This is a genomic window from Streptomyces sp. NPDC091292 (assembly GCF_044757265.1).
Taxonomy (GTDB): Bacteria; Actinomycetota; Actinomycetes; order Streptomycetales; family Streptomycetaceae; genus Streptomyces.
The window spans coordinates 1-57,098 of record NZ_JBIVUQ010000024.1; the positions used below are offsets into that span (position 1 = coordinate 1).

A 57,098-nucleotide genomic window follows, 5' to 3' on the forward strand; every position below is an offset into this window, starting at 1 on the left:
GGGTCTCTCGTTTGGATCAGGCCGGGCTCGCGGGCCCTGGCACCGCACCTCGCCGCGTTGTCGTCGGTCGCCAGGGCGCCGCCCTGACTCCCTCCCCCGCCTTGCGATGCACGGCACCAGACCCCGCTCCCTGATCCGGCCTGATCCAAACGAGAGACCCTGCCCACCCACCCTGCCACACCGGACCGGCAGACCCGCCCCGGCCGGTCACCGGGGCGCCGAAGTGGCCGGGCCGCGCGCGGCGGGACTACCTGCCGTCGTACCCGGCCGTGGGCATGGACAGGCGGCGGTGGACCCTGGCCTTCATCTCCGCGTCGTAACGCGGCTCGTCCAGGCCCGCCACCTCCACCGGTACGCCTCGCCGCGCGCACTCCGCCGTGAAGTCGTCCACGGACCGCAGCGCGCGCTCCAGGACCCGTCGGCTCGGGGTGACGAACAGGTCGACCTCGCCCGCTTCGACATCGGTCCACAGGGCGCAGTGGTCGGGGCGCAGGGCGTGGACCAGCAGTTCACGGGTGATCACATGGCCGTGTGCGGTGGCCCACCGGGCACACATCGCGTACTGGCTGCGCGAGTCCACGAGGAAGGGGTCCGCGTCCAGCTCCTCCAGCGGGATCAGGCTGGCGATCGCCGCGACCCGCAGCGCGCCCGGCGTACCGTCGTCGGCCAGTCCCATGGCGCCCCTCATCTCCCGCGCTTCGGCGACGACCCTACCGGTGCCCGTAGGCTCGGGGGGAGTCGCGTGAGGGAGGAAACGGAAGTGCCGGTGGAGATCACCTGGTGGGGGCACGCCACCTGCACGGTCGAGGACTCGGGCGTCCGCGTGCTGACGGACCCGCTGTTCGCCCGCCGCCTCGCGCATCTGCGGCGCCGCAGAGGCGAACTCCCGCCCGCGCGCGCCACGGTCGCCGATCTGGTCCTCGTCTCGCATCTGCACTCCGACCACCTGCACCTGCCGTCCCTGGCCCGGCTCGCCCCCGGCACCCGCGTCCTGGTCCCGCGCGGCGCGCCCCGCTCCGTCCCGGGCCTGCGCAGGCTCGGGGCGCTCGACGTGACCGAGATGTCCCCGGGCGAGGAGACGACGGTCGGCGATCTCGTCGTACGGGCGGTGCGCGCGGAGCACGACGGGCGGCGGCTGCCCGTGGGCCCTCATCTGTCGCCCGCGCTCGGCTATGTGGTGACCGGCGAGGCGCGTACGTACTTCGCCGGGGACACCGGCCTTTTCGACGCGATGGCCGACGAGGTCGGCGCGGTCGACGTGGCGCTGCTGCCGGTCGGCGGCTGGGGTCCGTTCCTCGGCGAGAGCCATCTGGACCCGGGCCGGGCGGCCGAGGCGCTGGCCAGACTCGCCCCGCGCAGCGCGGTGCCGGTGCACTACGGCACGTACTGGCCGATCGGCATGGACGGGGTCCGCCCGCACGAATTCCACTCCCCCGGCGACGAGTTCGTACGGCTCGCCGCGCTGCGCGCCCCGGAGGTCGCCGTGCACCGGCTGCGGCACGGCGAGAGTGTGCGGCCCGAGGTCGCCCGGTGATCCCGCTGGCCGCGGCGACGGTACCCGCGGAGACCACCCAGCAGGCGATCGGCTATCCGTCGCTGTTCCTGCTGGTGATGATCGGCGCCCTGGTGCCGGTGGTGCCGACCGGTGCCCTGGTGAGTTCGGCGGCGGTGGTGGCCTTCCATCAGACGGCGCCGTTCTCGATGCTGCTCGTCTTCGTGGTGGCGGCGCTCGCGGCGTTCCTCGGGGACATCGCCCTGTACTGGCTGGGGCAGCGCGGGATGCGCTCGAAGAACGGCTCCCGCTGGCTGGAGGCGATCCGCTCCCACGCGCCGGAGGACCGCCTCGAACAGGCGCAGACCAAGCTCGCCGACAACGGGGTGACGGTCCTCGTGCTGTCCCGGCTCGTCCCGGCCGGCCGTATCCCCGTGATGCTGGCGTGTCTCATGGCGCGCTGGCCGCTGCGCCGCTTCGCGCGCGGCGACGTACCGGCGTGTCTGGCGTGGGCCGTCACGTATCAGCTGATCGGGATACTCGGCGGCTCCCTGTTCGCGGAGCCGTGGGAGGGCGTCGCCACGGCGGTGGGGCTGACGCTGGTGATCAGCGCGGTGCCGATGCTGTGGCGCCGCGTCCGCCGCCCCGCCGCCTGAGCGGAGCCGATGGCGCCCCGCGTGTCAGGGCGCGCTCACGTCTCCAGGACCCGCGAGGCCCCGACCGGCAGATCCCACAGGTCCGCCCGGTCGAGCCCGGCCCGCTCCCACGCGGCCCGCACCCTCGTCAGCGGTTCGAGGACGGGTTCGGCCGAGAGCAGGAAGGTGCCCCAGTGCATCGGGGCCATCCGCCGCGCCCCGAGATCCCGCGCCGCCCGTACCGCCTCCTCCGGATCGCAGTGGACGTCCCTGAGCCACCAGCGCGGGTCGTAGGCGCCGATCGGCAGCAGCGCCAGGTCGATGCCCGGATAGCGGCGGCCGATGCGCGAGAACCAGTGGCCGTAGCCGGTGTCGCCCGCGAAGTAGACGCGCTGCCCGTCGCCGTCGGTGAGGACCCAGCCGCCCCAGAGCGTGCGGCAGGTGTCGCGGATGCCGCGCTTGGACCAGTGGTGGGCCGGGACGAAGTCGAAGCGGACCCCGCCGATCCGCGCGGCCTCCCACCAGTCGAGTTCGGTGACCCCGCGAAACCCCCGGCGGCGGAACCAGGCGCCGAGCCCGGCCGGTACGAGGACGGGCGTGTCCCGGGGCAGCCGGGCGAGCGTCGGCGCGTCGAGGTGGTCGTAGTGGTTGTGGCTGATGACGACGGCGTCGACGCGGGGCAGCGTGCTCCAGGCGACCCCGACGGGCGTGATCCGCGCGGGGGTGCCGAGGATCTTGCGGGACCACACGGGGTCGGTGAGGACGGTGAGCCCGCCGATCCGCACCACCCAACTGGCGTGTCCCACCCAGGTGACGGCGGTCGTACGGGCGTCGACGCGCGGCAGCGGACCCGGCTCGAACGGCAGCAGGGGGATGTCTTCGAGGCCGTCGGGGCGGGGCCGTACGGCACCTTCGCGGGCGAAGCGGGCGAAGCCGCGCAGACCGGGCAGGGGTGCGGTGAGCCGGTCGGCGAACGACTTGGGCCAGATACGGGTGCCGCCGAGCGGGCGGGGTTCGGCGAGGGGACGCGGCGGGGGGCCGGGGGCCGGGGCGGTTCCGGGGAGAAGGGGGAGGGGTACGGGTGCGGGCGCCGGTCCGGCGAGCTGCCCGGTCTGCCCGGTCCGCTCCGTGGACTCCGTGGACTCCGTGGACTCCGTGGACTCCGTGGTCCCCTTCGGCTCCGTGGGCTCTGTGGGCTCCGTCTGCTGCGTCTGCTGCGTCATCGAGGCTCCCTTCGCTGGGCGTCGGCGCGGAGGTCGTCGAAAGCCGTGCCGAACATCGTCAACGCCCGTGCCACGTACGGCATTTCCAGGGGGTCCGACGCGGTGAGGGTTTCGGCGCGCTGCTGTTCCGTCGTACCGAGCAGGGGCGCGGTGGCCAGGCGTACGCGCAGGGCGCCGAGGTCGTCGCCGAAGCGGTGGCCGCCGGGGGCGGGCATGCCGAGCAGTCCGGTGAGGTAGTCCTCCAGTTCCTGGGCGTCGTTGACCCCGCGGACGGCGAGCGCGGGGCGCAGGGGGCCCAGGTCGACGTACAGATGGCGGCCCGCGCGCGGGGGCAGCGCGAAGGCTCCCGCGCGCTGGACGGCGCGGTGCGCGGCGGTGGCGACCGCGCCGTGGACGCGCGCGGACGCGGTGAGGCGGGCGGTGACGCCTTCGGGTTCGGCGAGCGCGTGGGCGGCCACGGCGGCGACCGGCGCCGCGATCCGCCCGCCGACGGCGGTGAGCACGTCGAGCACCGCGTCGGACAGCCGGCGGCCCTCGTCGGTCGACGGGAACCGGGCGACGGCGGCCGGCCAGCCGCCCGGCAGGAAGGCGCCCGCGAGATCGACGACGACGGTCACGCGGTCCGGATGCATCTCGGCGGGGCCGAGCAGGACGGGCCGCCGGGAGCCGTCGTCCGCGCGGGGCGTGGTGGGGTACGGGTGCAGGGTGTCGCGCCAGGTCTCGTCGCTGACGACGTGCAGACCCGCGTCCGCCGCGGCCTCGACCGTCGCGTGCAGGACCTCGGGCGGCGGGACGGTCGCCGTCGGGTCGTCCGCCACCGACAGGACGAGCAGCCGGGGGTCACCGCCCTCGGCCCGCACGCGGCGCACGGTCTCCAGGAGGGCGTACGGGTCCGGGACTCCCCCGCACTCGGCGGGCGTCGGCACATGGAACACGGAGCGGCCGATGAGCCGCGCCTGCGGCCCCCACCAGGCCGGGCAGGGCCGGGGCAGCAGGACGTCGCCGCCGAGCACGGCGGTCAGCGCGAGCAGCAGCGGGGGCGCGCCCGGGGCCGCGGCGACGTGTCCGCGCCCCGTGGACAGTCCGCGCCGCGCCCAGTAGCCGCAGGCGGCGTCGAGGAGCGCGGGGCCGCCGCCCACGGGGTGCGCCGCCGTCGCTCCGGCCGCGTCGGTGAGCGCGCGGGACAGTTCGGGCAGGACGGGGAAGCCGGGTTCGGGCAGGGGCGGGCCGAAGCGGACGGGGCCGTGGCCCTCGTGGTCCGTCCGCCGCATCCGTGCCTCCCCGTGGTGTCCTGTCGCCTCGCCCGGACGCGCGCCGTCAGCTCCCGGTCGTCCCGGCGGTCCCGGTCGTCTCGCTGTCCGCGTCCTTGCGGCGCACCCGGTAGACGGCCGCGCCGAGCGCGCCCGCGATCAGGACGCCGCCGGTGACCAGGGCGGTACGGGAGTCCGTGAAGGTGCCGCCCTCACCGGCGTGCACGCCGTGCCGGACGCCGGTCTCGCGGACCACGGTGAAACTCGCGGACCAGCGGCGCTCGCCGGGGCAGTGGCCCTCGACGCTCCACTCGGAGACCGGGCCCACATTGTGCGGACCGCCCTCGAAGTTCTCTCCCCTGGCGATCCGGGCGTGGCCGCGGTAGGAGGCGCCGGATTTCCGGTCCTCGTTGCCGGAGGCCCGGTGCAGCTTGACGCGGCCGTCCTCGAACGCCTGCGAGTGCGCCTCGATGAACTCGGGGTCCCGGCCACCGCCCCGCTCCCCTTCGCGCCCGCCGCCCCGCTCCCCCTCGCGCCCGCCCTCGTGTCCGCCGCCGCGTTCGCACGACACATGGATCTCCACGCTGCCGCCGGGCTCGACCCGGTGCGGGCGGACCTCGGCGGACGGCTCCGCGTACGCCGTGGACACCGTGGAGAACACGGACAGCGTGACCAGGGCGCCTACGGCCAGGAAGGGGACGATGCGGGGCATGGGGACGGGCTCCTTCGACCGGGAACGACGGGCACGGTCCCGCACCCGTCCCGCCCATCAGAGCCCGCACACCGCGAGGCCGCCCCCGGCCGGACCCATTCGCGCTACACACACCGCCGCCCGGGTGATTTCACGCGCGGCCCGGTCAGGCGCCGACCCCCGCGCCGTCCGTGACCCCCGCGCCCGTCCCGGGCCCGCCCTCCGGATCGGCCGGATCGGCCTCCCGTTCCCGGGCGCCCGCCCGGGTCCTGCCCCGGGCGACCGGGCGGCGGGGGTGGCGGCGCAGGTACTCGCCCTCCAGTTGGGCCATGCGTTCGTTGTGGGTGTGCAGCGCCTCGTTCGAGCCGTGCAGCAGGGTGTCGTGGCGGGTGCGGTGGATGGTCTCCAGCTCCCGCATCAGCTGCTGGTCGTCCAGACGGCCAGGGTCGACTCCGGTCATGGTGCACCCCACTCGGTCGTCGTGTCCTTGCCTCCACTGTACGAACGGTCGGCCGATCGGGCCCCGCGAGCAGCCGGGCCCCGCGCTATCGGGCCCGCTCCACCCTTCGCTCGTCCCACACCGGCTCCGGTGTCTCCCGCACCCGTCCGTCGCTGCCGAACACCAGGTAGCGATCGAACGAGCGCGCGAACCAGCGGTCGTGGGTGACCGCGAGTACCGTGCCGTCGAACGCCTCAAGCCCCTCCTGAAGGGCCTCCGCCGACTCCAGGTCCAGGTTGTCCGTCGGCTCGTCGAGCAGCAGCGCGGTCACCCCCGTCAGCTCCAGGAGCAGGATCTGGAAACGGGCCTGCTGGCCGCCCGAGAGCCGGTCGAAGGACTGTTCGGCCTGGCCGGTCAGCTCGTACCGCCGCAGCCGCGACATCGCCGCGCCCCGGTCCTTGGCGTGATCGCGCCAGAGGATGTCGAGGAGGGTGCGGCCCTCCAGCTCGGGGTGCGCGTGGGTCTGCGCGAAGTGTCCCGGCACGACCCGGGCACCCAGCTTCCAGGCGCCCGTATGGGCGACGTCGCCGCCCGCGAGGAGCCGCAGGAAGTGCGACTTGCCGGAGCCGTTGGAGCCGAGGACCGCGACCCGCTCGCCGTAGAAGACCTCCAGGTCGAAGGGTTTCATCAGGCCGGTCAGCTCCAGGCCCTGGCAGGTGACGGCCCGCAGCCCGGTGCGCCCGCCGACGATCCGCATCCGGATGTCCTGCTCGCGCGGCGGCTCCTGCGGCGGCCCGGCCTCCTCGAACTTCCGCAGCCTGGTCTGCGCCGCCTTGTAGCGCGACGCCAGCTCGGCGCTGTTCTCGGCGGCCTGACGCAGCGCCAGGACGACCTTCTTGAGCTGGGCGTGCTTCTCGTCCCAGCGGCGCCGCAACTCCTCGAAGCGCGCGAAGCGTTCCCGCCGTGCCTCGTGGTACGTGCCGAATCCGCCGCCGTGCACCCAGGCGTCGGCGCCCGCCGCACCCGGCTCCACGCTGACGATCTTCTCGGCGGCGCGGGCGAGCAGTTCCCGGTCGTGCGACACGAACAGGACCGTCTTGCGGGTGTCCTTCAGCCGCTCCTCCAGCCAGCGCTTGCCCGGCACGTCGAGGTAGTTGTCCGGCTCGTCGAGGAGGAGGACCTCGTCGGTGCCGCGCAGCAGCGCCTCCAGGACCAGCCGCTTCTGTTCGCCGCCACTGAGGGTGCGGACCTCGCGCCACTGCGCCTGGTCGTAGGGGACGCCGAGCGCCGCCGTGGTGCACATGTCCCACAGCGTCTCGGCCTCGTACCCCCGCGCCTCGGCCCAGTCGGCGAGCGCCTGCGCGTACCTGAGCTGCGCGGCCTCGTCGTCCACGGTCATGATGCCGTGCTCGGCGGCGTCGACCGCCTTCGCGGCGGCCTTGATCCGGGGCGTCGCGACCGACACGAGCAGGTCCCGTACCGTCGTCTCGTCCCGTACCGACCCCACGAACTGGGGCATCACACCGAGGCCGCCGCTGACCGTGACCGTGCCGCCGTGCGGCTTCAGGTCGCCCGAGACGATGCGCAGCAGGGTGGTCTTCCCCGCGCCGTTCGGCCCGACCAGGGCGACGATCGCGCCCTCGCCGACGCGGAACGAGACATCCCCGAGCAGCGCCCTCCCGTCCGGCAGGTAGTACTCCAGGTGCGCGACTTCCAGATGTCCCATGCCGCGCATTGTCCGTGCCGCGCCGGGGCCGCGTCCAAGTGATTTTCCCCGAGTGATCCTCCCCACGCGCGGGGCGGCGGAGGGACGCGCCGCGCGTCGGGGCGCCGGGAAGCGGGTACCCGTGCCGAATGCGTCCTGCCATCGACACCTTCGCGAACTCGTCCCTCCCGCCCCGCCCGGCGGCCGTCCTCGGACGGCTCACCGGCTTCCTGAGCCGGGTGCCCGCCGCGTCCGGCCGGCTGTTCACGCCGTCCGCGCCGCCTCCTCCGCCGGGGCTGCGGGACCGGCTCGCCGGGCTGGACCGGGGTCTGTTCGACGCGGTCGCCACGCACCACTGGCCGGGCGGCGACCGGGTGCTGCCCCGGCTGAGCCGGAGCGCGAACCACGGGCTGCTGTGGGCCGGTGTCGCCGTGGGCCTCGCCGCCACGCGCACGCCCCGGGGCCGCCGCGCGGCGGTGCGCGGGATGGCCTCGCTGGCGCTGGCGTCGGCGACGATCAACACGCTCGGGAAGCGGTCGGTGCGCCGGGCGCGGCCGATACTGGACGCCGTCCCCGTGGTACGGCGGCTGAAGCGGCAGCCGGTCACCACGTCGTTCCCCTCCGGGCATGCCGCGTCGGCCGCCGCGTTCGTGACGGGTGTGGCCCTGGAGTCGCGGGGCTGGGGCGCGGTCGTCGCGCCGATCGCCGTGTCGGTGGCGTTCTCGCGGATCTACACGGGCGTGCACTATCCGGGCGACGTCCTGGCGGGCGCCGCGCTGGGCGCGGGCGCCGCCTTCGCCGTACGGGGTCTCGTGCCGACGCGCGACCAGATGCCGGCCCCTGGCCGGCCGCAGGTGGACGCGCCCGCGCTGCCGGACGGCCGGGGCCTGGTGATGGTGGTCAACACGGCGGCGGGCTCCCCGGAGCGGATGCGTCCGCTGCGGGACGCGCTGCCGTACGCGGAGATCGTGGAGTGCGCGGGCCCGGAGGTGGCGGGCGAGCTGGAGAAGGCGGCGTCCCGCGCGGTCGTCCTCGGGGTGTGCGGCGGCGACGGCACGGTGAACACGGCGGCGGGTGTCGCGCTGCGGCACGGACTGCCGCTCGCGGTGCTGCCCGGCGGCACCCTGAACCACTTCGCATACGACCTGGGGATAGAGGATCCACGCGATCTGGTCCGGGCGGTCGGACGGGGTGACGCGGTCGCCGTGGACGTGGGCCGGTTCCGGTCGGTGAAGGGACCGGGCGCGGACGGGGCACCGGGCGCCTCCGGGTACTTCCTCAACACCTTCAGCCTGGGCGCGTATCCGGAGCTGGTGCGGGAGCGGGAGCGGTGGTCGCGGCGGATCGGGGGGCGGCTCGCGGATGTGGTCGCGGCCGTCCATGTGCTGCGCAGGGACCATCCGCTGGAGGCCGTCCTGGACGGGCGGCGCCGGCCGCTGTGGCTGCTGTTCGCGGGCAACTGCACGTACAGCCGGATGGGTCCGACGGCCGGGCGGCGCGTGGATCTCGCGGACGGGCTGCTCGACGTACGGGCCGTGCACGGCGGCCGGTGGCCGGGCATCCGCCTCCTGGGCGCGGCGCTCGCGGGGCCGCTGTCGCGGTCGCCGCTGCACGCGGCGGTACGGCGCCATCGGCTGCGGGTCGACGGGATCGCGCCCGGGACGCCGCTCGCGTACGACGGGGAGGTTGCCCCGTGCGGTCCTTCGCTGATCGTGGACAAGCTGCACGAGTCGCTGACGGTGTACCGCCCGCTGACGGTCTGAGCCCCGCAGACAGCCCGTTTCGCATCATGAGACGAATGGTCTCAACATGCGACATGGGGCGTACGGTGAGGGGACCGTGCGGTGCCGGACCGCGCGTGGCCCGTACGCGGGGAAGCACGAAGGGGAAACGGCATGCCGAAGGAGACCGCCGTGTACACGCACGGCCACCACGAGTCCGTGCTGCGCTCGCACACCTGGCGCACCGCCGCCAACTCGGCGGCCTATCTCATCGATTCCCTCAAGCCCCATATGCGGATCCTCGACATCGGCTGCGGGCCCGGCACCATCACCGCCGACCTGGCCGCGCTCGTCCCCGACGGGCAGGTCACCGGCGTCGACCACGCGCCCGGCATCCTGGACCAGGCCCGCGCGACGGCGGCCGAACGCGGCCTGGAGAACGTCGAGTTCGCCGTGGCCGACGTGCACGAACTGGAGTACCCGGACGACAGCTTCTGCGTGGTGCACGCGCATCAGGTGCTCCAGCACGTGGGCGATCCGGTACGGGCGCTGCGCGAGATGCGGCGGGTGACCAGGCCGGGCGGGCTCGTCGCGGTACGGGACGCGGACTACGCGGCGATGACCTGGTATCCGGCGTCGCCCGGTCTGGACGACTGGCTCGACCTGTACGAGAACGTGTCCCGGGCGAACGGGGGCGAGCCGGACGCGGGGCGCCGTCTCAAGGCGTGGGCACGGCAGGCCGGTTTCACGGACATCACGGCGACGGCGGGGACCTGGTGCTACGCGACCGCCGACGAGCGCGCCTGGTGGAGCGGACTGTGGGCGGACCGCACTCTCGCGTCGGCCTACGCCGACCGCGCGGTGCAGAGCGGCCACGCGGACGCCGCGCGGCTGCGGGCGGTGTCCGACGCGTGGCGGAGCTGGGGTGCCGAGGAGGACGGCTGGTTCTCGGTTCTGCACGGGGAGATCCTCTGTCGCGTGTGACGCGGTCCGGCCGCCCCAACTAGGCTCGCCCGCATGGACATTCTGGGAACCACCCTGCGTATCTGCGTCGAGAACCTGGAGGTCTCGGTGCCGTTCTACGAGCGGCTCGCGGGCGGGACGGCGCTCCGCTTCGACCGCGGGGGTGTGTCGGTGGCGGCCGTCGGGTGCTTTCTGCTGATGAGCGGGCCCGAGGAGGAGTTGGAGGTGCTGCGCCGCGTCGCCGCGACGATCGCGGTCCGCGATGTGGACGAGGCCCACGACGTCCTGAGTTCATCCGGCGCGCGCATCCTCGCGGGCCCGATCCCCACCCCGGCCGGCCGCAACCTGATCGCGATGCACCCGGACGGCTCGGTCTTCGAGTACGTGGACCGGCGGCCGGCAGCCTGACCGGCAGGGACACCGAGGCCCGGCGGCCTCCCCGGCCGGGGGACCCACGGGGCTCCGCCCTCGACCCACGAGGAGTCACCCGGCCTGGTGCCGTCGCAGATGCCGCCGGACACCCGCCGCCGGGGCGCGCCACCGCTGCGGCGGGAAGAGGGACCCGACGGACCCCAGCACACCACGGCCTCCCGGCCCGGGGGACCCACCGGATCCCGAGCACACCACGGACGCCAGCGCGGGTGGCCCGGCCCGTCGCGGATGCCGCCGGACACGCGCCATCGCGGCGCGCCACCACTGCGGCGGGAAGAGGGACCCGCTAGGTCCCCGGACGCACCACGGACGCCGGGGCCCGGCCCGTCACGGATGCCGCCGGACACCCACCATCGCGGCGCGCCACCGCCGCGGCGGGAAGAGGGACCCGCTGGGCCCCCGGACACACCACGGCCTCCCGGCACCCGGGGCCACCGGTCCCCAGCACCACAGACGCCTGGGCGGGTGGCCCGGCGCAGATGCCGCCGGACACTCGCCATCGCGGCGCGCCACCACTGCGGCGGGAAGAGGGACCCGCTAGGTCCCCGGACACACCACGGACGCCGGGGCCCGGCCCGTCACGGATACCGCCGGACACCCACCGCCTGGGCGCGCCACCGCTGCGGCGGGAAGAGGGACCTGATGGGCCCCCGAACACACCACTGCCCCCCCCCCCGGCACCCGGGGCCCACCAGACCCCCAGCACACCACAGACGCCGAGGCGGGTGGCCCGGACCGGAGCGGATGCCGCCGGACCCCCGCCATCGCGGCGCGCCACCACTGCGGCGGGAAGCGGGACCCGCTAGGTCCCCGGACACACCACGGACGCCGGGGCCCGGCCCGTCGCGGATGTGCCGCCGGACACCCACCATCGCGACGCGCCACCGCCGCGGCGGGAAGAGGGACCCACTCGGCCCCCGAACACACCACGGCCCCGGGGCCCACCAGACCCCCGAACACACCACAGCCCCGCCCCGCGAACCCGCCGGGTCCCCGAGCACACCACCCCCCTGCCCCCTTACCCCCTTACCCCTCCGTCGGAGGCTGCATCGTGAAGTCGTACTGCGGGGGAACCGGGTCCTTCGTCAGGTGGGACCAGGTTTCTGTGAGGGTTTTCGCGCCCTCTCTTAGGTCCGCCACTTCGAAGCCCTTGTCGAAGAGGGCTCGGGCCGCGGCCCGGTCGCCCTCTGCCAGGAGGAGTTGGGCCTCGATCAGGCGGAAGCGGCCCCGTTCGCGGGTGGTGGGGTGCAGGCGGTCCCAGACCGCGCGGGCGCGGTCGGTGGCGCCCACGGCGAGCAGCGCCGCGATCGCCTCGCGGCCTAGCGCCGCCGTCACCGCCGTCCAGACGGCGCCGTCGTCGCGCCGCTCCTGGCACAGGTCGTCGAAGGCGTCCGCGTACCGCTCGGCGGCCCGCGCCCGGTTGCCGGCCTCGATGTCGGCGACGGCGAGGCACCGCAGCAACGGCCAGAGCGACGGCGCGAGTTCGAGCCCGCGCTCCCAGCTGCGGACGGCCTGCGCGAGGTCGCCCGCGTGCCACTGGGCGACACCGAGGTGGTACTCGGCGAGCGGTTCGGCGGGCGCGGTCTCCAGCATGTCCCGCCAGTGCGGGGCGACCAAAGTCTCACCTGGCGGTCCGACCCGGCGCGGCACCGGGAACGAACCGGAGCGCAGCAGCTCGCGCCACGGCTCCTGGTCGGGTCCGATGTGCGCCTCGTCGAAGGGTGTGCCCGGCAGTTTGTACCCGGCGCGCAGCACTTCGAGTGCGCCCCACCCCGAGCCCCGGGCCAGCGATTCGCCGGGTTCGGTGTCGGCGTACGGGCGCCAGGCGTCGTAGGCCGCGTCGACCGCGTCGCGCGGCAGGACGTCCCCGAGCCGGCCCTCGGTCTCGGCGCGCGCGGCGGCCCAGTCGGCGCCGTGCACGGCACCGGGCGCGCACGACAGCGGCCCGTACGCCTCCAGCCACGCGAACTCGCTCTCGGCGTCGAGGCGTACGTGTTCCAGTTGGGTACGGGCGAGTCCCGCCTGGATCTCGGCGTACCCGCCCGTGCCGGGCTCGGTGAGCCAGCTCTGCCAGCGGCGCCCGCCGGGGCCCGCGCCCCACACGAAGAGTTTCCGGCCGCGCAGCAGATCGGTCGAGGTCTGCACGAGCCCGTGTCCCGTGTCGTCCAGGGCGGCGATCCAGCGGCGCTGCCCGTCGGGCACCTCGTAGAAGTAGTCGGCGGGGTAGGCGCTGTTCAGCGGGTACGTGCGGTCCGCGTCCTCGAACTCCGGTACGGGTACCCGGCGCAGGGTGTGGTCGTACCCGAAGTGCCATGCCTCGTCGGCGGGTGCGAGGACCCGGCGCTCCTCGGGGACGGCGATGTTCGACCACCAGTACACGGGCGCCGGCTTCTCGTGCGGATTGCGGACGCGGATGCCGACGTACAGGAAGTCGGAGCCGTCGGGGAGCCACAGGTCGACCTGGAAGGGCAGGTCGCGCAGCCGCTCCCACTCCCACAGGCGCAGCATCTCGCCGCCGTCCGGCGCGGGGACGCGGGCCGCGTGGACGGGGGCGCACGAGAGGGTGGTGTGTCCGGTCGCGCCGATGTTCCATTCGATGCCGCCGGAGAACCAGGCGCCGTTAAGCGCGAAGTCGGCGGGCTGGAACACCGGGTTCCGGTAGAGGAGTTCGCGGCCCGTGGGCTTGTGGAAGAGCGAGTGGATCCGGCCGCCGAGCCCCGGCAGGACGGTGACGCGGAGCTTGGCGTTCTCGATGACGAGGGTGTCCAGGGCCGTGTCGGCGCGCTCGCGTCCGTAGCCGTCGAGGACGCGGACGGGCAGCACTCCGCGCAGCGGCTCGTAGCCGATCTGCCGGGCCATGTCGCGGGGCAGTCCGGCGCGGGCCCGCTCGTCGATGTGGTGTGCCTCGTCGAGCGGGCGCAGCGGCGGCAGCGGGTTGGGCGGGCCCAACCCGGCGGCGGGCAGGGTCAGTACGTCACGTCGGATCGTCGTGGCGGTCGACGGCAAGGCGGCCTCCCCAGTCGTACGGGGCGTGCCGACGGTACGGGACGCCCCGATGACCATGGAACAGGGTCAGCCGGGTGCTGACCAGGGGCACCCCCGGTCAGGATTCCGCAAAGGCCGCGACGACCAGGTCGGCGAGGAGGGCGCCCGCCGAGCCGTCGGGGTCCAGATCGGGGTCGTAGATGGTGATGTTGAGACCGGCGCAGCGCGGGGACCGTACCAACGGGCGCAGCAGCGCGGTGAGTTCGGCGGGCAGCAGGCCGCCGGGGTCGGGGGCGTCGACGGCGGGCATCACGGTCGGGTCGAGGACGTCGGCGTCGAGGTGCACCCAGAAGCCGTCGAGGACGTCGACCTCCAGGGTCTGCACGACCGCGCGGGCCAGCTCCCCCGGGCCCCACTCGCGGATCTCGCCGACCGTCGCGTGGGTGATCTTCAGCTCGGCGAGTTCGGCGCGGTCCTCGTCGTAGTCCCGCATGCCGAAGAGGCGGACGTCCATGTCCTGGACATAGGGGCGGAGCCCTTCGATGTCGGTGAGGTCTGCCTGTCCCCGGCCGGTCGACAGAGCCAGTTCCTCGCCGCCCGCCGCGCCGATCGCGTCGGAGTTCCCGGTGTGCCGGAAGTCGGCGGAGCCGTCGATGGCGGCGAGTCCGTACCGGCCGATGCGGCGCAGGGCGAGGGCGGCGCCGAGTTGGATGGAGCAGTCGCCGCCGAGGACGACGGGCAGGTCACCCGCGCGCACATGGGGCTCGATCCGGTCGGCGAGTTTGACGGTGTATGCGGCGATGGCTACGGCGTTGAAGACGCCGTCGCCCTCCTGCCAACCGCCCCGGTCGTAGCGCGGCGGGACGACGACCCCGCCCTCGTACGCGCCGAGCCGCTGCACGATCCGCTGCTCGCGCAGGGCTCCGGCGAGTTTGTACACGCCGGGGACGGTGCCGGGCGCGGGCGGGCGCAGGCCCAGATTGGAGGGGGCGTCGATGACCACGAGGCGTCGCATGGGGCCATCCTCACCGGCGGTCCCGCGCGGGGCAACGGGGTTCCTCACGCGCGCGTGGCCCCGGGCGACGTCATCTCCACGGTGATCGCCCACCGCTCGTGGTCGCGCCAGGCGCCGTCGATGAAGAGGAAGTCCGGCGAGTAGCCCTCCCTGCGGAAGCCGGCGGAGCGGGCGAGGGCGAGGGACGCCGTGTTGTCGGGCTGGGCGTTGATCTCCAGGCGGTGCAGGCCCAGGCGCCGGAAGGCGTACCGGACGACGAGCGCGAGCCCTTCGGCCATCAGGCCGCGGCCCGCCGCGTGCGCGAAGGCGCCGTAGCCGAGGGCGCCGCTGCGGAAGGAGCCCTCGACCACGTTGTTGATGTTGATGAATCCGGCGATGGCGCCGTCGTCGCGGGTGCAGACGAGGAAGCCGTGCCGGGTCGGGTCGTCGATGAGCCGGGCCGCGTAGGACGCGAAGGAGGCGGCCGAGACCGGCGGGGACAGCCATGGGTGGTGCAGGTCCTGGCTCTCGCGCGCCCGCGCGACGAACTCCTCACCGTCCTCCCGGCGGATCCGGCGGATGCCGACGCGGGCGCTCTCGGCGAGGTAGGGCGGCGGGGGCCGATGCGAGGGCGACGGATCGAGTGGGCTCGCGGGTGCGGCGTCGGGCATCCGGTCACGGTACGCCCGGCGTCCTGGGCCCCTCCGGGACCCTCTCAGCGCCGCCGCCTCGCCAGCACGTATCCGACGAGCGCCCCGATCACGCCGGTGGCCAGCAGGGCCAGCCACAGCGGGGTGACCACCAGCGGGACGAGGATGCGGATCTCGGTGCTCTGGGTGTTCTGGAAGATGAAGACGAGTCCGAGGACGGCCAGGGCGAGGACGACGATCCGTCCGGTCGTCATCGCCGAGTTCCGCTGCCTCTCGCTCGTGCTGGTCTTGGGGCTCATGGGGACCCTTCCGCCGGAGTACGACTGCGCCTCCCCCCACCAGCATGGACACGGGTACGGATTCACGCACGGTGAAGGCTCCCCCGGGCGGGCGGTGGGTCAGTCGCCGACCACCGGCAGCCGCAGCACCCCGGTGTCCCCGGGCGCGCTGACCACCGTCACCGGCTTGACGCCCTTGTTGCCGAAGTACGCGTCGTCACTCGCCGCGATCACGAACCGCAGCCGGTGCCCCTTCTCGTACCGGTGCACGATCCCCGGCAGCTCGACGGTGAACGCGCGGGTCACGTCCGGTACCCGCACGGGGGCCACCAGCCGGTGCACGAGCGTCTTGGTGCCGTCCGGTGCGATGTCGTACAGCTTGGCGAAGAGGACCAGCTTGTCGGCCGCGTCGCCGGAGTGCTGGACGCGCTCGGTGCGCGGTGAGACGACCTTGAGGGTGGCCTGCGGGGCGCCGACGACATCGAGGTCACGGGTGAGCGGCGGGGTGGTCCAGGCGAGGTGGGTGCCGGGGAGGTCGTAGGGCGCCGGGTCGGGCAGGCCGATGGTGCCGGCGAGGGAGCTTTCGGAGTGGCTGGTGGGGACGAGCCAGTTCCGGTACTCGCGGCTGCCGCGCGCGACCTCCGCCGGGTCGTCCACGAGGGTGCCGTCGCCGGAGAGGTACAGCTTCTCGTCGCGTGCGGGGACGGCCGGGGCGGTGGCATAGGTGCGGGTGGGGTCGGTGATCCAGTCGCGGTAGTAGGCGAAGGCGGGTCCGGTGTCGGCGCTCTTGTCGTGCCGGAGGTGGCGGTCGAACCAGCCGAGGATGCGGCGGCCGACGTAGCTGGTCTCCAAGTTGCCCTGACCCAGGTTGAGTTCACCGGCGGCGGGGTCGGTGATGCCGCCGCTGTGTCCCCACGACTGCCAGATCATCCGGGTGTCGACGCCCTGCGCCTTGAGCGTCCGGTACGTCGCCTCGGCCTCATTGAGGTTGAACAGGGTGTCGGCCTGCCCCTGGACGAGCAGGGTCGGCGCCTTGACCTTCTTCAGATACGACACGGGTGACACGCTGCGCGCGTAGTCGAGCATCGGTCCCGTCACCCCGGCCGGGTAGCGGCCGGAGTTGAGGGTGCGGATGGTGTCGCAGGCCCGGGTGGCGAAGTGCAGACAGGTCAGGGAGTTGAACCGGGACGGGTCGAGGCTCGGCACGAGCAGCGGCTGTCCCTCGCCGATGAGGTAGAAGCCGTTGGTCCACTGCCATTTGAAGGCGCCGGGGACGCTGCGGTCGGCCGCGTTGTTCGGGTCGAGCGAGTACGCCAGGTCGTTCCAGGTGATCATCGGTACGAGGGCGTCCACGCGGTGGTCGACGGCGGCCGTGGCGAGCTGGATCGCGCCTCCGTAGGAGCCGCCGATCATGCCGACCCGGGGGTCGCCGGCGCGGTCCAGGGTGACGAAGTCGGCGCGGGTGCCGTCGTCGGCGGCGCGGCTGCCGGCGAGGAAGTCGAGGAGGCGGGAAGCGGCGGCGCCGTCCACGAGCGGGTCGTCCAGGGTTATCAGACAGCCGGACTTGCCGAACCCGAGCCCCGAGTAGACGAGTCCGACATAGCCCCGGGCGGCGAACGCCTTGCCGATCGCGTCCGTCGAGCCGTCCGACTTGCTCCCTCCGAACCCGTTGGTGGCGACCACGGCGGGCGCCGGGTGCTCCCGGTCGACGCCGGCGGGCCGGTACAGATCGGCGTCGACCACACAGGTCCGGCCGCCCGCCTCGACGGTGAACTTCAGCGGGGTGACGCTGTACTGGCCGGTGGTGGCGGCCGTCGCGGGCGCACCGACCGCGAGCGGTGCGGCGAGCGCGGCGGCCAGGGCGAGGGCGGCGGGCGTACGGGCACGGAACACGGAGACCTCCACGCTGAGGGCAACGGGCTACCGACTGGTAGGTACCGATCGCGCTCATGGTCCGGCACGTGTCGTGCAACGGTCAACGGCATCGACCGGCCATTGTTGACGGAGATTCAGTGAAGGTGTCCGGCGCCGCGCGCCCTCCGGGGCTACCGCAGCGCAGGCTCCGCCAGCGTCAACACGCCCGCGTCCGCGTCGAGTTCGGCGCGGACCCCGAGCGGAATCGTCAGCGCCCCCTCGCAGTGCCCGAACCCGAACTGCTCCACGACCGGGACCCCGAGCCCGCCGAGCCGGTCGGCGAGCAGCGTCCGTACGTCCTCGTACGCGCCGCACTCCTCCCAGGAGCCGAGGAGGATCCCGGCGACCCCGTCGAGCCAGCCGGCGCGCAGGAGTTGGGTGAGGTAGCGGTCGAGCCGGTAGGGCTCCTCCTCGATGTCCTCCAGGCAGAGGAGACCGCCGCGGGCCGACGGCCGGGCGTGCGGGGTGCCGAGGTCGGCGGCGAGCAGGGAGAGGCAGCCGCCGAGTGTGGTGCCGGTGGCGCGGCCCGGCACCAGGGTGCGGCCGGCCGTCACGGTCCGGACGGTCTCGGGCGCGAACAGGGTCCGGCGGAGCATGGTCTGCGCGCGGGCGCTCTTCAGGAAGTCGAGGCCCGCGGCCATCGGCCCGTGCAGCGTCGCGATCCCCATCCGGACCGCGAACGCCTCGTGCAGGGCGGTGATGTCGCTGAACCCGACGAACACCTTGGGCCCGGCGGCCCGCAGCGCGTCCCAGTCGAGCAGGTCGACCATGCGCTGGGCGCCGTATCCGCCGCGTGCGCACAGGACGGCGTCCACCGTGGGGTCGCACCAGGCCCGCTGGAGGTCGGCGGCCCGGTCGGCGTCGCCGCCCGCGAGGTAGCCGAACCGGGGGTGTACGTCGAGGACATGGGCGCCGACGACGGGTTCGAGGTCCCAGCCGCGCAGCAGGTCGAGTCCGGCCTGGAGGCGGTCCTCGGGGACGGGTCCGCTGGGGGCGACGACGGCGACGCGGGAGCCGGGCCGAAGCCGGGCGGGGCGTTCCGGGGCGGGCTGTTCCAGGGCGGGCTGTTCGGGGGCGGTCACTGCTCAAGCTCCAGGGTCGGGACGTCGGGCCGGTCGAAGCCGAACACCTGGGCGTACAGGGAGAGTTCGGCCTCCAGGGCGCGGATCATCGTGTCGGCGCGGCGGAATCCGTGCCCTTCGCCCTCGAAGGTGAGGTAGGCGTGCGGGATGCCGCGTCCGGCAATACGGGTGAGGAAGCGTTCGCACTGGGCGGGCGGGCAGATCACGTCGTCAAGGCCCTGGAGCAGCAGGAACGGCACGGTGACCCGGTCCGCGTGGGCGGCGGGCGACCGGTCCGCGTACCGCTGCGGCACCTCGGCGAGCGGTCCGACCAGGGACTCCAGGTACTGCGACTCGAAGTCGTGGGTCTCGCCGCTGCCCCAGCCGCTCAGGTCGAGGATCGGATAGCTGATCGCCGCGCACGCGAACACATCGGTGCTCGTGATCGCCGCCGCCGAGGTCCAGCCGCCCGCGCTGCCACCGCGGATCGCGAGACGGTTCCGGTCGGCGGTGCCCTCGGCGGCGAGCGCGAGGGCGACGGCCGCGCAGTCCTCGACGTCGACCACGCCCCACTGTTCCTTCAGCCGGTCGCGGTAGGCGCGGCCGTGGCCCGTGGAGCCGCCGTAGTTGACCTCGGCGATCCCGATGCCGCGTGAGGTGAAGTAGGCGATCTCCAGGTCGAGTACGAGCGGGGCGCGGCTGGTGGGTCCGCCGTGCACCCATACGACGTAGGGCGGCGGTGTGTCGTCGGGGGCGGTCTCGCCGGGGTGGTGCGGCGGGTGGATGTGCGCGTGGATCTCGCGGTCGCCGGGTCCCGTGAAGGTACGGATCTCCGGGCGCGGGTAGTGGGCGGGGTCGACGGGGTCGTGGTGGGCGGCGCCGATCACGCGGGCGCGGCCGGTGCGGGTGTCGAGTTCGACCACCTCGGCGCCGCTGTGCGGCCCCGCCGCGATGCCGAGGACGCGGCTGCCGTGCGCGGCGACGGACGATGACCACTCCGTCCAGGGTCCGGGCGCGTCCACGATGTCGCCGGTGGCGGGGTCGAGGATGCCGAGGACGGCGGCGCCCCGGCCGTGCAGAACGGCGACCGTGCCGTTGTCGAGGGGCGCGAACCAGTTCTGGCCGACCTTCCACAGCGCCCCGCCGAACTCCTCCTCGCGCGGGCAGAGCGCGGTGGCGCCGCCGTCGGGGTCGGCGCGGTACAGGTTCCACCAGCCGGTGCGGTCGCTCGCGAACAGCAGCCGTCCGTCCGGCGTCCAGTCGGCCTGCGCGACGGACTCGGCGGGGCCGCCCGCGACGGTCACCGGCTCGGCGAAGGTGCCGTCGGCGGTGACGTCCGCGCACAGGACCTCCGTACCGTCCCACGGCATGCGGGGGTGGTCCCAGGCGAGCCAGGCCGCGCGGGTGCCGTCCGGGGACAGGCGCGGTCCGGTGACGAAGCGGTGCCGCTCGGGCGTCAGCTCGCGCACCGCCTTCCGCTCGTCGGCGGCCGAGCCGTCCAGCGGTACGGCGGCGAGGACGCGGCGTACGTCGGTGGGCCCCTCGCCGGTGAACTCCTCCAGGACGCACCACACTTCGCCCCGGTCGAGGTGCACCACCGGGTCGACCCAGCGCAGCCCGCCGCCGACGGCGGAGAGCGGGGTCAGCGGGTACGGCTCGGCGCCGGGTGTGTCCGGCTCGTACGCGTAGAGGCGCTGGTCGGTGAAGTGGACGAAGACCAGCAGCGGGCCGTCGGCGCGTGCGGCGCCCGCCCAGGGGCGTCCGCCGTACTCGATGACGCGGCTGCGGACGTTCCACGGCGGCGGCAGGACCGATTCCTCGGTGCCGTCGGGGCGCCGTCGCACCAGGGCGCGGCGGCCTCCCTCGGTGGGCCGGGGCGCGGTCCACCACGCCTCGTCGCCGAGGAAACCGGCGTACTCGGGGCGGCCGTCGTGGGCGGCGGCCAGGGCGGCGCCGATCGGTGAGGGCCAGGTTCCGTATGCCTGGGGCATCGTCGGTTCTCTCCCTATGCCTATGCCGTGCGGAGGAAGCGGTCCAGGACGCGGACGCCGAAGTGCAGGGCATCGACGGGGACGCGTTCGTCGACGCCGTGGAACATCGCGGCGTAGTCGTAGCCGAAGGGGAGCTTGAGGGGGGTGAAGCCGTAGCCGGTGATGCCGAGGCGGGAGAACTGTTTGGCGTCGGTGCCGCCCGACATGGTGAACGGGACCACATGGCCCCGGGGCGCGAACTCCTCGACGGCCGCCCGCATCCGCCGGAACGTGACCGAGTCGACGGGGGCTTCGAGAGCGACCTCGCGGTGGTGGAACTCCCAGTCCACATCGGGTCCGGTGAGCCGGTCGAGCGTGTCGCGGAACTCGTCCTCACCGCCGGGCAGACAGCGCCCGTCCACCATCGCGGTCGCCGCGCCGGGGATCACGTTGACCTTGTATCCGGCGTCGAGCATGGTCGGGTTGGCGCTGTTGCGTACGGTCGGTTCGACGAGGTCGGCGGCCGAGCCGAGCTGGTCGAGCAGGTGGTCCACGTCGAAGCCGGGGGCGTCCGGGTCGGTCTTGATGTCGTAGATCTCGGCCAGCGCGATGAGCGCGGCCTTGACCGTCGGGGTGAGCCGGACCGGCCACCTGTGGGCGCCGATGCGGGCGATGGCGGCGGCGAGGCGCGTGACGGCGTTCTCGTGGTTCACCTTCGAGCCGTGTCCCGCGCGGCCGTGCGCGGTGAGCTTCAGCCAGGCGGTACCGCGCTCCCCCGCGGCGATCGGGTAGATCTCGGTGCCGCGTCCGTCGTGGAAGGTGAAGGCGCCGGACTCGCTGACGCCCTCGGTGCAGCCGTCGAAGAGCGGTGCGTGGCGATCGGCGAGGAACCCGGAGCCGTCCTCGGCGCTTGCCTCCTCGTCGGCGGTGAACGCGATCACGATGTCGCGCCGGGGCCGGATCCCGGCGCGCGCCCAGTGGCGTACGGTCGCCAGGATCATGGCGTCCATGTTCTTCATGTCGACGGCGCCCCGGCCCCAGACGACGCCGTCGCGGATCTCCCCGGAGAAAGGGTCCACTGTCCAGTCGGCGGCCTGGGCGGGTACGACGTCGAGGTGGCCGTGGAGCAGCAGGGCGCCGGCGGACGGGTCGGTGCCCTCGAACCGGGCGACGACGTTGGTGCGGCCGGGGCTGCGTTCGAGGAGGGTGGGTTCCAGGCCCGCGTCGGCGAGGAGTTCGGCCGCGTACTCGGCGGCCGGGCGCTCCTCGCAGTCGCCGCCGCCGTGGTTGGTGGTGTCGATGCGGATGAGGTCGGAGGTGAAGCGGACGACCTCGTCGAGCGCCTGCTGATCGACGCCGTCCTGACCGGCCGTATCACTCTGCTCAGGTGTGCTGCTCTGCTCAGCCATACTGCTCCTCCACCGCGGCCGAGACGATCGTGGTGACCGCCTTGAAGGTGCGGATGCCCTCGTACATGGTGTCGCTGGTGTACGCGACCCTGCGTTCGCCGCCCCGGGCCACTCCGGGGACGACGGTCGCGGCCATCGCGAGGTGTGCCGCGTCGAACTCCAGCTCCACGGTGAACGGTCCCGCCTGGACGGGGCTGTGCCGTACCGCGAGCGACGCCGCCTCCTTGGCCGCCGCGCGAATGTCGGACGCGGTGCGCGCCGGGGTGCGGCACACGGCCGCGTACCGGGACACATGGTCCTTGACGGCGACCTTCAGCGCGCCGGGCGCGTAGCCGAGTGCGTCCTCGCAGGTCAGGTCGTCGCCGGTGACGAGGACGACCGGGACGCCGTACTCGGCGACCACGCGCGCGTTGAGCAGCCCCTCGCTGGCGCGTTCGCCGTTGACCCAGACACCAGTGATGGAGTTCGCGAGATACGTGTGGGCGAGGACGCCCTCCATGCCTGCGCCGGTGTGGTAGCCGATGAAGGCGATGCCGTCGACGTCGCCGTGCTGGACGCCCTCGACCATGGACAGCGACTTGTGCCGTCCGGTCAGCATCGAAGCCCGCTCGTCGAGCTGTTCCAGGAGCAGGTTCCGCATGGTCCAGTGGGCCTCGTTGATGAGGACCTCGTCGGCGCCGCCGTCGAAGAAGCCGAGCACGGCGGCGTTCACGTCGGAGGTGAACATCGCCCGGCACCGCTCCCACTGCGGAGTGCCCGGCAGTACGTCGGCGGGCCAGGTCACTCCCGTGGCGCCCTCCATGTCGGCGCTGAGAAGGATCTTCATGCCGCGTCACGTTACGCGTCGGCGGGGGGCCGGACCAGAACCCTCCGAAAGGTTCAGTGGTGCAGACCTGTGAAGGGTGTCAGGCGGGTGCGAAATAGAAGTAAGGTACTCACGAAAAATAAGCTACTTCCTTGGGAGAGTCATGTTCCTCGCGTATGTGGTGGTCGGTGTCCTGCTGGCGCTGCTGCTGGTCTCGTCCGGTCGGGCGAAGCTCGTCAAGGACGAGAAGATCGTGACGGGCATGCGGTCGATCGGGGTGCCCGACAGCTGGCTGCCCCGCCTTGCCGCGCTCGAAATCGCGGGCGCGCTCGGCCTGCTGATCGGTATCTTCTTCCGGCCGCTGGGCATCGCGGCGGCCATAGGTGTCGTGCTGTATTTCGTCGGCGCGGTGGTGACCCACATCCGCGGCAAGGACGTCAAGGGCACGCCGATCCCCGGGGTGCTGCTCCTCGCGGGTGCGGCGGCCCTGATCCTGGGCATCGCCTCGGCCTGACCTGCCCGGAACCTGATCTGCCCCTTGCTCAGAAGGAGTCCCCGTACCAATGGGCGGCCCCGGGCGCGGTCACCGTCGCGCGGACGTCGGCGGCGGGCGCGAGGAGCGGGCGGGCCATCCCCGAGGTGTCCGTGCCGTGCGTGACCGTGCCCGGGGTGAGCAGGGTGCGCGCGGCCCGGGTCGCCTCCGCCGACGCGGGGAGCAGGATCCGGGCCGTGGCGCGCCCTGCCGCACGGGCCCGGCCGGCCAGCGCGGCGTACAGATCGTCCGAGGGGCAGGGGGACTCTCTCTCGGGAAAAGTGGCCAGATCCCCTACACCTCTCTCCGATACGGCCACTTCCAGAATCTGCACCCCTCCCGCCCCGGCAGCCCGCGCCACCAGCCACCCGACCACCTCGCCCGCCCCGGTCTCCGCGACCAGCGACCAGGTGTCAGGCCCACCAGACCCGCCGTACCAGGCAGGAATCCGCACCCGCCAGTCCTCCGCCGACCGCACACTCGTCAGCGGACGGACCGTGTTGTACGCGGAGTGCAGCGCGGCCAGACGAGGCACATCGCCCGGCGTCGCATCCCGCACCCGATACCGCCCCGGACCCCGCGGCGAGGACACCAACTCGCCCCCGGTCCAAGGGCGGGGGAACTCCTCCCACCCCGACCCCCGGTACACACCCGGCGTCCCCGTGAACAGCAGCGACCAGGCGCAGCCCTCGGCCGTCATGGTGGCGACGGCCGCCGTGAGCAGCGCGCGCACCAGCCCTCTCCCCCGCGCCTCGGGCCGCGTGGCGACGCTGCCGATGCCGCCCACCCGCTGAACGACGCCCCGCGCGTCGCGAAGGGCACGCGGCACGTACACCACGGCCGCGTCGATGGTGTCCCGGGCGGCGAGAAAGGTGTGACGGTGCCGGTCCGGGTCGAGCGCCCACAGCGCGGGCAGGTGCGGGGCGTCGCCGAAGCACTCCGCCCAGAGCGCGAACAGGGCGGGCTCGTCACCGGGTCGCGCCGTCCGGATCACGGGATCGGCGGTCACAGCAGAAGGTTCCCCTCCGTGTGGACCGTCGGGCCGGACCCCGGCAGCGCGGTGCGCCGGACGCCGTCCTCGACACACGCCGTGTGCAGCACGTCGGCGCAGGCGTCCGGCTCCAGGTGCAGCCGCCCGCCGGTGAAGCGGCAGCCGTTGGCGGCGTAGTGGTTGGTGCCCCGGTCGATGCGGACATGGGCCGTGCCGTCGTCGTCCGTGCCGCTGACGGCTCCGGTGAACTGCCAGGTCACGGCGCCCGGCCCGGCCGCCCGCCCGAAGAGCGCCTTCGCCTTGTTGGTGCCGTCGATCCGCGCGCCCCCGACGACCTGCACCCGCTGGTCGCGGACCGCGCTCAGCTCGACCCCCGTACCGCTGAGGGTCCCGCCGTCGATGACCAGCTCGGCGGACGCCACCGACAGGGGCGCAGCGCCGTCCGCGCCGGTCAGCACACAGTCCGTGAACCGTACGGGCCCGGCGCCCCGCAGGATCACCCCGTCGAGTCCGGTCAGGACGGTCCGTACGAAGTGGACGGGGGCGGTGACAGGGGTCTGGACGAGGACCGCGCCCGCCGGGAGCGTGAACGAGCAGTCGCTGATCACCGTCGGACGGGTGGAGCGCGCCGAGCGCTGCGCGACGGCGAACGTCCGCGCGGTGCAGCCCCGCACCTGCGCGCCGTCCGCGTTCACCGTGAGGGTGCCCGCCTGGTCGAAGGTGGGACGGGCGATGACGGTGACGTCTTCGAGGGTCAGATCGGTGATCTTCGTGTTCGCGACGAACCAGGAGCAGGTGTGCCGGCGCACGGTGACGCGTTTCGCCGAAATCCCCCACTGGGAGCCGGAGTTGGCGATGTCCATCAGCCCGGAGTTGCCGTCGAAGAGGAGGTCGTGCTCGTACTGGCCGTGCGTGGTGAAGGGGTTGCCGCCCGCGTCGTCGCCGTCGCCGTGACAGTTGACGACCGTGCAGTACGCGGACGCCGTGAGGTCGTTGAGATGGCGGACGTTGCTGGTCGTGCAGTCGGCGACCCGGCCGTAGAGACAGTAGATCTGCTGCGTGAGATAGCCCGCGCCACCGTACTCGACGGTCGGCGGGTTCTTCAGGGAGCAGCGCTCGGTACGGAAGCGGGTGCACCAGCGCCGCATGATCACCGGCCAGAAGGAGCCCGTCGCGTGGATGCCGGAGACATCGCAGTCGACGGCGTACTCGTACGACACGGGGTGCGAGCCGGTGTACTCGTCTCCGCCCGCGCCCTCGAACAGCAGATCGTGTACGTGGGCGGAGCGCACCGGTTCGACACGGGTCCAGGTGAGGGTGCGCCCGGCGGCCAGCTCCCAGCCGTTGAGATAGCCGACGCGGATATGCGTACCGTCCACGATCTCGGTGATCTCGACCAGCTTCTGCAACTCCCGCTCGTCACGTCCGCCGCCCGCGACCGGGTCGACCTGGACGCTCCACCACTGCCCGACCCGGAAGGCACCCGCGTCGGGCACCGGGAACACATCGGTGAGTTCGACCACCTTGGCGGGCAGCGCGTACGTGACCGTGGTGCCGGTGACCGTGCCACGGAAGGCGAGGACGGCGCCGAAGGGGTTGTCGTGGGTGTTCTTCTCGATGCCGTCGGTGTGCATCGTGTGGCCGCCGAAGTCGAGTTCGATGCCCGAGCGGTTCCACAGGTGTCTCTTGCGGAAGAGGAGGTCGGTGTGTGCTTCGACGCGGTGGACGGCCGGGTCGGTGACCATGGCGTCGAGTGCGTCGTCGGCGGGCCGTTCGGCGTCGAAGTGGCCGAAGGTGCGGAAGTCGACGGTGCCGGAGTGCAGTTGCAGCCACCGGCCCCTGCGGTCTCCCCCACCTTCTCCCCCGCGCGCCATCACCGTGCCGCCATTGTGCGCGGCGGTCGACCTCGCGTCCCAGCGAGCCGTGAACGCGCCCCCGTCGCCGGGTGCGTGATACCCGCCCACCACGGCCACCGTGCCGTCCCGCGACGGCTTCAGCGCCCGCAGCGCGGCGACCGTCGCCACGGACAGGACGTCGACCGACCGGGAGTCCACCGGCGAGGCGGCTGCCGCGGTGCCGGGGGCGGTGAGGGAGACGGCCGCGGCGGCTGCCGCGACGCCCGAAGCGCGGAGTAGGTGGCGTCGTGCGGTGCTTCCCTGCGGTTCCACGGGCTCCTCCGGAGCTGATCAGGGTCTGGGAAGGGTGCTGCGGTACGGCGGCATGAACCGCATCCGGGGCATCTGGTCGGCGAGTACACCGCCGTCCACGACCAGCCGCGTACCGGTGAGATAGGCGCCCGCGTCCGACGCGAGCAGCAGCAGCGCGCCGACACACTCGTCGGGCCCGGCATAGCGGCCGAGCGGGATGCGCTCGCGGTAGGCCGCCTCGAACTGCTCACGGTCGAAGGGGAATTCACCGTCGATGGGTGTGTCGACCATGCCGGGGGCGAGGGTGTTGGCGGTGATGCCGTGCGGCGCCAGCTCGACGGCGAGGGTCTCGGTGAGGAGCTGGGCCGCGGCCTTGGAGGCGTTGTAGTGGGCGAGGCCCGCCTCCGCGACCAGGGCGTTCTTGGAGGTGACGGTGATGAGGCGGCCCTTCACACCGTCCGCGATCATGTGCTCGGCGACACGTTGCGACAGGAAGAAGACGGCGTCCACATTGACCCGCATGACGTGCTGCCAGGACGCCGGGGTGATCTCGTTGAACCGCTCCAGGGCCGCCGTGCCCGCGTTGTTGACGAGGATGTGCAGCGGGCCGCCGAGGTCGGAGCGGATCCGGTCGGCGAGGCCCGCCAGCTCGTCGGTGCGGGACAGGTCCTGGGCGTAGGTGCGGGTGCGGCGGCCGAGGCGCCGGATCGCGGCCTCCGTCTCCGGCAGCCCCGGCGCGTCCGGCAGATCGACGAGGACCAGGTCCGCGCCCGCCTCGGCGAGCCCCACGGCGAAGGCGCGCCCGAGCCCCCGGGCGGCGCCGGTGACCAGCGCGGTCCTGCCGTCCAGACTGAACCGGTCCATGCCCATCCCGCATCCTCCTTGGTGTTTCGTGTACGTGGCGTCCGCAGGCGCCCGTCCTACCCGGACAGGCCGAGCAGCGGCAGCGCGTCCCGGTGGATCAGCGCCTCCACCTCGTCCTTGTCCAGCGGCAGCAGCCCGGGGATGCCCGGCACGTCCGCCACGGCCCGCAGCCCGGTCACGGAGTCGTCCACGGTGGTGAACGGGTAGTCGCTGCCGAACAGCAGCTTGTGCCACACCCCGTAGTCCTGGACGAGCCGCAGACTGTGCCAGAGCTGGAAGGGCCGGTAGTGCAGGGCGCTGATGTCCGCGTACACATGCGGGTGCTTGCGGATGACGGCGATGCACTCGCCCTCGAAGGGGTGGCCCAAGTGCGCCAGGACCATGCGGAGTTCGGGGTGCCGGATGGCCACGGCGTCGAGGTGGCGCGGCATCGCGTACTCCAGCGGCGCGGCCGACACGAAGGTGGTGCCGGTGTGCACGAGCAGCGGCAGGCCGTGCCGTTCGGCGTACGTGTACAGGTCGTCGTACGCCTCGTCGGACGGGTCGAATCCCGCGTACATCGGCATGAGCTTGATGCCGCGCAGGCCCAGCTCCTGGTGTCCGTACCGGAGTTCGTCCTGCCAGCCCGGCTGGGTCGGGTCGAGGGAGAGATAGCCGATGAGCCGGTCCGGGTGCGCGGCCGTGTAGGCGGCGACGGCGGTGTCGTCCACCCACAGGCCGCTGCGGCGCGCCTTGCCGCCGACGACGATGGTGCGGGTGTCGTCGGGCGCCGTCGCCGCGTACTCCTCCCACTTCACGGTCAGGTCGACCTCGCCCGCGTGGGCGCGGGCCGAGTCGGACGCGAAGGGGTCGGTGAAGTCGTGGCTGTGCCGGAACAGATGGGAGTGGACGTCGACGATCACGTACGGTTCCTCTTCTCCCAGCCGTCCTCGAACATGTTCCAGAAGCGGTGGGTCGGCGGGTGCTCGGCGAAGACCTCGTCGACGAGTTCGACACCGATGCCGGGCGCCGTCGGCAGACCGATGTGGCCGTCGTCGGTGAGCGGCAGGGTGCCCTTCAGTGCCTGGAAGACGTGGTCCTCCAGGAGGCCGTCGAAGGTCTCCAGGATCTTGAAGTTGGGGATGCCGAGCGCCGCGTGCACCGAGACGGTGGTGCACAGCGGGGAGTTGGAGTTGTGCGGGGCCACGAGCATGCCGTGCGTGTCGGCGATGGCGGCCAGCTTGCGGACCTCGGTGAAGCCGCCCGCCATCGACAGGTCGGGCTGGATGATGTCGACGGCCCCGGTGGCGAAGAGCTGCTTGTACTCATACCGGTTGTGGAAGTGCTCGCCGCCCGAGATCGGGAAGGGCGCCCGCTGCCGCAGCTCCGCGTACCGCTCGATATGGGTCCAGGGCAGCGGCTCCTCGAACCAGCCGATGTCGAAGGGCTCCAGCTCGCGCAGGAGCCGGCTCGCGGTGGGCATCGCGAAGCGGGCGTGCCCCTCGATGAACAGGTCGACGTCGGGTCCGATGGCGTCGCGGACGGCGGCCACCAGGTCGACGGAGCGACGCAGTTCGGCGCGCTCCAGTTCGTGCAGGCCGGGTCCGAACGGGTCGAACTTGAGGGCGGAGAAGCCCTTCCCGACAATGGCGCGGGCCTTGGCGGCGAAGACGTCCGGGTCACGTTCGCCGTTGTACCAGCCGTTGGCGTAGACGCGGACGCGGTCGCGGCAGGCGCCTCCGGTGAGCCGATAGGCGGGCACGCCGAGCGCCTTGCCCATCAGGTCGTACATGGCCTGATCGAGGCCCGACAGGGCGATGCCGCCCATGTCGCCGCCGCGCAGGAAGTCGCCCTGATAGACGCGCAGCCACAGCTCCTCGATGTCGAAGGGGTCGGCGCCGATGAGGTGGCGGCGGGCCAGCGACTCGGTGAGCGCGCAGACCTCGCGGCCCCGGTAGGGGTGGGTGATCTCGCCGACGCCGCTGAGCCCTTCGTCGGTGTGGACGCGGACATAGCCGAAGTCGCGCCAGGCGGTGCCGAGCATCAGGGTCTCGACGCGGGTGATCCGCCCTGCCGGACCCGCCGGGCGGGTGGTGTTCACGGTGAGCATCAGCGGGTCGCCCCTCCCATGGTGGACGCGTTCTCCAGATCGCGGGCGCCGCCCTCGGCGAGTACGGCGGTGACGGCGGCCTCGGTGCCCTCGATCAGCCGGTCTACGTCCGCGTCGGTGTGGGCGTAACTGATGTGGCTGCGCTTCAGGTTGAGCGGCAGCTCGAACAGGCCGTGGTCGAGGAGGCGGCGCCGGTAGCCGACGAACAGGGACGCGTCGTTGGCGAGGAGGTCGCCGTAGCTGCGCGGGGTGTCGCCCGGCATGAAGTAGGTGACGAAGACGGAGCCGTGCCCGGTGACGACGGCGGGCACGCCGAGGCGCGCGTACAGCGCCTGAAGTCCTTCGCGGACGCGGGCGCCGAGCCGGTAGACGTGCTCGTGCACCGGTTCCTCGCGGAGTTTGCGGAGGGTGGCGAGGGCGGCGGCGACGACGGACGGGTGGCCGTTGTAGGTGCCGGCGAAGAAGGCGGGGGCGCCGGGGCGGGTCGAGAACAGGTCCATCAGGTCGGCCCGGCCGCCGATCGCGCCGACGGGGGCGCCGTTGGCGATGGCCTTGCCGAGCGTGGTGAGGTCGGGGGTCACGCCGCTGAGCGCCTGCCAGCCGCCGAGGTCGTGCCGGAAACCGGTGATGACCTCGTCGAAGACCAGCACACTGCCCGCCTTCGTGGTCTCCTCGCGCAGCGTGGTGAGGAATTCCTGGTACGGGAGGAGGGCGCCGACGTTGTGCGGGACGGGTTCGACGATGACGGCGGCGATGTCGTGGCCGTGCTCGGCGAAGGCGCGGCGCACGGCGTCGCTGTCGTTGAACGGCAGGACGAGCGTCGCGTCCAGGACCTCCGGGAGGATGCCGGTGGAGATCGGGTCGTGGCCGCCGACCTTCTCGGGCGCGGAGATCACGTTGAGGCTCACGGAGTCGTGCCAGCCGTGGTAGCAGCCCTGGAACTTGACGACGAGCCGCCGTCCGGTGGCCGCCCGCGACACCCGCAGGGCGTGGAAGGTGGCCTCGCTGCCGGTGCTGGTGAGCAGGGCCTTCTCCACGGAGGGGATCAGCTCGGCGAGCTGTTCGGCGAGTTGCACCTCGCCCTCGGTGGTGCCGACGCCCATATGGCCGAGGGTCGCGCCGGCCTCGGCGCTCGCGCGGGCCACGTCGGGGTCGTTGTGTCCGAGCAGCGGGGGCCCGAACGCGGCGTGGAAGTCGACGTACTCGCGGCCGTCGGCGGTGCGGAAGCGGGCGCCTCCGGTCGCCGTGACGACGAGGTCGGCCAGTCCGGGAACGCTGCGCTGGCCGCTGTTCACACCGCCGGGCACGACCTTGCGGGCGCGTGCGGCGATCCCGGCTCCGGAGGTGGCGTCCGGGCCTGAACTCATGGTGCTTGCTCCTTGCGTCGAGAGTCGTCGGCTTCAGGGGCCCTGCCCGGCCCGTGAACCCTGGCGCCATCCGCCCGGCAGTTCGCCGCAGGAAGGTTTTTCAGAACGCTGTTCTGTGCTGCAAAACAGTAAGCGCAGCGTACGGGTGGCCGATTCGCCGGTCAAGCCCCTTGTTTCTGCTTCTTCGCCAGTTCCGGGAGGTCTCGATGGGGCTAAACTGTTCGGTCATGGAGAACAGAGCTGGTCCGGCTGAGCCGAAGTACTGGGTCAAGAGCGTCGCCAGGGCCGCCGACATCCTGGAAGTTCTCGCCGCTCCCGCACCGGGCAGCGGCCTGAGCGTCACGGAGGTCGCGCAGCTCTGCGGCGTCTCCAAGAGCGCCGCCTTCGGCACGCTCCAGACCCTGCGCGCGTACGGCTTCGTGTCGGACGACGGCGAGGGCATGAACCGCCGCTACCGCCTCGGCATGGGCCTCGCCCGCCTCGGCGACCGGGCGCGCTCCCAGGTCTCGCTGCGCGGGGTCGCGCACCCGGTGCTGCGGGAGCTGACCCGCGAGACGGGCATGGCGTCGCGCCTCGCGGTGCCCGAGGACGGGCACGCCGTCGTGGTCGACCAGGTCGAGCTGGACCAGCGGGTCCGCCTCGATCTGCGGATGGGCCAGCGCGAGCTGCCGCACTGCACAGGTCTGGGCAAGGCCCTCCTGTCGGCGGTGGACCCGGCGGAGGCCGCCGCCGTCGTGGAGCGCCACGGGCTGCCGCGCAGAACCCCGCGCACCATCACGGACGCGGCCACCTTCCTCGCCCACCTCCGGGACATCGACCGCGTCGGGTACGCGCTGGACGACGAGGAGGACGCCGAGGGCATCATCTGCATCGGCGCGCCGGTACGGGACGACCACGGGGTGTGTGTCGGAGCCATCAGCATCACCGGTCTGAAGCTCGGCCTGCCGGCCTGGCGCTACCAGGAGTTGGGAGGTCAGGTACGGGACGCGGCCCACCGGATCAGCCGCGCGCTGGGCTGGGTCGACCCCGCCGAGGGCGACGCACATCCGGCCGCTACGGGTACACCCTCGCCGTAGACCTCAGCACATCCGCCGCGCAGTTCGTCGGAATCAGCCCTTGACCGATCGCCGGAAAGCGTCGTAGCTTCCTGCCATCGCCGGGACATTTTCCCGTCACCGGCACGTCAACTCGACGGACCCGTTTCCGGAACCTGCCCTTCACACCGGAAACGCCCCTGACCCACGGTCGGGGGCCGGTCAGTTTCAGCCATCCGCCGTCACGGCAGTCCCCCGCAGGAACGCTCCCTGTCTCCCAGGTCCTGCTTCCCAGGGCACCCCCGGTCCGCCGGGGCCCCCGGTCCTTCTCGGAAGGCGAAGTCCGCGATGAGCGTTCCGCACCACCCGAGCACCGCACGCCGTAACCTCCTGCGCGCCTCCGGCGTGGCCGGTCTGGCCCTCGCCTCCACGGCCGCGGCGGCCGGCCCGTCCTGGGCCGCGTCCACGTCCGCGTCTGCGAAGAGCGGCGCCCCCGATGACGTGCTGTCCGTCGCGACGGTCGCCGACCTGCGCGCCGTCGACCCGAAGTCCCTGGACACCGACACGCTCGCCGTGACCGCCGGGTACCACACGTCCGGTGACGGAGGCGCGTTCACCGCCCGCTGGGACGCGCGGTCCACCGCCCCGCACAACGGCGGCACCGTCATCGCCCCCACCGGCAAGCACGCGAGCGGCAAGGGCCGGTGGCTCCAGCTCCACTCCGGCACCGTCGACTTCCGCACCTTCGGCCACTTCGACGCCGAGCAACCCGCCGACGACGCACTCGACGCGATGGTCACCGACCCCGCCGTCCACCGTGTCGAAGCACACACCGACCTCCTCTTCCGCAAGAGACACCTGTGGAACCGCTCGGGCATCGAACTCGACTTCGGCGGCCACACGATGCACACCGACGGCATCGAGAAGAACACCCACGACAACCCGTTCGGCGCCGTCCTCTCCTTCCGTGGCACGCCCACCGACACCACCCACACCCACAAGCTGGGCGCGGCCATGCCGGACCTGTCCGATCTCTTCGAGGTCGGCGACTCGGGTGTGTTCAAGACCGGCCAGTGGTGGGCCGTCGAGACGGACGCGCTGGCGGGCAAGTACGAGAAGGAGATCCAGCGGCTCGTCCAGGTCACCGATGTCGTCGACGGCACCCGCATCCGGGTCAACTACCAGATCGGCTGGGACCTCGCGGCCGGCCGCACCCTCACCTGGACCCGCGTCGAACCCGTCGAACGCGCCCACGTGCGCAACCTCGTCTTCGAGGGCGCGGGCGACGACCAGTACACGGGCTCGCACCCGGTCTCGTACGAGTACGCGGTGCGCTGCGACGTGTCCGGGATCGAGGCCACGGGCACCTTCTGGCCCGTCGTGATGCGCCGCTGGTGCACCTACTTCCGCACCGACCGCTGCTCCCTCGCCAACCCGAAGTCCGTGACGTACGGCGGCGCCGGCTATCTCACCCAGCAGATCTACTGTCTGTACGGGCACGTCGAGGACTGTCACACCTCCAACGCCCGCCATCTGAACGACTTCACGGCGTCCGCGTACTGCTATGTCACCAACTGCCACGGCGACGGCGACGACCAAGGGCCCTTCGTCACCCACGGGCAGTTCGAGCACGACCTCGTGTACACCGGCAACTCCGGGCTGATGACCTTCGCCAACTCGGGTGCCGCGTGGGGCGGCGCCGCCAAGCGGATCACCGTACGGCGCCACTCCTGCTCCTGGTTCGTGGCGCGGGTCAAGGTCACCGATCTGACCCTGGAGGACGTCACCGTCATCGGCAAGAAGTCCCTCGACGGCTCCGGGATGCTGTGGGTGAACGCCGACGGGGTCCAGTTGCGCGGCTGCACCGCGACGGGGCCGCTGATCGTCTCGCAGGCGTCGAAGCGTTCGGCACGGCCCAATGTCATAGCGGACTCGGCGTTCTCCTTCGCGCCGGGCGCCGAGATCACCAAGGCCGACGTCAGCTCGCCGCTCACCCTGGAACGCACCACGCTCACCGGGCTCGCCGGCGCCTCCTTCAAGGGCACCGGCACCCTCACCCTCGACCACTGCACCCTCCAGGGCGCCGCCGACGCCGACCCGGTGACGTACGCACACGGCGAGGTGCACATCGAGGGCGGTGAACTCACCGACACCGGGGTGAAGTTGACCGGGGCCAAGGATCAGCGGCTACGGATCGACGGCACCCGGCTGAGCGGCACCACCAAGGACGGCGCCCTGCTCTCCCGGTCCGGCGGCGGCAGCGATCGTACGGTCACCTGGCAGCTCACGGGGCTCGACTCGCGCGCCACCGGCGGGACCGCCCATGTGCTGGTCGCCGAGGGTGTCAACCGGTACCGGGCCACCTCGTCCACGTTCACCGGAGGGCGGCTCGAACTGCGGCCCGCGGCCTTCGGCGACGGCAGCCATCTGCTCCACACCGGCTGCGTCGAGGACGGCACCGAGCGCACCGCCCTGCCCGACGAGGGCCCGCGCGTCGCCCACACCGCGGGCACCGTCCGCTACTGACCACGGCACTCGCCACTTTTGAAACTCCGACCCCCGCACTCCGCCCCCCGAACTCCCAGGGAACCCCTGTGTCCACGCATCCCCCGATCACCGGCCGGCCGGTACGCGTCGCCCTCGTCGGCGCCGGAAACCGCGGTCTCACCTACGCCGAGTGGATCAAGGCGCACCCCGAGCGCGCCGAGCTGGTCGCGGTCGCCGATCCGCGCCCCGCGGCCCGCGCGGCGGCGGGCGCGCCCCTCCAGTACGAGGACTGGCGGCCCCTCGCCGACGAGCGCATCGCGGACGCGGTGATCGTCGCGACCCAGGACCGTGACCACGTCGAGCCGGTGCTCGCGCTGGCACGGGCCGGGTACGCGATCCTCGCCGAGAAGCCGCTCGCACCGACCGAGGAGGAGACCCGGACGCTCGTGGCGGGCGTACGGGAAGCGGGGGTGCTGTTCGCGGTCTGCCACGTCATGCGGTACACGCCGTACACCGACCTGGTGAAGGAGGTCGTGGACTCGGGGGTGCTGGGGCAGCTCGTGTCGATCGACCATCTGGAGCCGGTCGGCTGGTGGCACTACGCCCACAGCTATGTACGCGGGCCGTGGCGCAGCGAGAAGGGCTCGTCGCCGATGCTGCTCGCCAAGTCGTGCCACGACCTGGACTGGATCGCGTATGTCATGGGCGGCCGGATCGAGCAGGTCACCGGCTTCGGCGGGCTGAAGCACTTCCGCCCGGAGAACGCCCCGGCGGGGTCGACCGAGAACTGCCTCGACTGCCCGGTGGAGCCCGACTGCCCCTACAGCGCGCAGAAGTTGTACCTCCCCACGCTGCGGGAGCAGGGCGCGGTGTGGCCGGTCACGCACGTCACCGAGGCGACCGACGAGGCCGGTCTCCTCGACGCGCTGCGCGACGGCCCGTACGGCCGGTGCGTGTACCGGTCCGACAACGACGTGGTCGACCACCAGGTCCTCGCCATGCGGCTCACCGGCGGGGTCACCGCGACCTTCCAGATGGTGGCGTTCACCGAGCAGACGCACCGGCAGACCCGGATCTTCGGCTCGCACGGCTGGCTGCGCGGCGACGGCGAGCGGGTCACCGTGCAGGACTTCCGCACCGGCGAGACGGTCACGCGGGAACTCGGCGCCAGCGGGTCCAACGCGGCCGACGGGCACGGCGGCGGGGACACCGCGCTCGTCGAGGCGTTCGTCCGGGCCGTCGCCACCGGCGACCCGGGCGCCGTCCGCTCCGGCACCGGCGCCTCGCTCGGCAGCCACCTCGCCGCGTTCGCCGCGGAACGCGCCCGCCACACCGGGACCGTACAGACCGTCCCGGCCCACTGATCGCCCCCCCAGTCATCCACAGCCCGCTTCGACGCGGAACCTCCGGAGGCCACCCTCATGTCCCGTACCACGCACCGCCGCATCAGAATCCGTGCCGTCGCCGTCCCCGTGGTGGCGACCGCGCTCGCCACCACGCTGCTCGCCGCCTGCGGTGGCTCGGGCAGCGGCAGCGACAGCAAGACCGTGACCATGTGGACGTACCCCGTGATCTTCGACGAGGCGAAGAACAAGGAGTACTGGGACGGCCTGGTCAAGGAGTTCGAGAAGGAGCACGCCGGGGTCACCGTGAAGGTGGAGACCTTCCCGTGGGCCAACCGGGACACCGCCCTCGCCACCGCCATCGCCTCCGGCAAGGGACCCGACGTGGTGTACCTGGTGCCGGACCAACTGCCCAAGTACGCGAAGAACATCGTGCCCGCCGACGAGTACATGCCGGCCGACGCGAAGAAGGACTACACCGAGTTCGCCATGGATTCGGTGACCGTGGACGGCAAGGCGCTCGGCACCCCCGTGCTGACCAGCGCGAACCCGCTGATCTGCGACAAGCGGGTGTTCGACGCGATCGGTGAGACGGCCTACCCGTCGACCTGGGCGGACCTGGAGGCGCTGGCGCCGGAGCTGAAGAAGAAGGGCTACTACGCGACCAGCTACAGCGGCGACACCCAGCAGACCCTCAACATGACGTTCTATCCGCTGCTGTGGCAGGCGGGCGGTGACGTGTTCGCGGCGGACGGCAAGAAGACCGCGTTCAGCGACGCGGCCGGCGTCAAGGCGCTCACGTATCTGAAGAAGCTCGTGGACGGCGGATACACCGACAAGGACCTGGTGACGACGACGCCGAAGCTGGAGCAGACACCGATCGCCAAGGGCAAGGTCGCCTGCACCTGGCAGAACACGCCCGCCGACGTCGAGCCGTTCTGGGGCAAGGAGAACATCGTCGTCCAGCCGCCGCTCAAGGACACCGAGTCCATCGGGTACGGGACCGTGGGCGCGCTGTCGCTGCTGAAGGGCGGCAACAAGGATCTCGCGGGCGAGTGGATCACGTTCGCCGCCGAGGCGAAGAACGCGGCGGGTCTGGAGACCTCGGCCGGCTACTTCCCGGCCCGCACCTCCGGCGGCGACCTCTACCCCGGCGACGCCCTCCAGAAGGCCGTCGGCGACACCCTGCCAAGCATGACCGCGGGTCCGCTGCACGAGAAGTCCCGTGAGGTGATGGGCGTGCTGGCGCCGGAGATCCAGGCGGCGCTGCTCGGCAAGAAGAGCCCGCAGGACGCGCTGGACGCGGCGGCGAAGGCGGCGGACGCGATGCTCGCCCGTTGACGCGGCGGCGCACCAGGCACGTAGCGCATCCCGACCGCGGGCCCCGGCCGGTGACACCCACCGACCCGGGCGGGGCCCGCACCCCCTGACCCGCACACCCGCACACCCGCACCCTCCGAACTCCCCCGAACTCCCCCGAACCGCAAGGAGATTCACCGTGGCAGTCGTCGCGGAACGCGCCCGTCGGGGCCGTCTCAGCGGGCCGATGGCGCGCCGCGAGGCCCGGATCGGTCTGCTGTTCGTCCTCCCCTGCTTCCTGCTCTTCCTGGCCTTCCGCTTCGGCCCGGGTGTCGCCGGTGTCCTGATGAGCTTCACCGACTACTCGCTGACCGGCGGCGGGAAGTTCATCGGCCTGGACAACTTCACCCGCCTGTGGGCCGATCCGCTGTTCTGGCAGGCCCTGAAGGTGACCGTCCTGTACACGGTGATCGCCGTGCCGGGCACCCTCGTCGTGTCCGTCGCGCTCGCGCTGCTGACCCGCCGGGCGTTCCGCGGCTCGAAGGTGTTCCGCTCGGTGTTCTTCCTGCCGGTCGTCACCTCGCTGGTGCTCGCCGCGACCGTGTTCGTGTGGATCTTCTCGACGGGCGGCCCCTGGTCGACGGTCATGGGCTGGTTCGGGATGTCCGAGGGGTCCTGGCTCTCCGACGATGTATTGGTCATCCCCGCGCTCGCGCTCGTCGGCGTCTGGTCGCGGTTCGGGTACGGGATGCTGATCCTGCTCGCCCGGATGCAGGACATCCCCAGGGAGCTGGAGGAGGCGGCCCTCACGGACGGCGCGGGCGCCTGGCAGCGGTTCCGGCACATCGTGCTGCCGCAGCTCAGGCCCACGCTGTTCTTCCTCGCGGTGATCGAGACGACCGCGTCGTTCCAGGTCTTCGACGCCGTCTACACGATGACCGGCGGCGGACCCGCCAACGCCAGTTACACGCTCGTCTTCCAGCTCTACGACGCGGGCTTCAAGTACTTCGACCTGGGCTACGCGTCGGCCATCGGGGTCGCCCTGTTCGTGCTGACCGTCGTGGTCGCCGTCGTCCAGCGGCTCGTGATCGGGAAGGACCAGTGACCATGACCACCACCACACCGGTCGAGACCTCGCCCGCCGGCCCGCGGAAGGACGGCGCGCGGAACGACGGCGCACCGACGCCGCCGGACCGGCGGACCGCCCGCCGGCTGCGCCGGGAGGCCGAGCGCGACACCGTGCCGCACGCGATGCGCGCCTCGCGCGGCGGACGGATCGCCCGCGCCCTGCTCCTCACGGTCGCCGCCGTCGTCACCGTGTTCCCGTTCTACGCGATGGTCGTGCTCTCCCTGAAGCCGTCCGCCGCCGTCGAGTTCCCCGGCAGCCTCGTCCCGTGGCCGCTGACCGGCGACGCGTACGACAGCGTGATGAACGCGCAGGACGTGCCGCGCTGGCTGTTCAACACGCTGATGTACTCGGTGATCTCGGTCGTCGGTGTGCTGCTGCTCGCCTCGCTCGCCGGGTACGCGTTCGCCAAGAAACGCTTCCCGGGGCGCGAGACGATGTTCTGGTCGTTCCTGTCGATGGTGATGGTGCCGTACCACGTCACGATGATCCCGACCTTCGCGATGATCGCGAAGATGGGCGGCGTCGACACCTACTGGGGTCTGATCGTGCCGACCCTCGCCAACGCCCAAGCCGTGTTCCTGATGCGGCAGTTCATCCAGGGGCTGCCCGACGAACTCTTCGAGGCGGCACGGCTCGACGGCTGCAACGAGTGGCAGATCTTCCGCCGCGTCGTGCTGCCGCTGCTCAAACCGATCCTGGCCACGCTCGGTGTGTTCGTCTTCCTGTGGCACTGGAACGACTTCCTGTGGCCGCTCGTCGTCGGCCAGTCCACCGACATGCGTACGCTCACCGTGGGCATCGCCTCGCTCCAGCAGCAGAACGTGCCGCTGAACGTCGTCCTGTCGGGCTCCGTCATCGCGTTCGTGCCCATCTTCGCCGCGTATCTGGTGGGCCAGCGTTACTTCACCGAGGGCGTCACGGCGTCCGGGATCAAGGGATAGCGCGCATGGTGTTCACCGACGAAGCGGCGCTCGAAGAGCGTCTCGCGACCCCGTCGCCCGCCCTCGTCGCGGACCTGGGCCGGCTCGACGGCGATCTGCTGGTGCTCGGCGCGGGCGGCAAGATGGGCCCCAGCCTGTGCCGCCTGGCCCGGCGCGCCCTCGACGCGGCCGGCCGTACGGACAGCGAGGTGTACGCGGTGTCGCGCTGGTCGGACCGGGCCGCCGCCGACGCCCTGGAGGCCGACAACGTACGGACCGTCGCCTTCGACCTGATGGACCCGGCCGCGGACCTCGCGACCCTGCCCGACGCGGCGGACGTCGTCTTCATGGTCGGCGCCAAGTTCGGCTCCGCCGGGGCGCCTTCGCACGCGTGGGCGGTGAACGCGGCGATGCCCGACCGGGTCGCGCGACGCTGGCCGGACGCGCGGATCGCCGCTTTCTCGACGGGCAACGTGTATCCACTGGTGCCGGTCGTCTCGGGCGGCTGCGCCGAGGGCGACCCGGTCGGACCGGTCGGCGAGTACGCCATGTCGTGCCTGGGCCGCGAGCGGATCTTCGAACACGCGGCCCTCACCCGGGGCACCCGCACCGCCCTGATCCGCCTCAACTACGCGGTCGACCTGCGGTACGGGGTACTGGCCGACCTCGCGGGCCGGGTCCGCGCGGGCGAGCCCGTCGACGTCCGCACGGGCGCCGTGAACGTGGTCTGGCAGGGGTACGCGAACGAGGTCACCCTGCGGTCGCTGACGCACGCCACCGGCGGTGACGGCGGCGCCTTCACGGTGAATCTGACCGGCCCGGAGACGGCGTCCGTACGCCGGATCGCCCAGTGGTTCGGCGAGGAGTTCGGCACGGAGCCCGTCTTCGACGGCGCGGAGAGCGGTACGGCGCTGCTGTCCGACGCGAGCCGGTGCCACGCCCTGTTCGGCTATCCGGACGTGCCGCTGCGCACGCTGGTCGGCTGGCAGGCGGACTGGCTGCGCCGAGGGCTTCCGCTGTCCGGCAAGCCCACCAAGTTCCAGGTACGCGACGGAAGGTTCTGAGCCCCCCATGTCTTCTTCGGACACCCCATCGGACACCTCGTGCGAGCTGCCGGCCCCCCTGGAGGTACTGGCCGGGGGCACTGTCATCCCCGCCCACCCGCTGGCCCTCACCGCCGCGCTGACGCTGGACGAGCGGCGGCAGCGGGCGCTGACCCGCTACTACCTGGCGTCCGGCGCGGGCGGGGTCGCGGTCGCCGTGCACACCACCCAGTTCGAGATCAGGGAACCGGGCGTCGGCCTGCTGAAGCCGGTCCTGGAACTCGCCGCCGACACGATCCGGGCGGCGGCGGACCGCCCGTTCGTCAAGGTCGCCGGGGCCTGCGGCTACACCGCGCAGGCCGTCGCCGAGGCCGAACTCGCCGCGTCGCTCGGCTATGACGCGGTGCTGCTGAGCCCCGCGGTGCCGGGCGCCGACGAGAAGGGCCTCATCGAACGGGCCCGCGCGGTCGGCGAGGTCCTGCCGGTGATCGGCTTCTACCTTCAGGAGGCGGTCGGCGGACGCTATCTGTCGCCGTCCTTCTGGTCGGCGTTCACGGACCTCCCGTCCACGGTCGCCGTGAAGATCGCGCCATTCGACCGCTACCGCACCGCCGACGTGATACGCGCGGTGGCCGCCGCCGACCGCGCGGACGAGGTCGCCCTGTACACCGGCAACGACGACGACATCATCGGCGACCTGCTCACCCCGTACGGGACCGGGACAGGGACCGGCCAGCGCTGGTTCGCGGGCGGGCTCCTCGGCCAGTGGGCGGTGTGGACGCACGCGGCGGTCGCCCTCCTGGACGACATCCGCCGGGCGCGGGCCGGTGACCACGAGGCGATGGTGCGGTGCCTGGCGCGCCGGCCCGAGCTGACGGACGCCAACCAGGCCGTGTTCGACGTGCGCGGCGGGTTCCGTGGCTGTATCGCCGGGGTGCACGAAGTGCTGCGCCGCCAGGGCCTGTTGGACGGCACCTGGTGTCTCGATCCGACGGCGACACTGTCCCCGGGGCAGTCCGGGGAGCTGACCCGGGTGGCGGCGGCGTATCCGTGGCTGACGGACGACGACTTCGTGAAGGAGCACCTTGATGACTGGCTCCGCTGAAGCCGAAGCCGTCGGAGCGGGTGGGACCGGTGGGCGGCCGAGGGTCGTCGTGAGTGTGCCGCCCGCGCGCCGCGCCGAGTTCTTCACCCCCGCGACCTGGGCACGGCTCGCCGACCGTGCGGAGCTGACGGTCCTCGACGCGCACGAGGACCGTGCCGCGCTCGCCGGGGCGCTGCCGGGCGCCCGCGCGCTGATCACCTCCTGGGGCACGCCCCGGGTGGACGCCGGACTCCTCGATGTGGCCGACGGGTTGGCGCTGGTGGCGCACACCGGGTCGGCCGTCGCCCCGTACGTCACCGAGGAGGTGTTCCGGCGCGGGGTGCGGGTGACGCAGTGCGGCGACGAGATGGCGCGGCCCGTCGCCGAGGTCGCGCTCGCCTTCACGCTGGCGCTGCTGCACCGCGTCCACCGCTTCGACCACGCGCTGCGCGGGGGCGCCGACTGGGACACGGCGGGTGTGGCGCCGGTGCGGCACGAGATCCATGGCAGCGCGATCGGCGTCATCGGTGCCTCGCGCACCGGCAGGGCGTACATCGCGCTCGCCCGCGCCGTGGGCGCCCGCGTGGCGGTGACCGACCCGTACCTGACACCGGAGGACGCCGAGGAGATCGGCGTACAACTCCTGTCACTGGAGGCTCTGTTGGCGTCCAGCAGGGTCGTCGCCGTGCACGCGCCCGCGACCGCCGAGACGCGGCATCTGCTCGACGCGGACCGGCTCGCCCTGATGCCCGACGGGGCGGGTCTGGTGAACACGGCGCGGTCCTGGCTGGTGGACGAGGACGCGCTGCTCGCGGAGGTACGGACCGGCCGGCTGGACGCGGCCATCGACGTGTTCGACGCCGAACCACTCCCGGTGGACCATCCCCTGCGCGCCCTGCCCAACGTCCTGCTGACACCGCATCAGGCGGCCGGCACCGTCGAATGCCGTCACCGGCTCGGCGCGGGCGCCGTGGACGAGGTGCTGCGCCTCCTGGACGGCCTGCCACCGCTGCGCGCGGTGGGAGCGGACGCCCTGGGCCGCCTGCACTGACCACCGACCCGACCCGGTCACCTCCCCGATAGGGGCGGGCGGCCCACGACCAGCCACCTGGACGGTACTTCGATGGTGGAGCCGTCGGAGTGGCGGTCCGTCGTGATCAGGGGCAGTTCGCCTTCCGCGAGGAGGTCGAGTCCGGCGGCCCGGACGTAGTCCGTGACGGCGCCGTCGGACACCTCGCCGGGAGCTATCCCGTGCCGGAACACCGGTTCGAGCTTGGCCGGCGGCCCCTCGGGCCGCTGCGCCAGGCCACCGAGCACCGGCCCCGCGGCCTCGGACAACTCCACGAGGAAGGCCCGCCCCCGCTCCCCGAGCAGCGTCGCCACACCCTCCACGAGCGGCTGCCGGTCGTCCGGTTCGCACTGGTGGAGCACGCCGCGCATATAGACGTTGGCGTCGCCCACCTCGGCGTGGAGCCGCTGTGTTCCGGCCTTCTCGGTGGCGTCCAGCTCACGGAAGTCCACGCTGCCGGAGGGATCGGCGCGCCGCGCGTGCTCCAGCGCGGCGGCGGACAGATCGACCCCGACGACCCGGGGGAACCGCCCGGCGAGATACCGGGTCTGGGTGCCGTTCCCGCACCCGAGATCCACCAACGGCAGCTCCGGCGACAGGAGTTGAGGTGCGAACAGCCCGAGATGGACGCCTACGGTGACCTCGGGCCCCGCGTCCCAGAACACCCCACCCACTTCACCCGGAGCCTCGCTCCAGAACCCTTCCCAGGCCGCCCGGTACCGACTCGTCACGCTCATGCCCAGCTCCCCAGGTGCGACAGGTACGACTGGAGCGGCACGTGCGACAAGGAACACACGACAAGGAACACCACCGCTCCGCCGCCCGAGCGGGCGACATGATCGGTCTACCGCTCCCGGGGTCCGCCCACAAGCAGGCGGCTCCATACCTTTACGGCACAACTACCGTCGGGGAAGGGCGAGTTCGAACCACACGGTCTTCCCGGTCCCGGCCCTGCTGGTGCCCCACTCCTTGGCGAGCCCGGTCACGACCCGCAGCCCCCGCCCGAACTCGTCACCGGGCCCGGCGCTCATCAGCGTGGGCAGCGTGTGGTCGTCGTCGGCGACCTCGCAGGTGAGGGTGGTGCCGCTGCGCACGAGGCGGAGTTCGATGTGCTCCCCACGCGCGTGCCGTACCGCGTTGGTGACGAGTTCGTCGGCCATCAGCCGGGCGTGGTCGATCAGCGGTGCGAGCCGCCACGCGGTGAGCTGTTCGGCGACGAACTCCCGTGCGGCCCGCACCTCGACGGGGTCGGCGGGGAACCGCCGGCGGGCCACGTCATCGGCGGCGATGCCGTTGAGCCGGGCCATCAGCAGGGCGACGTCGTCCTTGCGCCCGCCGCGCCGTCCGAGCGCGCGGATGATGGTGTCGCAGGCGTCGTCCATGGAGGCCGCCGGATGAGCGGCGGACTCGCAGAGCGTGGCGAGCCCGACGCCGATGTCCTGCCCGCGCATCTCGACCAGCCCGTCGGTGCACATCACCAGCCGGTCACCGGGCGCGACCGGCACCCGTACCGTCTCGAAGGGCACACCGCCGACGCCGATGGGTGCTCCGGTGGGCAGGTCGAGGAGTTCGCTGCGGCCGTCGCCGCCGCGGACCAGGACGGGCGGGATGTGCCCGGCGTTGGCGATCTCCAGTTCGCCGTTGATCGGGTCGTACACCGCGTAGAGGCAGGTCGCGAGGTAGTGCTCGCCGAGGCGCTGGGCGAGGTCGTCCAGGTTGCGCAGGAGTTGGGCGGGCGGCAGGTCGAGCGCCGCCATGGTCTGTACGGCCGTCCTCAACTGGCCCATCATCGCGGCCGAGTTGAGGCCGTGGCCCATGACGTCGCCGACGACGAGCGCGGCACGGGAGCCGGGGAGTTTCACCGAGTCGAACCAGTCGCCGCCGACCCGTCCGAGCAGGGTGCCCGGCAGATAGCGGGTCGCGATGTCGCAGCCGGACATCCGGGGGTCGATGTGCGGGAGCATGCTGTCCTGGAGGGTGTCGGCGACGCTCTCCTGGTAGGTGTACATGCGCGCGTTGTCGAGGACGAGGCCCGCGCGGGCGGCGAGTTCGGCGCCGGTGACGCGGTCCATGTCGTTGAAGACGGGCCGCTCCCGGTGGCGTAGCAGGATCATGAAGCCGAGGACCACATTGCGCGCCTTGAGGGGCACCACCAGCATCGAGCGGTGGTTGATGAGCGGTCTGATGTCCCGTTTCTCGAACTGCGAGGCGATGGCATTGCCCATCTCCTCGGTGATGCGGGGCACGAGGACGGGCTCCCCGGTGGTCATGCACTGGAAGAAGGGGGTGTGCACGGGGAACGGCATGGATTCCCCGACCGGGACGACGTCGTCCCAGCGGCCCGGTTCGTCGGTGTGCTCCAGGGCGACCCGGTGCCACATCGTCGTCGCGTCGGGCGGCCCGTCGGGGAACCCCTCACCGGCGACGACCTGTTCCCGCAGATAGGTACCGGCGACGTCCGTGAACCGGGGCACCACCGCCCGGCTCACCTCGACGATGGTGCGGGACAGGTCGAGCGACGAACCGATGCGTCCGCTCACCTCGTTGAGGAATTCGAGGTGTTCCCGGACGGCCGCGTACTCCAGGTCCTCGCCGTCCTCGTCGGGCGCCTGCTCCCTGGGCAGCGGGCTCCCGGCCGCCTCGGCCCGTGCGGCGCGCTCCCTGCGTGCCTTGCGCTCCGCGCGCCGGGCCACACCCCAGTCGGGCGTCACGGGCACCCGGTCGTGCTGGCTGAACTCCAGCACGGGATAGCCGAGTTCGAGGACCTGCGCGACGATACGGGCGCTCTCGCCGACGCTCATGCTGGGCAGGATCTCGGGCAGTCCCCTGGCGAGTTCGTCGGCGCCGGGGAAGTCGGTGTGCAGCGCGAAGCCGGGCGCTATCCGCTCCACGGCGTCTTCGTCGGCCGCGCCCGGCACTCCCGCGTCGGCGCGCAGCCGGTCGGCGTCGGCCGCCAGCACGAGCAGCCGCTCGGGACCGGGTCCGACCAGGGGGTACGCCCACCACAGCACGTCGATCCGCGGTCCGTGCACCGAGTCGGACCCGTGCTCCGCGAGCCGGGCGCGGCCCGCCGACGGGTAGGAGGTGCGGCCGTGCAGGGAGCTTTCGAGATCGGGGCCGAGCCCGTCGTACGCGGCGAGCGCGTCGTAGGACCCGGTGTCCCCGTCGTCGGGGAGCGCGCCGGAGACGGGCAGGAGGTCGGCGGCCGGGCGTCCGACGGCTTCCTCCCTGGCGGGGCCGAACAGACGGCGTGCGCCGGTGGACCAGTGCGAGACGAGCCCTTCGCCGTCGATGACGACGACGGCCAGCGGAACCCGGCCGACAGCGGTGTGCGCCGGCGGCTCCCCCTCGGCCCCGTGGCCGACGGGTGGCGCCGATCCCGTGCCACGTTCCATGGCCAAGGCTCCTTCCCGGGGCGGCTTCACAAGATCTGCCGCCGCCACCACGGTACGTCCGCCAGGGGTAGCGGTGTGCGACATCCCGCGAATTCGCGCCGTCGGGCGACCCCGCGCACGGGGCCGGTCCCGCGCCGGTCGGGATCGGCCCCCGCCGCCTCCCGCCGCCCCCCGTCCGTACTCCTCAGTCCTCGTGCCCGAGTTGCAGGTCCCGTTCGGTACGGCCGCCCCCCGCGACCTGGAGCACCGTGGCCACCGGCGGATAGCCCGCGGCGATCACCGTGTACTCGCCGGACGACAGATCGATGAACCGGAACGTGCCGTCGGCCCCGGTGGTCAGGGTGTCCACGACATTGCCCGCGGCGTCGAGCAGCGTGACGCGCGCGTCCTCGACAGGCCGTCCGCCGCCCGCCCGTACGGTGCCGCGCAGGACCGCGCCGCCCGCGAGTTCGACGTCCTGGCGGGTCTCGCGGGACGCCTGCACGCTCACCGGGAGCGCGGCGGGGCGGAACGCGGGCGCGCTCCCGGCGAGGGTGTACTCACCGGCCACCAACTCCGTGATGACATAGCCGCCTTCGCGACCGCTACGGGTACTGGCGACGACCTCGCCGTGCACATTGGTGAGCGTCACGGTGGCGTCCCGTACGGGCGAGCCGTCGGCGGTGACGACGGTGCCCGCGAGGCGCCCGGCGCCGCCGAGGACGACGTCGAGTTCGACGGGCCGCTCGCCGACGGTGACGGAGACGGCCTGCGGCTGGTGTCCGCCGGCCGCCGCGATCAGGACGTACGACCCGGCGCCGGGCGTGGACAGCGCGTACCGCCCGTCGCCGCCGCTGGCCCCGCGCCCGATCTGCCGTCCGGAGATGTCGATGAGGGTGAGCGCGGCGCGCGGCACGGCGGTGCCGTCGGAGTGCTGCACCGAACCGCAGACCGGCACCCCGGCCGCGTACGAGGTGCGGGCGGCCGGGATGGGCGAACCGGCCTCGGCTTCGGGGGCGTTCTGGGACGCGGCACTGGACAACAGGGGGGTCTCCTTGAGGAAGAAGGCGATCAGCAGGCCGAGGACGAGCACCGGCACGAGGTAGAGGAAGATCCGGGGCATGGCGTCCGCGTAGGCCCGGATGTAGCCGTCGCGCAGCGCGGCGGGCAGGGCGCGGACGACCTGGGGGGTGATGGACTCGGGGTCGGGCAGGTCGGCCCCGGTGGGCAGCCGGTCGGCGAGGGCGTCGGCGAGCCGGTTGGCGAAGAGGGTGCCGAAGATCGCGGCACCGACGCTGCCGCCGATCTGCCGGAAGTAGTTGTGCGCGCTGGTGGCGGTGCCGAGGTCGGCGGGGCGCACGGCGTTCTGCACGGCGAGCACGAGGACGGGCATGACCAGGCCGATGCCGGTGCCGAGTACGGCCATCCAGATGCTGTAGTGCAGCCGGGGCGTGTCGGTTTCGAGGCGGGACAGCAGCCACATGCCGGCGACCGAGACGGCGCCGCCGAGCACCGGGTACACCTTGTAGCGGCCGGTACGGCTGATGAGCTGCCCCGAGATGACGGAGGCGGCGACGATGCCGCCCATCATCGGGAGCATCAGCAGCCCGGACTCGGTGGCGCTGGCGCCGTCGACCATCTGGAGGAAGGTCGGCAGATAGCTGGCGGCGCCGAACAGGGCGATACCGATGACCATGCCGACGAGTCCGGTGATGTTGAAGACCGGGTCGCGGAACAGGCGCAGCGGGATGAGCGGTTCGGCGGCGAAGCGTTCGGCGACGAGGAACAGCACGGAGGCGACGACGGCTCCGGCGGCGAGGCCGAGGATGGTGCGGGAGCCCCAGGCGTACTCGGTGCCGCCCCAACTGGTCAGCAGCACCAGGCAGGTGGACGCGGCGGCGAGCAGCAGGATGCCCAGGACGTCGAGCCGGCCGCGCGTCGCCGGCTTGGGGAGCTTGAGGACGAGGGCGACGACGACGAACGTGACGAGGCCGAAGGGCACGTTGATGTAGAAGCACCAGCGCCAGGTCGCGTGGTCGGTGAAGAAGCCGCCGAGGAGGGGTCCGGCGACCGAGGCGAGTCCGAAGGCGGCGCCGATGAGACCCATGTAGCGGCCTCGTTCGCGGGGCGGCACGATGTCGGCGATGATCGCCTGCACACCGATCATGAGGCCGCCCGCGCCGATGCCCTGGACGGCGCGGAAGGCGATCAGCTCGTCCATGGTGCGGGACCAGCCGCAGAGCGCCGATCCGACGACGAACACGGCGATGGCGAACAGGAAGACGCTCTTGCGCCCCACCAGGTCGCCGAGCTTGCCGTACACCGGCAGGCCGATGGTGGAGGTGAGCAGGTACGAGGTGATCGCCCAGGACATCTTGTCGAGGCCGTGGAGTTCGCCGACGATCTTCGGCAGCGCCGTGGCGACGATCATCTGGTCGAGCGCGGCGAGCAGCAGGGCGAGCATCAGCCCGATGAAGACCATGCGGACCCGGCGGGGGCTCAGCTCCCGCGCGGGGTCGGTCGCGGGGTCCGGCGGCGGACCCGGTGGGGTCGCGGAGGGTGGGCCCGCCGGGGTGTCGTCCGGGTCTCCGTGGGGTACCGGGACCTTTGTCCCGGCCGCCCCCGTGCCCGGCCCCGCGTCCTTCACCAGCGTCGTCCCGCCCACCTGTTGCTCCCCTCGTCGCGCCTGCGCCGCACATTTCTCGCATTACGCGACAACTGCGAGCAAGCGCGACGAGTCGCCCCTGAGCGGGGCCCGGCGGACGAATCTGCCGGTGGGAGCCCTACGGCGTACAACGGAGCGGTGCGGAAGACCACTCGAACCGGTGAGGGTGGCCGTGACCTCGCGGGGTCACTTCACCGCCCCTCCAAGGCACTTCGGGGTACTGCCAGGGGTAGTGCCGGGGGTGGTGGGGGTCACTTCTCCGTCTCGGCGGCGAGCCGGGCGAGCACGTCGTCGTAGATACGGGCGAGGCCCTTGGGCGCGAAGGTCCTCTCGAAGAAGCCGCCGATGCCCCCGGCGCCGTTCCACACGGAGCTGACGGCGACGCGTGCCTTGCCCTCGCCGGCCGGGGTGACCCGCCAGGTGGTGACCATCGAGGAGTTGCGGTCGGTCTCGACGAGTTCGCCGTCGGTGGGCTCGGTCACCTCCAGGAGACAGTCGCGGACCCGCTTGCTGGTGGCCTGGAGCTTCCAGTGGACGAGGGTGCCCTCGCCGTCGCCGCCCTCGCGCACCTCGTACTCGCTGAAGTGCTCGCTGAGGACTTTCGCGCGCCTGCCGTTGTACTCGGCCAGAGCGTCGAACACATCCTCGGGCCGCGCCGCGATGATCCGTTCCGTGGTGGCCTCGACCTGCGCCATTGCACTTCCTCCAGGGCTTGATCCGTCGGGGTCCCGTCGTGGGCTGGTCCAGCCAACCACCCCGGTGGACAGCCTCCCAAATCGGGGTCCCGGCGTGGGGTCGCACGATCAAGGGAACATGTGTTCTATTCTGTGGTCAGTGCTACCAGGGAGGCGCCATGCGCTGGGAGAACCTCACGGACCGTGCCGCGGGAAACGGGGAACGGGACCCCGCGCTGTTCGGCGCGGACGCGGTGACCATCCGTACGTTCGACACCCCCGAGTTCGCCGGAATCACCTTCCACGAGGTGCGGGCCCGGTCGATCCTGAACCGGGTGCCGGGCGCCTCCCGCATGCCGTTCGAATGGACCGTCAATCCGTACAGAGGCTGTACTCATGCATGTGTGTACTGCTTCGCCCGCAAGACGCACGGCTATCTGGACCTGGACACCGGAGTCGGCTTCGACACCCAGATCGTGGTCAAGGTGAACGCGCCCGACCTGCTGCGCCGCCAGCTCGCCTCGCACCGCTGGCACGGCGAGCACATAGCGATGGGCACCAACGTCGACTGCTATCAGCGGGCTGAGGGGCGCTACCGGCTGATGCCGGGCATCATCGCGGCGCTGCGCGACCACGCCAACCCGTTCTCGATCCTCACCAAGGGCACCCTGATCCTGCGCGACCTCGATCTGCTCCGGCAGGCCGCCGCGGTCACCGACGTCGGGATCTCCGTCTCCGTCGGCTTCACGGACCCCGCGCTGTGGCGCACGGTCGAACCCGGCACCCCGTCGCCCGAACGACGCCTGGACGTCGTACGGACACTCGGCGAGCACGGCATCGGCTGCGGGGTCCTCATGGCGCCCGTGATCCCCTTCCTCGGCGACCACGCCGACCAGTTGCGCGCCACGGTCCGGTCGATCGCGGCGGCCGGCGCGACCTCCGTGACCCCGCTGGTGCTGCATCTGCGGCCCGGCGCCCGCGAGTGGTTCATGGCCTGGCTCGGACAGCACCACCCGCATCTCGTGGGGCGGTACGAGCGGCTGTACGCGGAGGGCGCCTACGCGCCCCGCTGGTATCAGCGCCGCATCACCCGTCAGGTGCACGAGCTGGCCGAGGAGTTCGGGATCGGGCCCTCGCGCGCGGGGGCGGCCCGGCGGATCACCCTGCCGGAACGGGAGCCGGAGCCCGTCGCCGGTCCCACCCAGCTCAGCCTGCTCTGACCGGCTCCCGGCGCGCGTCCGGCGGTGTCCGGCACCCCGGACCGGTCCGATCAGGTCGAGTGACGTCGACACCCGCGCGAAACACGTCCTTCCGGGCGACCTTTCGGGGACCATGCGGCGGGGGTCGTGGGCCCACGGCCCCGAACCCTCCACCCTGGGAGGCCCTATGAAGAAACGCGCAGCCGCACTGTGCGGCGCCGCCGCCGCGGTGGCCGGGATGATCACGGCGCTCCCGCAGACCGCGAGCGCCGACGCCGCGCCCTCGACACCGTCACTGTCGACACCGTCCGCACCGCCCGCCCCCCGCACCGCGCGACCGGCGTGGAAGAAGTGCGGCACCAAGCACTATCCGACCCTCCAGTGCGCCTCGGTCAAGGTGCCCCTGGACCACGCCCGTCCGCAGGGCCGGCAGATCACACTCGCCCTCTCCCGCGTCCCGCACACGGCGAAGACGTCTCAGGGCCCCCTCCTGGTCAACCCGGGCGGCCCCGGCGGCAGCGGGCTGACGATGGCCGGTTTCGTGGCGGGCGCGCTGCCGAAGTCCGTCGCGTCCCAGTACGACGTCATCGGCTTCGACCCGCGCGGCGTCGGCAAGAGCACTCCCGCGATCGACTGCCGCCCCGGCCACTTCGACCCCGTCCGCCCGCCGAGCGTGCCCACCTCACAGGCGGTCGAGCAGGCCAACCTGGACCGTGCGGAGGCGTTCGCGCGGGACTGCGGCAAGAAGTACGCGGACGTGCTCCCGTACATCGACACCCTGAGCGCCGTCCGCGACATGGACGCGATCCGCGCGGCGCTCGGCGCCCGCACGATCAACTACTTCGGCTACTCGTACGGCACCTATCTCGGGGCCGTGTACGGGAGGCTGTACCCGGACCGGGTGCGGCGGATGGTCCTGGACTCGATCGTCGACCCGACCGGGGTCTGGTACGACGACAACATCCAGCAGGACTACGCCTTCAACGCCCGCCACGACGCGTTCCTGGCGTGGGTGGCCCGGCACGACGCGACGTACAAGCTGGGCACGGACCCGGCGGAGGTCGGCTCCCGCTGGTACGCGATGCGGGACGCGGTGGTCCGGAAGCCGGCCGGCGGGAAGGTCGGCGGCGGCGAGCTGGAGGACACCTTCATGCCCGGCGCGTACTACAACGGCTACTGGCCCTATCTGGCCCAGGCGTTCGCCGCGTACGTGAAGGACCCGGGCGGCAAGGGCGCGGACGCCCTGGTCGCCGCCCACAAGCAGTTCGGCGCCGTCGACCGTGCCGGCGACAACGGCTACAGCGTCTACATGGCCGTGCAGTGCCGCGACGCGTGGTGGCCGCGCGACTGGAACAAGTGGCGGTACGACAACCGCAGGGTCGCCGAGAAGGCGCCGTTCTCCACCTGGAACAACGCCTGGTACAACGCGCCCTGTGCCTTCTGGCCGACGGAGCGGCTGATTCCGCCGAGCGTGACCAACCGCAAGCTGCCTCCGGTGCTGCTGTTCCAGGCCACCGACGACGCGGCGACGCCCTACGAGGGCGCGCTCACCGTGCACGACAAGCTGTACGGGTCGCGCCTGGTGGTCGAGCGGGGCGGCGGGAACCACGGCATCACGCTGAGCGGCAACAGCTGTCTGGACCGCCATCTGACGGCGTATCTGGCCACCGGCGAGGTGCCGCGCGGCGATGGCGAGATCGACGCGGTCTGCGAGAAGTCGCCGGACCCGAAGCCGCTCAAGGCGAAGGCGAAGCCGTCCGAGGCGAAGCAGTCCAAGGCGAAGGCCGGGTCCGCGTCACGCGGGGCGACCCTGCACGGCCTGCTCGGCACCCGGGGCTGACGGACGCGAGGGGGGCGGGTGGGTCCGGGGCCGCGTGGGCGAGGATGACCCCATGAGCACCGGACCCACCCACCTCACCCACATCCCGGCCCCCGACGGGGTCTTCCCGGCGACGGCGTACACCCATGTCGTCCTGGGCACGGGCCGCTTCGTCGCGGTCTCCGGCCAACTCGCCCTCGACGCGGACGGCGCGCTCGTCGGCGCGGGCGATCCCGCGGCACAGGCCCGGCAGGTCTTCGGCAACCTGGGCCGCTGTCTCGCGGCGGCGGGCACCGACTTCGACTCCGTGGTGAAGCTGACGTACTTCGTCACCGACATGGCGTACCTGCCGGCCATCCGCGAGGCCCGCGACGCCTTCCTCGACCCGGCCCGCCTCCCGGCGTCGTCGGCGGTCCAGGTCGCCGCCCTGGTGGGCCCCGACTTCCTCATGGAGATCGAGGCGTACGCGATCGTCCCCACCGGGGAGCCCGCGGCGTGAAGGGCCTCCGGGTGCGCGGGATGCGGGACGCCGACTGCGAGTCCGTCGCGGCGATCCGCATCGCCGGCTGGCGCACCGCCTACGCGGGTCTGATGCCCCAAAGCCACCTGGACGCGCTCGACGTGACCGAGGACGCGGCCCGGCGGCGCGCCCGACTCGCCCAGGGCCAGGGCCGGGTGGCGAACCTGGTCGCCGAGCGGGACGGCGAGGTGGTCGGGTGGTGCGCCCACGGTCCCGGCCGTGACGAGGACGCGCGCGAGGACGACGCCGAGGTGTACGCGCTGTACGTCCGCCCCGACGCCCTCTCGACGGGCGTCGGGCGGACCCTCCTGGCCCGGACCGTGCGCGACCGCACCGCCGACGGGCACCGGCGCCTCCTCCTGTGGGTCCTCAAGGAGAACCACCGGGCCCGCCGCTTCTACGAGACCGCCGGATTCGCACCCGACGGCTCCGAGGAGCCCTTCGACGTCGACGGAACGGCGGTGCCCGAGGTGCGGTACGTACTGCCCCTCGGCAGGCGTTGAGTCCCTACTCCCGCCGCCCGCCCGGGATCCTCGCCAGGGCGCGGGTCGCCGCGTCCGACAGGGCCGGGTGGGCGCGGGCCTCGCGCAGGACCGGCAGGGCGCGGGTGTCGCCCAGGTCGCCGAGGCCCTGCACACAGGCGAGGGCGACCGCGCGGTACGGGTCGTTCGGTGCCAGGCGGCGTTCCAGGGTGGTGATCAGGGCCGGGACGGACTCCGGGGCGCGCAGGGCGACGAGGAGCCGTACCGGGTGCAGGGCGTAGGCGACGCGCAGTTCGTTCGTGGCGAGCGCGGCGGCGGCGCGGGCCGTACGCGGGTCGCCGAGCCGGGCGAGCGCCACGGCCGCCGACGCGCACCGCTCCGGATCGCGGTGGTTGATCAGCAGTACCAGCGCCTCGAAGGCGCGCGGGTCCCCGGTGCCGCCGAGCCGGAAGGCGGCGAGTTCCCGCGCCCACAGGGGCTGGGCCGGCGCGGTCAGCACGGCGGCCAACTCCTCCTGGTCGTGGGTCGCGACCAGCCGCTCGTACGCGTCCGACGCCCCGGACTCCTTCCGTAAGCGCTCCGTGAGTGATCGCAACTCTTTGTCCATGGTTCCGACCCTAGAGCCTGTCGCAGCCGCGATGTATGTCACACACAGCCACACCGGTTCACGCATCTGGAGGGGTGGCGTGCTCGTTACCCGCCGGTTAAGCTCAGACGAGCGGGACACACCCCCCGCGTTTCAGCTCCTGGTGGCCTGGTGACGCAGCCGCCACGAGCACCGGTCGGTTCGGTTCAGTACGGCGTGGCCCCGGGACAGGGCCCGTCGATTCCCCCTCATGGGCGTGCGTCTTTACGCCCGACGGGTCACGCAACCACGGCAACCTCAACAACTCCCGCACCCCGGGCGCCCGTCGGCGCCCCGCGTGCTCCCCCTCAGTCGTCACTCATCCTTGGAGTCCCGCGATGGCCGCTCCCCAGTCCGACCCTTCCCTGCCGCAATTGCACACCGTCGCCGTCGTCGGTCTCGGCACGATGGGCACCGGTGTCGCCGAGGTCCTGGCCCGCGCCGGACGGGAGGTCATCGGCATCGACGTCGACGCGACGGCCACCGCCCAGGCGACCGCCGTCCTGGAGGCGTCCACCACGCGCGCGGTGCGCCGCGGACGCCTCACCGAAGGGGAACGCGGCGACGTCCTGGCCCGTTTCCGCACCTTCACCGACCTCAGGGCCGCCGCCGACGCCGACCTCGTGATCGAGGTGGTGCCCGAGTCGTACGAGATCAAGCAGCAGGTGTTCCGCGCGCTCGACGGCATCGTCCGCCCCGACACGATCCTCGCGACCGGCACCAACGCGCTCTCCGTGACCCGCCTCGCCGCCGACTCCGCACGCCCCGAGCGCGTGCTCGGGCTGCACTTCTTCAACCCGGCGCCCGCGATGAAACTCGTCGAGGTCGTGTCGTCGGTGCTGACCGCGCCGGCGGCCGTCGCCGCGGTGACCGACCTGGCGATCGAACTCGGCAAGGAGCCCGTCGCGGTGGGCGACCGTCCCGGATTCGTCGCCGACGGACTCCTGTTCGGCTATCTCAACCAGGCCGCCGCGATGTACGAGGCGCGGTACGCGAGCCGTGAGGACATCGACGCGGCGATGAAGCTGGGCTGCGGGCTGCCGATGGGCCCGCTCGCGCTGCTCGACCTCATCGGCGTCGACACGGCCCGTACCGTCCTGGAGGCCATGTACGCCGCGTCGCACGACCGGCTGCACGCGCCCGCGCCGATCCTCGGGCAGCTCAGCGAGGCGGGGCTGACCGGCCGGAAGGCGGGCCGCGGCTTCTACACGTACGACGCGCCGGGCGGCGCCACGATCGTGCCCGACGCGCTGACGCCCGGTGGCGGCGCGGCGGCCACGGAGGGGCGGGCGGTGCGCTCGGTGGGGGTCGCCGGGTCCGGAACGATGGCGTCCGGCATCGCCGAGGTGTTCGCCAAGGCCGGGTACGACGTGGTGCTCGCCGCCCGCAGCCCCGAGAAGGCGGAGGCCGCCAAGTCCCGTATCGCCAAGTCCCTTGCGCGCTCTGTCGACAAAGGCAGGCTGACCACCGAAGCGGCGGGCGAGGCGCTGGCGCGGATCACGCCCGCCGGGTCGTACGACGCCTTCGCCGACGTCGATCTCGCGGTGGAGGCGGTCGCCGAGGACCTGGACGTCAAGCAGCAGCTCTTCGCGGTCCTGGACAAGGTCTGCAAGCCGGGCGCGATCCTCGCGACCACCACGTCGTCGCTGCCCGTCGTCGCCTGCGCCCGTGCCACCTCACGCCCGCAGGACGTCATCGGGATGCACTTCTTCAACCCGGCGCCCGCGATGAAGCTGGTCGAGGTGGTGCGGACGGTGCTCACCGCCGACGACGTGCACGCCACCGTCCGCGAGGTGTGCGAGGCGATCCGCAAGCACCCGGTGGACTGCGGCGACCGCGCCGGTTTCATCGTCAACGCGCTGCTGTTCCCGTACCTCAACAACGCGATCAAAATGGTCCAGGAGCACTATGCGTCCCTTGACGACATCGACGCCGCGATGAAACTGGGCGGCGGCTATCCGATGGGCCCGTTCGAACTCCTCGACGTGGTCGGCCTCGATGTCTCGCTCGCCATCGAGAAGGTCCTGCACCGCGAGTTCCGTGACCCGGGGCTCGCCCCGGCGCCGCTGCTGGAGCACCTGGTGGCCGCGGGCTGCCTAGGCCGCAAGACGGGCCGCGGCTTCCGCGAATATGCCCGGCGCTGAACCCCGCCCCGAACCCCGCCCCACCCGCCGCCCGGAACGCCGCCCCGAACGCGCCGACTGGGGCGGCCTCCTGGACCCGGCCCCCGAGCCTCCTCCCGCCCTGCGCGGGGGGAGGACGGGAGGTGCGCGTCCGGCGGATGCGATGCAGTACGTTCGGGGCATGTCCCAGTCCGAAGATCCAGGCCGACGCCCCGCCCGCAAGACCACCGTGTCCGCCGTGTCCGACGCGCCGGAGAGCGCCGCGGGCAGCCGCGCCGCCGCCCAGCGGCTCAAGATGCGCAGGGAACTGGCGGCGGCGGCCATGGAACTGTTCGCGACCAAGGGGTACGAGGCGACGACGGTCGACGAGATCGCCGCCGCGGCGGGCGTCGCGCGGCGCACCTTCTTCCGGCACTTCCGCTCCAAGGAAGAGGCGATCTTCCCCGACCACGACGACACCCTGATCCGCGCCGAGGCCGTCCTCAACGCGGCCCCGCCGCACGAACACCCGCTCGACACGGTGTGCCGGGGCATCAAGGAAGTCATGAAGATGTACGCGGCCTCGCCCGCCGTGTCCGTGGAGCGCTACCGCCTCACGCGCGAGGTGCCGACGCTGCGGGAGCGCGAGATCGCCTCGGTGGCCCGGTACGAGCGGCTGTTCACGCGGTATCTCCTGGGCCACTTCGACGAGCAGGCGCACCAGCACGGCAACGACGACCCGCTGCTCGCCGAGGTCGCCGCGTCCGCCGTGGTCACGGCCCACAACCACGTCCTGCGGCGCTGGCTGCGCGCGGGCGGCCAGGGCGATGTGGAGACCCAGCTCGACCACGCCTTCGCGATCGTCCGGCGAGCCTTCGGCACCGGGATCGGCGCCGGCCGCACGGCACCGCCGGCGGCCACCCACGCGCGGGGTGACGTCCTGGTGGCCGTCGCCCGGACGGACGCACCGCTGGACGAGGTCATGCGGACCATCGAGGACGCCTTGCGCGACCGCGCCTGACACCTGCTTCGCCCCGCGCCGGGTCCATCCCTGGTCCGTCCCTGGTCCCTCCCGGTGCGTTTTCCCGCCCGATCGGCCCCATTCTTGGGGCCTTTCGGCGTTTTCCGGGGTCCGGTTCGATCGATCATCGCTCATTTGTGACATCCAAATGACAAATGAGAGAAACTCTTGGCACGCAGTGTCTTGTCACCTGGCACGCGGTGCCATACGTTGAAGTGGTCCGGGCGGCCGGCGTGCAGGAAACTTCGTACGCCGGCTGTCCCCGCAAGCCACGGCCTGCGCGCCCGGACGCCTGCGTCACAGGCACCCTCCCGCGCCACCAGCGCCGCCACCGCACCAGGTGGGCACCATCTGGCACCACCTCCGCCGAACCGACGGCACCACCCTCACCGGACCAGCAGCAGCCCCTCCCTCCCGCAGGGATCCCTCAGCGTCCCCTCTTGCCGGGGACGCGCTTCGCCGGAGGCACACCGTGAAGGAAATCCTGGACGCGATCCAATCGCAGGACAGTACGGCCGCCGATTTCGCGGCACTCCCCCTGCCCGAGTCGTATCGCGCGGTCACCGTGCACAAGGACGAGACGGAGATGTTCGCCGGGCTCG

48 protein-coding genes (1 of these 48 running past the window's edge) are annotated in these 57,098 nt (G+C 72.6%); 22 read left to right on the forward strand and 26 right to left on the reverse strand.

Going from position 1 to position 57,098, the window contains the following annotated elements; genetic code table 11:
• Positions 1-247: 247 nt before the first annotated feature.
• Positions 248-676, reverse strand: a complete 429-nt coding sequence (locus ACIQNU_RS37585; RefSeq protein ID WP_401375293.1) for a hypothetical protein — start codon at positions 674-676, stop codon at positions 248-250.
• Positions 677-760: 84 nt separating this feature from the next.
• Between ACIQNU_RS37585 and ACIQNU_RS37590 the strand changes: the two genes are divergently transcribed.
• Both ACIQNU_RS37590 and ACIQNU_RS37595 read left to right on the forward strand, forming a co-directional pair.
• Positions 761-1,534, forward strand: coding sequence for an MBL fold metallo-hydrolase (locus tag ACIQNU_RS37590; RefSeq protein ID WP_401375506.1), 774 nt, complete (start codon positions 761-763; stop codon positions 1,532-1,534).
• Positions 1,531-2,148, forward strand: a complete 618-nt coding sequence (locus ACIQNU_RS37595) for a DedA family protein (protein WP_401375296.1) — start codon at positions 1,531-1,533, stop codon at positions 2,146-2,148. Before ACIQNU_RS37590 ends, ACIQNU_RS37595 begins: the two co-directional genes overlap by 4 nt.
• 35 nt (positions 2,149-2,183) lie before the next feature.
• On the opposite strand, the gene ACIQNU_RS37600 is transcribed toward ACIQNU_RS37595, so the two are convergent.
• The 5 genes from ACIQNU_RS37600 to ACIQNU_RS37620 all read right to left on the reverse strand — a co-directional run bounded on the left by ACIQNU_RS37600 (position 2,184) and on the right by ACIQNU_RS37620 (position 7,456).
• On the reverse strand, positions 2,184-3,350 hold the full coding sequence (locus ACIQNU_RS37600) for an MBL fold metallo-hydrolase (RefSeq protein ID WP_401375299.1): 1,167 nt from the start codon (positions 3,348-3,350) through the stop codon (positions 2,184-2,186).
• Positions 3,347-4,621, reverse strand: coding sequence for an aminotransferase class I/II-fold pyridoxal phosphate-dependent enzyme (locus tag ACIQNU_RS37605; RefSeq protein WP_401375302.1), 1,275 nt, complete (start codon positions 4,619-4,621; stop codon positions 3,347-3,349). The genes ACIQNU_RS37600 and ACIQNU_RS37605 overlap by 4 nt, the downstream gene beginning before the upstream one ends.
• A gap of 46 nt (positions 4,622-4,667) precedes the next feature.
• Positions 4,668-5,312 (reverse strand): hypothetical protein, encoded by a 645-nt coding sequence (locus ACIQNU_RS37610; RefSeq protein WP_401375304.1) that lies wholly within the window; start codon positions 5,310-5,312, stop codon positions 4,668-4,670.
• Positions 5,313-5,457: 145 nt separating this feature from the next.
• Positions 5,458-5,751 carry a DUF6158 family protein gene (locus ACIQNU_RS37615; protein ID WP_401375305.1) on the reverse strand — a complete coding sequence of 98 codons (294 nt, stop codon included), beginning with the start codon at positions 5,749-5,751 and terminating at the stop codon, positions 5,458-5,460.
• An 85-nt stretch (positions 5,752-5,836) separates the two neighbouring features.
• Positions 5,837-7,456: an ABC-F family ATP-binding cassette domain-containing protein gene (locus tag ACIQNU_RS37620; protein WP_401375307.1), complete on the reverse strand. Its 1,620-nt coding sequence runs from the start codon at positions 7,454-7,456 to the stop codon at positions 5,837-5,839.
• 128 nt (positions 7,457-7,584) lie between these two features.
• Here ACIQNU_RS37620 and ACIQNU_RS37625 point away from each other — a divergent pair, with 128 nt between their 5' ends.
• From ACIQNU_RS37625 to ACIQNU_RS37635, 3 genes are all read left to right on the forward strand, one after another.
• The gene (locus ACIQNU_RS37625; RefSeq protein WP_401375309.1) at positions 7,585-9,198 is read left to right on the forward strand and encodes a bifunctional phosphatase PAP2/diacylglycerol kinase family protein; all 1,614 of its coding nucleotides are present in this window, start codon (positions 7,585-7,587) and stop codon (positions 9,196-9,198) included.
• A 132-nt stretch (positions 9,199-9,330) separates the two neighbouring features.
• Positions 9,331-10,140, forward strand: coding sequence for a methyltransferase domain-containing protein (locus tag ACIQNU_RS37630; protein ID WP_401375312.1), 810 nt, complete (start codon positions 9,331-9,333; stop codon positions 10,138-10,140).
• A 33-nt stretch (positions 10,141-10,173) separates the two neighbouring features.
• Positions 10,174-10,527, forward strand: a complete 354-nt coding sequence (locus ACIQNU_RS37635; RefSeq protein ID WP_401375314.1) for a VOC family protein — start codon at positions 10,174-10,176, stop codon at positions 10,525-10,527.
• 1,050 nt (positions 10,528-11,577) lie between these two features.
• On the opposite strand, the gene ACIQNU_RS37640 is transcribed toward ACIQNU_RS37635, so the two are convergent.
• The 9 genes from ACIQNU_RS37640 to ACIQNU_RS37680 form a co-directional block, all read right to left on the reverse strand.
• Positions 11,578-13,614, reverse strand: a complete 2,037-nt coding sequence (locus ACIQNU_RS37640; RefSeq protein ID WP_401375316.1) for a DUF5107 domain-containing protein — start codon at positions 13,612-13,614, stop codon at positions 11,578-11,580.
• 40 nt (positions 13,615-13,654) lie between these two features.
• A complete protein-coding gene (locus tag ACIQNU_RS37645) occupies positions 13,655-14,551 on the reverse strand; it encodes an arginase family protein (RefSeq protein ID WP_401375318.1) in 897 nt (298 codons plus the stop codon).
• 44 nt (positions 14,552-14,595) lie between these two features.
• Positions 14,596-15,201 (reverse strand): GNAT family N-acetyltransferase, encoded by a 606-nt coding sequence (locus ACIQNU_RS37650; RefSeq protein ID WP_401375321.1) that lies wholly within the window; start codon positions 15,199-15,201, stop codon positions 14,596-14,598.
• 44 nt (positions 15,202-15,245) lie between these two features.
• Complete coding sequence (locus ACIQNU_RS37655; protein WP_401375324.1) at positions 15,246-15,479, reverse strand: DUF1049 domain-containing protein; 234 nt, start codon at positions 15,477-15,479, stop codon at positions 15,246-15,248.
• Positions 15,480-15,578: 99 nt separating this feature from the next.
• Entirely contained in the window at positions 15,579-17,351 is a 1,773-nt protein-coding gene (locus ACIQNU_RS37660; RefSeq protein ID WP_401375328.1) for a CocE/NonD family hydrolase, read from the reverse strand.
• A 152-nt stretch (positions 17,352-17,503) separates the two neighbouring features.
• Positions 17,504-18,454 (reverse strand): LD-carboxypeptidase, encoded by a 951-nt coding sequence (locus ACIQNU_RS37665; RefSeq protein WP_401375330.1) that lies wholly within the window; start codon positions 18,452-18,454, stop codon positions 17,504-17,506.
• Positions 18,451-20,424: an LpqB family beta-propeller domain-containing protein gene (locus tag ACIQNU_RS37670; RefSeq protein WP_401375333.1), complete on the reverse strand. Its 1,974-nt coding sequence runs from the start codon at positions 20,422-20,424 to the stop codon at positions 18,451-18,453. Before ACIQNU_RS37670 ends, ACIQNU_RS37665 begins: the two co-directional genes overlap by 4 nt.
• Before the next feature lie 20 nt (positions 20,425-20,444).
• Positions 20,445-21,812: a M20/M25/M40 family metallo-hydrolase gene (locus tag ACIQNU_RS37675; RefSeq protein ID WP_401375336.1), complete on the reverse strand. Its 1,368-nt coding sequence runs from the start codon at positions 21,810-21,812 to the stop codon at positions 20,445-20,447.
• Positions 21,805-22,638, reverse strand: a complete 834-nt coding sequence (locus ACIQNU_RS37680) for a M55 family metallopeptidase (RefSeq protein WP_401375338.1) — start codon at positions 22,636-22,638, stop codon at positions 21,805-21,807. Before ACIQNU_RS37680 ends, ACIQNU_RS37675 begins: the two co-directional genes overlap by 8 nt.
• 142 nt (positions 22,639-22,780) lie before the next feature.
• Here ACIQNU_RS37680 and ACIQNU_RS37685 point away from each other — a divergent pair, with 142 nt between their 5' ends.
• Complete coding sequence (locus ACIQNU_RS37685) at positions 22,781-23,131, forward strand: DoxX family protein (protein ID WP_401375341.1); 351 nt, start codon at positions 22,781-22,783, stop codon at positions 23,129-23,131.
• A gap of 28 nt (positions 23,132-23,159) precedes the next feature.
• Here the strand turns inward: ACIQNU_RS37685 and ACIQNU_RS37690 are convergent, their stop codons facing one another.
• The 6 genes from ACIQNU_RS37690 to ACIQNU_RS37715 are packed head-to-tail and all read right to left on the reverse strand — an operon-like array spanning position 23,160 to position 30,607.
• Positions 23,160-24,158 (reverse strand): GNAT family N-acetyltransferase, encoded by a 999-nt coding sequence (locus ACIQNU_RS37690; protein WP_401375344.1) that lies wholly within the window; start codon positions 24,156-24,158, stop codon positions 23,160-23,162.
• On the reverse strand, positions 24,155-26,308 hold the full coding sequence (locus tag ACIQNU_RS37695; RefSeq protein WP_401375347.1) for a peptidase C14: 2,154 nt from the start codon (positions 26,306-26,308) through the stop codon (positions 24,155-24,157). The genes ACIQNU_RS37690 and ACIQNU_RS37695 overlap by 4 nt, the downstream gene beginning before the upstream one ends.
• A gap of 18 nt (positions 26,309-26,326) precedes the next feature.
• Positions 26,327-27,151: an SDR family NAD(P)-dependent oxidoreductase gene (locus tag ACIQNU_RS37700; RefSeq protein WP_401375350.1), complete on the reverse strand. Its 825-nt coding sequence runs from the start codon at positions 27,149-27,151 to the stop codon at positions 26,327-26,329.
• Positions 27,152-27,207: 56 nt separating this feature from the next.
• Entirely contained in the window at positions 27,208-28,053 is an 846-nt protein-coding gene (locus tag ACIQNU_RS37705; protein ID WP_401375353.1) for an amidohydrolase family protein, read from the reverse strand.
• Positions 28,050-29,240 (reverse strand): mandelate racemase/muconate lactonizing enzyme family protein, encoded by a 1,191-nt coding sequence (locus ACIQNU_RS37710; protein WP_401375356.1) that lies wholly within the window; start codon positions 29,238-29,240, stop codon positions 28,050-28,052. The genes ACIQNU_RS37705 and ACIQNU_RS37710 overlap by 4 nt, the downstream gene beginning before the upstream one ends.
• Positions 29,240-30,607: an aspartate aminotransferase family protein gene (locus ACIQNU_RS37715; RefSeq protein ID WP_401375359.1), complete on the reverse strand. Its 1,368-nt coding sequence runs from the start codon at positions 30,605-30,607 to the stop codon at positions 29,240-29,242. The genes ACIQNU_RS37710 and ACIQNU_RS37715 overlap by 1 nt, the downstream gene beginning before the upstream one ends.
• Before the next feature lie 227 nt (positions 30,608-30,834).
• On the opposite strand from ACIQNU_RS37715, the gene ACIQNU_RS37720 reads away from it, so the two are divergent.
• The 9 genes from ACIQNU_RS37720 (at position 30,835) to ACIQNU_RS37760 (ending at position 41,997) form a co-directional block, all read left to right on the forward strand.
• A complete protein-coding gene (locus ACIQNU_RS37720; RefSeq protein WP_401375362.1) occupies positions 30,835-31,683 on the forward strand; it encodes an IclR family transcriptional regulator in 849 nt (282 codons plus the stop codon).
• A 306-nt stretch (positions 31,684-31,989) separates the two neighbouring features.
• A complete protein-coding gene (locus ACIQNU_RS37725) occupies positions 31,990-34,167 on the forward strand; it encodes a peptidase C14 (protein ID WP_401375364.1) in 2,178 nt (725 codons plus the stop codon).
• A 68-nt stretch (positions 34,168-34,235) separates the two neighbouring features.
• Positions 34,236-35,492 carry a Gfo/Idh/MocA family protein gene (locus tag ACIQNU_RS37730; protein ID WP_401375367.1) on the forward strand — a complete coding sequence of 419 codons (1,257 nt, stop codon included), beginning with the start codon at positions 34,236-34,238 and terminating at the stop codon, positions 35,490-35,492.
• Between the two features lie 57 nt (positions 35,493-35,549).
• Positions 35,550-36,812, forward strand: coding sequence for an extracellular solute-binding protein (locus ACIQNU_RS37735; protein WP_401375369.1), 1,263 nt, complete (start codon positions 35,550-35,552; stop codon positions 36,810-36,812).
• A gap of 157 nt (positions 36,813-36,969) precedes the next feature.
• Positions 36,970-37,875: a carbohydrate ABC transporter permease gene (locus ACIQNU_RS37740; protein ID WP_401375372.1), complete on the forward strand. Its 906-nt coding sequence runs from the start codon at positions 36,970-36,972 to the stop codon at positions 37,873-37,875.
• A 2-nt stretch (positions 37,876-37,877) separates the two neighbouring features.
• Positions 37,878-38,840, forward strand: a complete 963-nt coding sequence (locus ACIQNU_RS37745; protein WP_401375374.1) for a carbohydrate ABC transporter permease — start codon at positions 37,878-37,880, stop codon at positions 38,838-38,840.
• A 5-nt stretch (positions 38,841-38,845) separates the two neighbouring features.
• Positions 38,846-39,883, forward strand: coding sequence for an NAD-dependent epimerase/dehydratase family protein (locus ACIQNU_RS37750; protein ID WP_401375377.1), 1,038 nt, complete (start codon positions 38,846-38,848; stop codon positions 39,881-39,883).
• A 7-nt stretch (positions 39,884-39,890) separates the two neighbouring features.
• The gene (locus ACIQNU_RS37755; RefSeq protein WP_401375380.1) at positions 39,891-40,967 is read left to right on the forward strand and encodes a dihydrodipicolinate synthase family protein; all 1,077 of its coding nucleotides are present in this window, start codon (positions 39,891-39,893) and stop codon (positions 40,965-40,967) included.
• Complete coding sequence (locus ACIQNU_RS37760) at positions 40,951-41,997, forward strand: hydroxyacid dehydrogenase (protein WP_401375382.1); 1,047 nt, start codon at positions 40,951-40,953, stop codon at positions 41,995-41,997. The genes ACIQNU_RS37755 and ACIQNU_RS37760 overlap by 17 nt, the downstream gene beginning before the upstream one ends.
• A gap of 17 nt (positions 41,998-42,014) precedes the next feature.
• Here ACIQNU_RS37760 and ACIQNU_RS37765 read toward each other — a convergent pair whose 3' ends face one another.
• The 4 genes from ACIQNU_RS37765 to ACIQNU_RS37780 form a co-directional block, all read right to left on the reverse strand.
• Positions 42,015-42,752, reverse strand: coding sequence for a class I SAM-dependent methyltransferase (locus ACIQNU_RS37765; protein WP_401375384.1), 738 nt, complete (start codon positions 42,750-42,752; stop codon positions 42,015-42,017).
• Between the two features lie 162 nt (positions 42,753-42,914).
• Complete coding sequence (locus tag ACIQNU_RS37770; RefSeq protein WP_401375386.1) at positions 42,915-45,410, reverse strand: SpoIIE family protein phosphatase; 2,496 nt, start codon at positions 45,408-45,410, stop codon at positions 42,915-42,917.
• A gap of 184 nt (positions 45,411-45,594) precedes the next feature.
• Positions 45,595-48,054: an MFS transporter gene (locus ACIQNU_RS37775; protein ID WP_401375388.1), complete on the reverse strand. Its 2,460-nt coding sequence runs from the start codon at positions 48,052-48,054 to the stop codon at positions 45,595-45,597.
• 251 nt (positions 48,055-48,305) lie between these two features.
• Positions 48,306-48,749 carry an SRPBCC family protein gene (locus ACIQNU_RS37780; RefSeq protein ID WP_401375390.1) on the reverse strand — a complete coding sequence of 148 codons (444 nt, stop codon included), beginning with the start codon at positions 48,747-48,749 and terminating at the stop codon, positions 48,306-48,308.
• Between the two features lie 158 nt (positions 48,750-48,907).
• Here ACIQNU_RS37780 and ACIQNU_RS37785 point away from each other — a divergent pair, with 158 nt between their 5' ends.
• From ACIQNU_RS37785 to ACIQNU_RS37800, 4 genes are all read left to right on the forward strand, one after another.
• The gene (locus tag ACIQNU_RS37785; protein ID WP_401375393.1) at positions 48,908-49,948 is read left to right on the forward strand and encodes an Rv2578c family radical SAM protein; all 1,041 of its coding nucleotides are present in this window, start codon (positions 48,908-48,910) and stop codon (positions 49,946-49,948) included.
• 166 nt (positions 49,949-50,114) lie between these two features.
• A complete protein-coding gene (locus tag ACIQNU_RS37790) occupies positions 50,115-51,767 on the forward strand; it encodes an alpha/beta hydrolase (protein ID WP_401375395.1) in 1,653 nt (550 codons plus the stop codon).
• Between the two features lie 52 nt (positions 51,768-51,819).
• Entirely contained in the window at positions 51,820-52,245 is a 426-nt protein-coding gene (locus ACIQNU_RS37795; RefSeq protein ID WP_401375398.1) for a RidA family protein, read from the forward strand.
• Positions 52,242-52,769, forward strand: a complete 528-nt coding sequence (locus tag ACIQNU_RS37800; RefSeq protein ID WP_401375399.1) for a GNAT family N-acetyltransferase — start codon at positions 52,242-52,244, stop codon at positions 52,767-52,769. Before ACIQNU_RS37795 ends, ACIQNU_RS37800 begins: the two co-directional genes overlap by 4 nt.
• Positions 52,770-52,773: 4 nt before the next feature.
• Here ACIQNU_RS37800 and ACIQNU_RS37805 read toward each other — a convergent pair whose 3' ends face one another.
• Entirely contained in the window at positions 52,774-53,355 is a 582-nt protein-coding gene (locus tag ACIQNU_RS37805; RefSeq protein ID WP_401375402.1) for an adenylosuccinate lyase, read from the reverse strand.
• Between the two features lie 356 nt (positions 53,356-53,711).
• Between ACIQNU_RS37805 and ACIQNU_RS37810 the strand changes: the two genes are divergently transcribed.
• The 3 genes from ACIQNU_RS37810 to ccrA form a co-directional block, all read left to right on the forward strand.
• Positions 53,712-55,517, forward strand: coding sequence for a 3-hydroxyacyl-CoA dehydrogenase family protein (locus tag ACIQNU_RS37810; RefSeq protein WP_401375405.1), 1,806 nt, complete (start codon positions 53,712-53,714; stop codon positions 55,515-55,517).
• Between the two features lie 142 nt (positions 55,518-55,659).
• Complete coding sequence (locus ACIQNU_RS37815) at positions 55,660-56,496, forward strand: TetR family transcriptional regulator (protein WP_401375406.1); 837 nt, start codon at positions 55,660-55,662, stop codon at positions 56,494-56,496.
• A gap of 472 nt (positions 56,497-56,968) precedes the next feature.
• Positions 56,969-57,098 carry the start of a crotonyl-CoA carboxylase/reductase gene (gene ccrA / locus ACIQNU_RS37820; RefSeq protein ID WP_401375409.1) on the forward strand. It continues 1,208 nt past the right edge of the window, so only the first 130 of its 1,338 coding nucleotides appear in the window; the start codon lies at positions 56,969-56,971; its stop codon lies beyond the right edge, outside the window.

What these genes read in the sequence shown, in the direction of transcription:
- ACIQNU_RS37585 (WP_401375293.1), bottom strand. Translation starts at nt 676, where the DNA reads ATGGGACTGGCCGACGACGGTACGCCGGGCGCGCTGCGGGTCGCGGCG.
- ACIQNU_RS37600 (WP_401375299.1), bottom strand. Translation starts at nt 3,350, where the DNA reads ATGACGCAGCAGACGCAGCAGACGGAGCCCACAGAGCCCACGGAGCCG.
- ACIQNU_RS37605 (WP_401375302.1), bottom strand. Translation starts at nt 4,621, where the DNA reads ATGCGGCGGACGGACCACGAGGGCCACGGCCCCGTCCGCTTCGGCCCG.
- ACIQNU_RS37610 (WP_401375304.1), bottom strand. Translation starts at nt 5,312, where the DNA reads ATGCCCCGCATCGTCCCCTTCCTGGCCGTAGGCGCCCTGGTCACGCTG.
- ACIQNU_RS37615 (WP_401375305.1), bottom strand. Translation starts at nt 5,751, where the DNA reads ATGACCGGAGTCGACCCTGGCCGTCTGGACGACCAGCAGCTGATGCGG.
- ACIQNU_RS37620 (WP_401375307.1), bottom strand. Translation starts at nt 7,456, where the DNA reads ATGGGACATCTGGAAGTCGCGCACCTGGAGTACTACCTGCCGGACGGG.
- ACIQNU_RS37625 (WP_401375309.1), top strand. Translation starts at nt 7,585, where the DNA reads ATGCGTCCTGCCATCGACACCTTCGCGAACTCGTCCCTCCCGCCCCGC.
- ACIQNU_RS37630 (WP_401375312.1), top strand. Translation starts at nt 9,331, where the DNA reads ATGCCGAAGGAGACCGCCGTGTACACGCACGGCCACCACGAGTCCGTG.
- ACIQNU_RS37635 (WP_401375314.1), top strand. Translation starts at nt 10,174, where the DNA reads ATGGACATTCTGGGAACCACCCTGCGTATCTGCGTCGAGAACCTGGAG.
- ACIQNU_RS37640 (WP_401375316.1), bottom strand. Translation starts at nt 13,614, where the DNA reads ATGGTCATCGGGGCGTCCCGTACCGTCGGCACGCCCCGTACGACTGGG.
- ACIQNU_RS37645 (WP_401375318.1), bottom strand. Translation starts at nt 14,551, where the DNA reads ATGCGACGCCTCGTGGTCATCGACGCCCCCTCCAATCTGGGCCTGCGC.
- ACIQNU_RS37650 (WP_401375321.1), bottom strand. Translation starts at nt 15,201, where the DNA reads ATGCCCGACGCCGCACCCGCGAGCCCACTCGATCCGTCGCCCTCGCAT.
- ACIQNU_RS37655 (WP_401375324.1), bottom strand. Translation starts at nt 15,479, where the DNA reads ATGAGCCCCAAGACCAGCACGAGCGAGAGGCAGCGGAACTCGGCGATG.
- ACIQNU_RS37670 (WP_401375333.1), bottom strand. Translation starts at nt 20,424, where the DNA reads ATGCCCCAGGCATACGGAACCTGGCCCTCACCGATCGGCGCCGCCCTG.
- ACIQNU_RS37675 (WP_401375336.1), bottom strand. Translation starts at nt 21,812, where the DNA reads ATGGCTGAGCAGAGCAGCACACCTGAGCAGAGTGATACGGCCGGTCAG.
- ACIQNU_RS37680 (WP_401375338.1), bottom strand. Translation starts at nt 22,638, where the DNA reads ATGAAGATCCTTCTCAGCGCCGACATGGAGGGCGCCACGGGAGTGACC.
- ACIQNU_RS37685 (WP_401375341.1), top strand. Translation starts at nt 22,781, where the DNA reads ATGTTCCTCGCGTATGTGGTGGTCGGTGTCCTGCTGGCGCTGCTGCTG.
- ACIQNU_RS37700 (WP_401375350.1), bottom strand. Translation starts at nt 27,151, where the DNA reads ATGGACCGGTTCAGTCTGGACGGCAGGACCGCGCTGGTCACCGGCGCC.
- ACIQNU_RS37710 (WP_401375356.1), bottom strand. Translation starts at nt 29,240, where the DNA reads ATGCTCACCGTGAACACCACCCGCCCGGCGGGTCCGGCAGGGCGGATC.
- ACIQNU_RS37715 (WP_401375359.1), bottom strand. Translation starts at nt 30,607, where the DNA reads ATGAGTTCAGGCCCGGACGCCACCTCCGGAGCCGGGATCGCCGCACGC.
- ACIQNU_RS37720 (WP_401375362.1), top strand. Translation starts at nt 30,835, where the DNA reads ATGGAGAACAGAGCTGGTCCGGCTGAGCCGAAGTACTGGGTCAAGAGC.
- ACIQNU_RS37725 (WP_401375364.1), top strand. Translation starts at nt 31,990, where the DNA reads ATGAGCGTTCCGCACCACCCGAGCACCGCACGCCGTAACCTCCTGCGC.
- ACIQNU_RS37735 (WP_401375369.1), top strand. Translation starts at nt 35,550, where the DNA reads ATGTCCCGTACCACGCACCGCCGCATCAGAATCCGTGCCGTCGCCGTC.
- ACIQNU_RS37745 (WP_401375374.1), top strand. Translation starts at nt 37,878, where the DNA reads ATGACCACCACCACACCGGTCGAGACCTCGCCCGCCGGCCCGCGGAAG.
- ACIQNU_RS37750 (WP_401375377.1), top strand. Translation starts at nt 38,846, where the DNA reads ATGGTGTTCACCGACGAAGCGGCGCTCGAAGAGCGTCTCGCGACCCCG.
- ACIQNU_RS37755 (WP_401375380.1), top strand. Translation starts at nt 39,891, where the DNA reads ATGTCTTCTTCGGACACCCCATCGGACACCTCGTGCGAGCTGCCGGCC.
- ACIQNU_RS37760 (WP_401375382.1), top strand. Translation starts at nt 40,951, where the DNA reads ATGACTGGCTCCGCTGAAGCCGAAGCCGTCGGAGCGGGTGGGACCGGT.
- ACIQNU_RS37765 (WP_401375384.1), bottom strand. Translation starts at nt 42,752, where the DNA reads ATGAGCGTGACGAGTCGGTACCGGGCGGCCTGGGAAGGGTTCTGGAGC.
- ACIQNU_RS37770 (WP_401375386.1), bottom strand. Translation starts at nt 45,410, where the DNA reads ATGGAACGTGGCACGGGATCGGCGCCACCCGTCGGCCACGGGGCCGAG.
- ACIQNU_RS37780 (WP_401375390.1), bottom strand. Translation starts at nt 48,749, where the DNA reads ATGGCGCAGGTCGAGGCCACCACGGAACGGATCATCGCGGCGCGGCCC.
- ACIQNU_RS37785 (WP_401375393.1), top strand. Translation starts at nt 48,908, where the DNA reads ATGCGCTGGGAGAACCTCACGGACCGTGCCGCGGGAAACGGGGAACGG.
- ACIQNU_RS37790 (WP_401375395.1), top strand. Translation starts at nt 50,115, where the DNA reads ATGAAGAAACGCGCAGCCGCACTGTGCGGCGCCGCCGCCGCGGTGGCC.
- ACIQNU_RS37795 (WP_401375398.1), top strand. Translation starts at nt 51,820, where the DNA reads ATGAGCACCGGACCCACCCACCTCACCCACATCCCGGCCCCCGACGGG.
- ACIQNU_RS37805 (WP_401375402.1), bottom strand. Translation starts at nt 53,355, where the DNA reads ATGGACAAAGAGTTGCGATCACTCACGGAGCGCTTACGGAAGGAGTCC.
- ACIQNU_RS37810 (WP_401375405.1), top strand. Translation starts at nt 53,712, where the DNA reads ATGGCCGCTCCCCAGTCCGACCCTTCCCTGCCGCAATTGCACACCGTC.
- ACIQNU_RS37815 (WP_401375406.1), top strand. Translation starts at nt 55,660, where the DNA reads ATGCAGTACGTTCGGGGCATGTCCCAGTCCGAAGATCCAGGCCGACGC.